Consider the following 56661-nt stretch of genomic DNA (forward strand, 5'->3'; position numbering starts at 1 on the left):
GAAAGTCCACGTTGACCACGCGCCAGGGGGTGACCAGTCCGAGCGCTTGAGTGAAGAGCATTTCCATCGCCAAAGCGTGCCTTCCGCACGCACCCGCTGCAAGAGCGACAGCATGTCAACCACACCAGACGCGAGAGAGCCCCGAATAGGCGGCAAGTCCGATCCACCTTGTGGAACTGCGGCCGCAGTCCGCAATATCTTTGAAATGCTCACGCCATGCGCCGGTTACCTCGGGTCCCGACACTGACAACCCGGGACACCCCGGGAACCGATGCCATGGCGAAGCTCACCTGCCGCAGCGCCTTCATCTCCGACGTGCATCTCGGCACGCCCGATTGCAAGGCTGCATACCTCCTCGACTTTCTTCGCAGCCTCGACTGCGAACGGCTTTACCTTGTCGGCGATATCGTCGACCTGGAAGCGATGGCCAAGCGCCACTGGTGGCATGCGGACCACACCGCCGTGCTGGCGGAACTGGCGGCGATCGCCGCGCGCGGCGTCGAGGTCGTCTACATTCCCGGCAACCACGATTTCCAGATGCGCGGCCTGGTGGGCTCCAGCATCGCGGGCATTCGCGTGGAACTGGATGCCATCCACGAAGGCGCCGACGGCCGCCGCTACCGGGTGAGCCACGGCGACGAATTCGACCCCGAGCATGTCGGTCGCCGCTGGATCGCCTGGCTGGGCGACACGCTGCACCGCTTCATCTGCTGGGCCAACCGCCGCGTGCACGCGGTGCGCACGCGCCTGGAACTGCCCTACCTGCCGCTCTCGATTATCCTGAAGTCGCACGTGGGCGCCGCGCTGGCCTATATCCGCGACTATGAGCAACGGGTGGCGCGAGACGCCAGCGAGCGCGGGCTGGATGGCCATATCTGCGGCCACATCCATTTCGGCCACGTGCGACCCATGGAAGGCGTTCTGTACCTGAACGACGGCGACTGGGTGGAACACTGCACCGCGCTGGTCGAGGATTTCACGGGTGCCATGGAACTGATCCACTGGACCGACCGGGTGACCCCGCTGGGCCGCGCCAGCCGGGAAACCGTACTGCCCTCGCCGGAAGCCGTGCTGGGCTTCGCACCACTGGCTGACTGCCGGGCCGACCTGTCCGGCCTGCGCGGGGCCGAAGTGCCCGTAGCGGGTTGAATCAGGGCCGAAAGGGCCCATGTGCGAGGGATGCCGGTAAAATGGCCTCCCTTTCCCCCCGCGGTGACCCCATGGCCCTCGATACACCCACGCGCGAGCGCATCGAATCCCTGCTCGGCCAGCACGACGTCGTGCTGTTCATGAAGGGCACGCGCCTGCAGCCCATGTGCGGCTTCTCCGCCGCGGCGATCAACACCCTGAACGACGTGGTCCCGACCTACCACACGGTGAACGTGCTGGAGGATCCGGAGATCCGCGAGGGCATCAAGGAATTCGGCCAGTGGCCCACCATCCCGCAGCTCTATGTGAAGGGCGACCTGGTTGGTGGCTCTGACATCATCCGCCAGATGTACACCAGCGGTGAGCTGTACACCTTGTTCGGCGCGCCGGCACCGGACCGCACGCCACCGGAAATCACCATCACCGAGAAGGCCGCTGAGGCCATCCGTGGCGGCATGGACAATGCGCAAGGCATGGCCCTGCACCTGGAGATCGGTCCCGACCATAGCGCCGGCTTCCAGCTGGCCCCGGCCGGCGACCACGACATCGTCACCGTCGCCAGTGGTATCGAAGTGCACTTCGATCCGGGCAGCGCGGCGCGCGCCAGGGGTGTCGTGATCGACTGGGTGTCCACCGTGCAGGGTGAAGGCCTCAGCCTCAAATTCCCGGGCGCCGTGGAGATCGGCTCCATCGGCGTGCAGGAATTGAAGGCGAAGCTCGACGCCGGCGACGTGGTGCTGGTCGATACCCGCCCCGCGCACAACCGTGCGATGGTCGCGCCGATCGACGGCGCGCGCATCCTCGAGAACGAAGGTTATGAAGGCCTGGCGCAGCTCCCGAAGGACACGCCGATCGCCTTCATCTGCAACGTGGGCGTTTCCAGCCGCGCCGCGGCCGAACGTTTCGCCGCGCACGGCTTCACGCAGCTGTTCAATGTCGAAGGCGGCATGGACGCGTGGATGCGCGAGGTAGGCGCCTAACCGCGCTTCTTGCGGTTCGCGGTCCGCTAGCGCATGGCTTCCGCCGCCTTCTCGCCGCGCAGGGCGCCGGCGCGGCCGGGAGCCTGCGTCAGCGCCATCTTGAATGCCGCCTGCGCCGGCCCCGGTTGCTTCTGCGCCAGCAGCAGTTCACCAAGCTGTTCACGCGCGGGAACGATAGGCCCGGGCGTCACGGGAAGTTTCTCGACCCTGTCTTCTCGTTCGGCGGCATCGGTCATCAGGGCCACGGCTGCCGAGGCGTTGCCGCTGGCGTGCGCGGCCCATGCTTTCACTTCGGAGGCGAGGACGCCGGCCTGCATGGACCCGTAGTCGTCGCCCGAGGTCTTGAGTTGCGCCTCGATCTGATCGAGGCGGCTCGCCTGGGCGCGAGCTTCGTCGGGATGGCCACCACGCGCGAGGCCCACCCCTTTTGCCCACACCGCGATGGCGGCGACGGACGCCGGGGCGCCGGCGAGTGGCGCGATCGTGGCCGCCTCGCTCCATCGTCCCTGCTCGACGACTTCGCGAATCGGTATGGCGGTCGCGGAATAGGCGACTCCGTGGTCGTCCATGTCCAGGCCGCGCATGGTCTTGAACTCGCCGATGATTTCTCGCGCCTCCCGGTCGCGACCGGTCTGCATGTAGGCGTAGACAAGGTAGTCCATGGCGTGCAGCTGGCTCATGGTGTCGCCGTGCTCGTGCGCAACCTTCTTTGAAGCGAGATTGGAGCGGATCGAATCGTCCCACAGCCCTAGCCGCGTGAAGATGTGCGAGGGCATGTGCAGGGCATGCGGCGCCGACGGCGCAATGTCCGCGTATTTCCTCGCCGCAGGCAGACCGCGTTGCGCCAGTTCGGCGCTGTCACAGGCATGGATCAGGTAGTGCGCGATGCCGGGGTGGTCCGGGTGTGCGCGAAACAGCGGGGCGAGGACGGCGATGGCCTGCTTCTGCTTCGCGTGTGTCTTGTCGGTCATCGAAGCGTTCGACAACAGGGCCAGCGCGTAAAACACCTGTGCCTCGACGTCCTCGGGGTTGTCGCGCGCGACGCTTGCCATCGCGTGTTCGTAGGCGAGGGTGCGCTGCTCGGCAGTGGCTTTGCCGCCTTCATAAAGCCGTCCTAGCGCCTCGATATACGCCCGCTCGCGCGGTGACGACTTCGCCGCCAGGCGCCCCGCCGCTCGGGCCTCCGCCTGTCCGCGGCCGAAGGTGTCCGCCGGCAGGGCGGGCGACCATACCGGATGGAAGAAAACCATCGCCATGCCCCAGTGACCCATGGCGCATGCCGGGTCCTTCGCCACGACGCCCTCGAAGGCCTCGCGGGCCTCGACATAGGCGAACGAGTGGAGGAGCGCGACGCCACGATCGAAGGGCTTCTGCACCGACGGCGCGCAGGAGGTGGGAAACGACACGTCGCCCAGCTTCTCGGGAACACCGTGGTCGTGCATCTCCCCGGCCCGGGCAGCGGATGCCATGAGTAGCGATATGGCGAGGACGCGCAGGAAACCGGTCATGCCAGACTCCGTTTGCAGGGCGTCGCGTGCCCGCTGGAATGTCGGAATGTACGCCCGTCCGGAACGCTTGCCCATCGGCAGAACGGCCGATGGCCTATAGGGGCGCGTTTTTTGTTCATTACCGCAAGACGACGGTTACCAGGGTCGCGGCTTCCACCAGTTCGACCAGGGCGCCGGCCGTGTCGCCGGTGAAACCACCAAGCCGACGCATCACGGCACGGCGCCATAGCCAACCGGTCGAGAAGGCGGCGACAAGCGCGACGATGCCCGCCTTGCCAAAACACAGCGACGACAATACGGCCAGTATGACCGCCACGCGGCATCCGGTCGCCGGCGCGCCGCATAAGGGGTCGCCGAGGCCGCCGACACGTACGTAAGGCGTCGTCAGGAACCACGCGACGATCGCAGTACGGCCGAGTAACGGTGGCAACAACAGCACCCATGGATCGGCGAGCGTCGCGAGCGCCGAGAATTTCACCAGCAACACCAGGACGAGCGACACGACACCCGCGGGACCACTGCGCGGGTCCTTCATGATGGCCAGCGTGCGCGCGCGATCGCCGAGGCCTCCGATCCAGGCGTCCGCACTGTCGGCGAGACCGTCGAGGTGCAGCGCACCGGTCAGGGCGACCCACGCCACGAGGACGATGGCCGCCGCGGGAAGCGCGGGAAGCGCGCCTGACAGCAGCGTCGCAGCTCCCAGCAACAGCCCGCCGAGCACGAGCCCTACCAGCGGATACCACTTGAGCGAGTCGGCCAGCGTGCCCGGCCGTGGTTCGACCCTCGGCACAGGCAGGCGCGTGAGGAAGCCGAATGCAATGGCGAGGCCCGTCATCACATGCCCGGTGCGCAGGACGTTTCGAGTGCGGTGGTAGCGGGCCGCCACGCGAGTGGATGCAGAGAGGCGTGCGGGACGTCGACCCCCGCCATCTCGCCGAAATCGCGTCCCTCGACGATGCACCGCAACAGGCGAATCGCTCCACCGTGCGTTACCACCAGCACGCGTGCCGTCGATGCTTCCAGGGCGACGTCGTCAAGTGCATCCGAGAGCCTCGCGCGAAAGGCTTCGAACGTTTCGCCGCCGGGTGGCGGGTGCGCGACCGGGTCACGCCAGAAGCGTCCCAGCGCTTCGCCGTCGCGTTGGGCGATGGTTTCAATGGGCACGCCTTGCCATGCGCCGAAATGGTATTCGACCAGGCGCGCATCGACGCGCAACGGCAGGCCGCGACGATCCGAGAGTTCCCTCGCGAACGCGGCGCAACGCGACAGCGACGAGGACACCACGCGATCCCATGTCGTGGCCTGCACGGCTTCGCGCAACTGCCGCCAGCCGGCTTCCGACAGTGGATCGTCCAGTTGCCCGCGGTAGCTGCGCTGGCCTGTGTCGCCATGCCGTAGCAGATGGATGCTCATGCTTCCGACACTCCCGCTTCGGCGAACGTCGCCATAGAGCCATGCAGCGCGCAGGCGAGCCGCAGCAGCGGAACCGCCACCGCCGCGCCGCTGGCTTCGCCAAGGCGAAGGTGCAGGTCGAGCAGGGGCTCGGCCGCGAGCGCCTCAAGCACGCGCACATGGCCACGCTCGTGCGAGCGATGCGCGAAGATCAGCCAAGGCCGCGCGTCGGCGCGCAGCGCGACCGCGGCGAGGGCCGCGACGCTGGCGATGAAGCCGTCGACGAGGACAGGCAACCCGCGCTGCGCCGCCGCGACGAACGCACCGGCAAGTGCAGCGATTTCGAACCCACCGAGCCGGCGCAGCCGCTCCCGCGGCGTGGCGGCATCCGCATGCAGCGCGAGCGCGCGGGCGATCACGCGTGCCTTGTGCGCCATACCGTCGGCGTCGAGACCCGTGCCCGCCCCGGTCAAGGCTTCCGGTGCCTCGCCCAGCAGTGCGCAGGCAAGCGCGGCGGCGGCGGTGGTATTGCCGATGGCCATCTCGCCGCCGATGTAGATGTCCGTGCCCGCGGCGACCGCACCGGCGACGCTCGCGACGCCGGCGGCCAGCGCGGCGTCGAGTTGCGCGTCGGTCATCGCGGGGCCGGTGCAGAAGTTCGCGGTGGACGCGGCGATGACATGGCGGCGCACGCCGGGTATCTCGCCCGGATCGTTTACCGTGCCGAGGCTCACTACCTCGAGCGTCGCTTGCAGTTCGCGGGCGAGCACGGCGATCGCCGCACCGCCGCTCGCGAAGTTGCGCAGCATCTCGCCTGTCACCGACTGAGGAAACGCCGAAATCCCTTCCGCCGCGACGCCGTGGTCCGCCGCGAACACGGCGATGCGCACGCGCGCAGCTCGCGGTCGCTCGCTGGCTTGCAAGCCAGCGATCTGGATCGCGAGCGCTTCGAGCTTGCCGAGCGATCCCGGCGGCTTGGTGAGGGAGCCCTGCCGAGCCGCGGCGGCATCGGCGGCGGCCTGGTCCGGTATGCGGCATGGTGCCGCGAGCCAGTCGTTCATGGAAGCGTTCCTTTGAGGGTCAGGGGCAGGCCCGCGGCAACAAAGACGACGCGGTCGCATCGCTGCGCGAGGGCTTGATGGAGGCGGCCCGCTTCGTCGACGAAACGGCGGGTGAGTTCACCCAGCGGCGTGACACCGAGGCCGACCTCGTTGCTTACGAAGCACACTTCGCCAGGAAGCGCGGCGGTAGCGCGCAGCAATGCATCGCGCTCGATGCCGGAGCGCGCTGCGCCTTCCGTGCCGAGGAGGTTCGAAAGCCATAAGGTGAGGCAATCGACGAGGACGAAGCGATCGTCGCGCGCGTGGCGGATGAGTGTGTCGGCGAGCGCAAGAGGTTCTTCGACGACGGTCCATCCTGCCGGGCGTCGGGAGCGGTGGTGCGCGATGCGCTCGGTCATCTCGTCGTCGAGTGCCTCCGCGGTGGCGATGTAGGTCACCTCGTGGCCGCTCTGGATGGCGAGACGTTCGGCCAGGGCGCTTTTTCCCGAACGCGCGCCGCCAAGGACGAGGCTCAGCATGAGGGCAAGCCGAAGAGCGACGCGAGCATGGTGGTATCCAGGTAGGCGTCGACGGTGTCCGCGAGGCGATCGAGGGTCGCCTCGCGCAGGGCGTGGAGGTCCAGCGGCGCCGCGTGGTCGAGGCCAGCTTCGCGGAGCAGGGCCGCAAGCGCTTCCGGCCGGTCGAAAAGGCCGTGCAAATACGTGCCAAGTACACGGCCGTCGTCGGACAGCGCTCCGTCGCAGCGTCCGTCGTCGAGCTGCACCGCCGGTCGCGCCATGCCTGGGCCGACGCTCACGCCGCAGTGGATCTCATAGCCGGCGACCTTCGCGCCGTCAGGAACGAGGCGGCCACGGACGTTGCGCAACTGCTTGGTCGGCGCCAGCGTGGTCTCGAGGTCGAGCAGGCCCAGGCCTTCGTCCGAACCGGCGGCGCCTTCGATACCCTCGGGGTCGTGCACGGCGCGACCGAGCATCTGCATGCCGCCACAGATGCCTATCACCTTGCCCCCATAACGAACGTGGCGAAGGATCGCCTTGTCCCAGCCTTGCGCGCGCAGCCATGCGAGATCCGCGCGCGTGGACTTGGAACCCGGCAGCACCACGAGGTCGCAGGCGGGGAAGGTTTTCCCGGGGCCGACGAACACGCATTCCACTTCCGGGTGCAGGCGCAGCGCGTCGAGGTCGGTGTGATTGCTGATGCGGGGGAGCGCCGGTACGGCCACGCGCAGGCGCGCGCCTCCTTTCGCGTCATGCGACCGCGGCAGCGCATCCTCCGCTTCGAGCACCAGTCCGTGCAGGTAGGGGAGCACGCCGAGCACTGGCTTTCCCGTTTCGTTCTTCAGCCAGTCGAGCCCCGGTTGCAGCAATCCGACATCGCCCCGGAAGCGATTGACGATGAAGCCGACGATGCGCGCCCTCTCGCCTTCCGACAGAAGCGCCAGCGTTCCCACCAGGTGAGCGAAGACGCCGCCACGGTCGATGTCGGCAACCAGGATCACGGGGCAATCGACGGCCTCGGCATAACCCATGTTGGCGATGTCGCGATCGCGCAGGTTGATTTCGGCCGGGCTTCCCGCCCCCTCGACCACGACGGCGGCATAGCGCTCCGCGAGCCGGGCGTGCGAAGCGAGCACCGCGTCCATCGCCACGCGCTTGTAGGCGTGATAGCCCACGGCGTCCATGTTTCCCACCGCATGGCCATGGACGATCACTTGCGCACCCGTGTCGCTGTTCGGTTTCAACAGCACGGGATTGAAATCGGTAAGCGGCGCCACGCCCGCCGCCTGCGCCTGCACGGCCTGCGCGCGGCCAATCTCGCCGCCGTCGACGGTCACGGCGGAATTGAGCGCCATGTTCTGCGGCTTGAACGGCGCGACCGCGATGCCACGGCGATGCAGCCAGCGGCACAGGGCGGCCACCACGGTGCTCTTGCCCGCGTCCGAGGTACAACCCTGGACCATGACCACACGTGCGCTCATGCGAGCGCCCCGGCGAGGGCACGATCGAGACGCGCGAACGCCTCGTCATCAACCGGAATGCCGAAACGCAACGCCTGTGGCGCATCGAAATGGCGCACGAGGATGGCGCGCCCGGCCAATGCGCGATGCAACGCCTCTGCTTCCGGATGCTCGCAATACTGGAAGAACTCGCATCCGCCGGTGGGAGGCAGGCCGCGTTGCGTCAAGAGTGCCGCCAACCGCGAGGACGTCTCGCGCAGCCACACGCGTGCGGATGCCTGCCATGTGCGATCGGATAGTGCCTGCGTCACGACATGGCGCGTGGGACCGCCCAGTGTCCAGGGGCCAAGCGTTTCCGCCAACGCGTCGAGCAGTTCTGGCCAGGCGGCCACGAAGCCGGCGCGTGCGCCGGCAAGGCCGAAGAACTTGCCGATGGAACGCAAGACGATGAGGCCTTCGCGCACGTAGGGCGCGAGACTCTCGCCGGGCCGTGCATCGATGAACGCTTCATCCACGACGAGCCATGGTTGGCCTTGTAGGAGCGCGCCCTGCGCGCGACAGGTTTTGGGGCCAGAAGCTACACGACCTGGGGCTCCCCGCGAAAATCTGTCGCGCGCAGGGCGCGCTCCTACAAGGCTCGACAGGATCAATTCGCGATCCAGCGACATACCTGTCGGGTTGTTCGGCCTTATCAGCACGACGACGTCGAACTCTTCAGCCCGCGTGAGAATTTCATCGGTCGGCAACGTCACGACGTCATGCCCCGCCTGCCTCCATGCATGCGCATGCTCCCGGTAGCCGGGCTCGACCACCGCCACGCGGGATGGCGGCCGCAGGCGCGGCAAGGCGGCAATGGCGGCCTGCGAGCCGGCGACCGGGAGCAGGTGCTGCGTACCGTAATAGGTACGCGCCGCCGCCAGCAGGCCATCGTCGTCTTCCGGCAACCGATGCCATGCCGAGGGCGGAACCGGGTGTACAGGCCATGCATAAGGGCTCACGCCGGTCGACAGATCCAGCCATGACTCCCGAGGTATGCCGTACTCATGTGCCGCGCGACCAAGCCGTCCGCCGTGCTCAAGCATGATGCGCCGCTCCTCCGAGGACCACGACGACCAGCCAGGCGACCACACCACGGTCCACGAGACGCAGCGCGCGGAGGATGGCATTCGCATCCGGCGGATCGCCTTCGCCGAGATCGGGACGCTCTTCCCAGCGGCCGCGATATGGCGCCGCGCCGCCCAGGCGCACGCCCAGTGCGCCGGCACCGGCGGCCATGACCGGGCCGGCATTGGGGCTGTCCCACGCTGGCGCCTGTGTGCGCCAGCAACGGATCGCCGTTGCGAAGTCGCCTGAAGCCGCATAGGTGAACGCGGTAAGCCGTGCCGGAAGATAGCCAAGGACATCGTCCGCACGCGCCGCGGCCCATCCGAAGCGTTCGTAGCGCGGCGTGCGATAGCCCCACATCGCGTCCAGCGTATTCGCCAGGCGGAACAGCAGCACGCCGGGCGCACCGAGCAAAAGGAACCAGAACAGCGCGCCGAACACGGCGTCGTGTCTATTCTCGAGCACGGATTCCGTCGCAGCCGCGGCGACCCGCGTCGCGTCCAGCGCCTGCGTGTCGCGGCTTACCATGCGGCCTACCGCGTCCCGCGCGCCGTCGATGTCGCCCTCGATGAGGGCTCGCGCTACCGGCCGCGCGTGTTCGCCAAGGCTGCGCCGGCCCAGCGCGAAGTACGCCACAAGCACATCCACGACGAAAACCACCGCCCGGGGCAGCACGGCGCGCAACAGGCAAAGCAAGCCGATGGGCACGAGCACGGCGATGCACCATGCGGCCATGCCGGCAAGTCGCCAATCGGCATACACGCGCTTTTCCAACGTACCGGCGAACCACCCGAAACCTACCAGCGGATGGAAACGCCGCGGTTCGCCCAGGGCCGCGTCGAGCAGCAACGCCGCCAGCATCGCCAGCGCCGTGGTCATGGCAGGAACAGGCGCGCGGCGGCGGCGGGACCCGACGGGAAATAGAAATGCACGAAGCTCGCCGTCATCCGGGCACGGCGATAGACGCTCTCAGCGGTGGGCCCGCCGTGCGGGTTACTGGCGACGGCCAGCGCTTCGGCTTCCACGCTCGCCTGCGCATAATGGAACGAATGACCGCGCAGCGTCCCTTCGGGCAGATGCATTTCCTGCATGCCAATGGCGGCGAGCCGGGGCTGCAGGACCGCGCGGCCAGGCAGGAGCCCCGCCATCGCGCCTTCGCGGCCGTCGCGATCGGCGAGACGGTCCAGCGCGTAGAGCAGGCCACCGCACTCCGCGAGCAGCGGACGGCCCGCGTCGACATGCGCGCGCAAGTCGCGCCGCAGTCCCGCGTGGGCGGCCAGCGCGTCGAGATGCAGTTCGGGGTAGCCGCCCGGCAGCCACACCGCGTCGCACGAAGGCAGCGGTTCCCCGGCGACCGGCGAGAAGAACGAAAGCCGCGCGCCTTCGGCGCGGAGCAGGTCGAGGTTCGCAGGATAAATGAAGGCGAACGCGGCATCGCGGGCGATGGCGATGCGCACTCCTTCGAGACGGCGCCCGGGAGGGACGGACACCGGTGCCTCGAACGCGACCGCCGGCGGAAGCGCCGCGACGCCCTGCGCGAGCCACGCATCGGCCAGGGCGTCCAGGCGTACATCGATATCCGCCAGCTCACCGGCCGCGACAAGGCCGAGGTGCCGCTCCGGCAGCGCCATCGCCGCGTCCCGTGGCAGCGCACCGAACCAGTCGATGCCCGGAGGCAGGCTGTCGCGCAACAAGCCGGCGTGGTAAGCGCTGCCAACCCGATTGGCGAGCACGCCGCGCAGAAGCAGCCCGGGACGGTAGTTCGCCAGCCCATGCGCAAGCGCACCGAAGGTCTGCGCCATGGCGCTGCCGTCTATCACCGCCAGTACCGGAAGACCCCGTGACATGGCGAGATCCGCACTCGACGGCGAACCATCGAACAGCCCCATCACGCCTTCGACGAGGATCAGGTCCGCTTCGCCGGCGGCGTCGTACAGGCGCGCGCATACGTCGTCCTCGCCACCCATCCAGGGATCGAGCTGGTAGACGGGTGCACCGCTGGCGCGTTCGAGGATCATCGGGTCGAGGAAGTCGGGCCCGGTCTTGAACACGCACACACGCCGACCCTGGCGCACGTGGGCTCGGGCCAGCGCGGCGGTGACGCTGGTCTTGCCCTGCCCTGAGGCAGGCGCGGACACCAGCAGCGCGGGACAGCGCCGGATCACAGCTCCACGCCCTTCTGCGCGCGGATGCCCGCCTGGTAGGCATGCTTGACCACGCGCATCTCAGTAACCGTGTCGGCCGCCGCGACGAGTTCGTCGGGCGCACCGCGGCCCGTCACCACCACGTGCTGGCGTTCGGGGCGGGCGCCCAACGCCTGGAGCACGCGATCGAGCGGTATGTAGCCTTTCACCAGGGCGATGTTGAGTTCGTCCAGCAGCACGAAGTCGTAGGACAGGTCGCGCAACATGCGCTCCGCTTCTTCCCATGCTGACATTGCCGCGGCGATGTCGCGAGCCTTGTCCTGGGTCTCCCAGGTGTAGCCCTCGCCCATCACGTGGTAGTCCAGCGGGCCGTCATCGAACATGCGGAAAAATGCCTCCTCGCCGGTGGAGAAACTACCCTTGATGAACTGCACCACGCCGCAGCGGAAGCCATGGCCGAGCGACCGCGCCAGCATACCGAACCCGGAGGAACTCTTGCCCTTGCCGTTACCGGTATTCACTACCAGCACGCCGCGGTCGATCGTGGCCCGCGCGATGCGGCGGTCGATCAGCTCCTTCTTCCGGCGCATGCGGTCGCGATGACGCGCTTCCTCGTCCATGTCCTGCCAAGGCCTGGCGTCGTTCATGCCTGCGCGGTCACGTCGGCGGCGGCTCGGCGCGCGAAGCGGAAGATTAGCGCCTGCACTACCTGCGCGGCGAGCACATAAGCCGCGGCGGCGCGGACGAACAGCGGCGCCCACTGGGCGAAGCGCTGCAGGTACTGGGCCATGTTCGGGTCCGTGTAACGCCCTCCGAGCCAGTAGAAGGCACCGTTCGACACCGCGTACGACAGTGTGGCGCTCACCAGCAGGCCGGCGAAGACCAGCACATGCGAGGCCGGTGAACCGTTGTACCGCGGCGCGAGCAGGCGCCCCGAATACCACAGTACGGCATACGCGAGCGGGAGGAACGAATACGCCATCGTGATGCAGAAGTCGCTCACGCCGGCATAGCTCACCGAGTACCCGTCCACCAGCACGGCGAGAATGACGAAGCAGAGGAAGGCCAGGTGCTTACGCAGGTAGATGCCGCCGAGGAAGAACAGCGCCATGGAAGCGTCCGGCAGGTGCAGCGCATCACCGAAATGGTTGAAGCGCGTGGCGATCATGATCATCGCGAACAGCGCGGCGACGGCGGTGAACATCGGGCGTGACAGGGGTTTCATTGCGGAATCTCCTAGGGCGCACGGGTCAGGAACGCGGCTGGTAGCGCAGTGTGAGCAGCCAGTTGCGGCCGGGCTGGTTGAAGTAGCGGGCGGTTTCGTAGTGACGGTCGAACACGTTGTTCACCGACAGCTCGACCTTCCATGCGTCGGCGAAGGCATAGGCCGCGCGCAGGTCGGTGAGCGCGTAACCGCCGAGACGGTTGGCGTTCGCCGTGTCGTCGTAGCGATAGCTGGAACCCGACACGCCGGCACCGATGCTCAGCGCGCCGAAGCTACGGTCGAGATCGACGTGCGCGGTGCGGCGGGCACGGCGCGGCAGGAGGTTGCCGCGGGTGGGACCGTCGCTTTCGTCTTCCGGCTGGAGCAAGGTGACGTTGCCCGAGAGGCGCCAGTCGCCGAGAGTGGTGTCGGCCGCGAATTCCGCACCGCGGATACGCGAGCGCGCGATGTTGTTCGCGCCACCGAAGGGGAACAGCGGGCCGCTAAGGCTGGCGTCGAAGACGATCAGGTCGTCGACCTTGTTCTGGAACGCGTTGAGCGACCAGGTGCCCCAACCCGGCGTGCCGCGCAGGCCCAGTTCCCAGTTCCGCGAGGTTTCAGGGCCGAGATCCGGATTGCCGTAGTCCGGGTAGTAGAGATCGTTGAACGTCGGCGCCTTGAATGCCGTGCCGTAGCTGCCCGTCACCCGCAGCGTCTTCGTCAGCGCATAGCCGTACTGGAGGCTACCGGTGGTCTTGTCGCCGAACTGGCTGTTCTCGTCGCGGCGCAGGCTGCCCTGCACGGCACTGTCGCCGAACTCGCCCTGCCACTGGGCAAACAGCGCATGGTTGCGGCGCGCATCCACGAAGTAACCGGTATTGCCGACCACGCGATCGCGTTGCCAGTCGAAGCCCAGCGTCGTGAGGCCGGCGTTGCCGGAAGCGCGGCCGATGTCCGCCTGCACGGAAGCGAGGTCGCGATGCGTGTTGAACGTATCGGCGTAGACACCGTTCTCGTCATCCGTGGAGAGGTCTTCGCTGCGACCCAGGTTGGCCGTCACCACCACGTCCTTCGCCGGCTTGTACCGCACGCGACCACCGAGTACCTGGGTCGCCGATTCGGCGAAGTTGCTGCTGGTGCCATCGTAGTGGTTGCGGCCTTCCGTTCGCGTGGCGCTGGCGTCGGCGTCCCATTGCTCGTCGAAACGCCAGCCGCCCTTCAGCGACAGCGCGTTGTTGCGATAGCCATCCTTGTCCGGCTCGTACGTGAAGCAGCCGCCACCGCCCGGGCTGGGCTTGCCGCGGCACGCGTTGATGCCGTCGGTCTGGTCGTGGCTGGCCTCGACCGAATACCAGCCTTGCGCGCCGCGGCCGGCGAACCCGGCGGAGCCACGCAAGGTGTCGTAGCTGCCGACGCCGACGGAGAAGTTCGGCGCGAAGGCGCCCTCCGGATGCCGGGTGAAAATCTGTATGACGCCGCCGAGGGCGTCGGAGCCATACAAGCTCGAATAGGGACCGCGCACGATTTCGATGCGCTCGACCTGGTCGACGGGAATGTCCTGGAAGGCGGCGGTGCCCGAGGTGACCGAGCCCACCTTCACGCCGTCCACCAGCACCAGCACGTGGTCGGCTTCGGTGCCGCGCATGAAGACGGAGGTGGCCTTGCCCGGGCCACCATTGTTGGCGATGGAGACACCGGGCGTGGCACCCAGCAGGTCGGCCAGCGAGCGCGGCTGCAGGCGCTCGATCTCGGTCCGGTCGATGACGGTGGAGGCGGCCAGGACCTGGCTTTGCGACTGCCCGGTGCGGCTGGCGGTGACAACGACCTTGTCGAGGTCGGTGGAGGCCTCGCCGGCGAACGATATGGCAGGCACGAGGAAGGCCGTCGCGATGGCGACCGCGAGGGTGGAGGAACGAAGCGACACGTGGTGACTCCCTGCTGACCGCGCCAACCCGCGCGGCATGAACGGCGAGGGACGAGAGCAGGGAATGCGGGATTGCCGGCGGCGTAGCTCGACGGCCACCCACGACATGGCCCTCCGCCTGTCCGGTGTACCTCGAGGCCGGTCTCCGGGCTTGCGAGCGCAGGAACTTCCTGCCGGACGGCGCCTTCCCATGCCTCGTGGGCACAGTGGCTATATGCCGACCTCTTGCTCGCCTACCGTTGCGGGGGCAGCTCCGGAATGGCGGCGGCATGGAGACCGCGCGCGTCACCGGATTCCCGTTTCAATCCGCGGCGCTGACGCCTTGGATCACCTTGGGCGGCGACAGTGTAGCCGAAGCCGGGGCGCGGCGGTCACGCCAGCGCAGGAAGGGACGTTCCACAGCGTAGTGCAGGAGGGCACCGCCGGTGAGGGCGGCGGCGGCGAAGATGCCGAAGCGCAGGTACCGGTGATCGGCCAGATAGCCGTCCAGACACCTTTCCGCCAGGACGAAGACGAGCTTGTGGCTCAGGTAGAGGCTGTACGAGGCGCGCGCCAGCCAGCCGGCACCGGGGATCTCGAGGCGGGCCAGCCAGGTGGAGCCGCTTGCCGCCGCCACGAACGCCGCCATGGCGAGCGAGAGCAACGGGTAGCCGATCACGCAGGGCCAGAATGACGTGCGCGCACCGTCGAACATCACGAGCGAGAGGACAAGGAGCAGCATTCCGTTGACCAGCACCGATCCGACACGCGCATGCATCCAGTCCATGGCAGCCGGCCGATAGACCCGGCACGCAGCCAGGGCGACGCCGGCCACGAGGCCATCGAGACGCGACCACGTCGGGTAGTAGAGGTAGCGCAGGTACGCCAGCCCGGCATTGCCGCCTGCCTCTCGTACGGGCGCCAGCATGTGCGTCCACAGCCATGCACGAAGGACGATGCCGCCGAGGACCACGATGGCGCATGCAGTCACGAACTTCCATGCCCCCGGCTGGCGCGTGAGCGTGAACGCCAGGAACGGAAACGCGAGGTAGAAGTGCTCTTCGACGCACAACGACCACACATGCGAGAACGCATAGTTGTCGCCTGCGTCGAACAGCAGGTTGAAGGTGAACGTCGGGAACTGCCACCACGGCTGCATGCCCGGTGTCTCGCGCCAGCCGGGCAGCAGCATGTAGATGGAGAACACCACGAGGAAAGCCGGCAGGATGCGCACGCTGCGGCGCCGGTAAAAATCAACGAAATCGATACCGCCGGTGGTCTTCAGCGACTTCAGCACCTGCGAACCGATCAGGTAGCCACTGAGCGCGAAGAACAGGTCGACGCCCATCCAGCCGGAGCGTTCGAGACCACCGAAGCCTTCGCCAAGACCGCCGACAAAGTAGCTGTGAAACAGCATCACCCAGACGATCGCGATGGCGCGAAGCGTATCCAGCCCTGGCGTTCTGTTCATCGAGGTCCCTCCCCCTGTCGGTGACGGGATAGTGGGCCAACGTCAGGACACGATGGGGCGCGGCTCATGGCCTTTTGCGGGCAACACTGGCGTAATGGGGACAGACACCGAAGGGGACGGCAGATGACAGAGGCGACGCGAGGTTCCCTTGCATGCGTGGGTGTGGGCATGACGCTCGGCTCGCACCTCACGCCGCTGGCGCGCGGTCACATCGAGTCGGCCGACGTGGTCTTCGTGGGCGTATCCGACGGCCTCGTGGAGCAATGGGTGCGGCGGTTGCACGCCGACGTCCGCAGCCTGCAACCCTTCTACGCCGAGGACAAACCGCGCCAGGCCACCTACCGCGACATGGTCGAGGCCATGCTCGCCGAGGTACGCGCGGGACGCCGTGTCTGCGGCGTGTTCTACGGCCACCCGGGCGTTTTCGCCCAGGCGCCGCACGAGGCCGTGGTGCGTGCGCGGCAGGAGGGCTACGCGGCGAGGATGGAACCGGGCGTTTCGTCCGAAGACTGCCTTTACGCCGATCTTGGCCTCGACCCGGGCAAGCTCGGCTGCCAGCACTTCGAAGCCACGCAGTTCATGCTCCACCGGCGCATGGTCGATAGCTCCGCCTGGCTGCTGCTCTGGCAGGTGGGCATCGCGGGCGACCTCAGCGGTGGCCGGTTCGAAACCGACGCCGGGCGGCTTGGCGTGCTTCTCGATGTCCTGACCCGCCACTATCCGGCCCGGCACGAGGTCATCGTGTACCAGGCCGCGGTCCTGCCGTTCCAGGAGCCGCGCATCGAGCGCATGCCATTGTCCGCCCTGCCGGCGGCCACGCTTGGCATGTCCGACACGCTTGCGGTGCCGCCTTGCCGGGCCCTCGAGCCGGATCCCTCGATCCGTAGCCGCCTGGCCTCCCTTGCCGCCGGGCCCTGAACGGTCGGCGTTTACCGGCGCACGCGTCGGCCGCGTTATGATCGCCGGGCGTGCGGGCACCTGGGGAGGTGTCCGGCGCCATCCATCAGGGGACACCATGTCGAACGTTATCGATTTTCTGGAGCGAATGGGCGCCGACGCCACGCTGCGCGCCGCGGGCACCGAGGCTCTCGCCCATGAGCTCATCGCTTCCGCCGTCGACGCCGGCCTTGCGGCGGCGATCCTCGCCGGGGACGATGCCGTCCTCCGCGACAGGCTCGCGCCGGGCAAGTTCTACGGCATCCAACTCGATCGCGAGAAGGATCCGGAGGAAGAACGCGAGGACGATGCAGAGGAAAGCTCTGTTCGTTTCACGCAGCGCCAGGCATAAGGGGTTCGCTCCGATGGGCATCGCAGGCCGTGTCGTGCACCGTTGCCGGCTGGCGATCGCGCTGCTCGCCCTCGCGGGTCATGCGGGTACCGTCCTCGCCCAGCTTGCGCCGGGCGAGGACGCGGCAGCGACCCTTGCCTGGGCCGACGCGAACAAGACTTCCGACCATCGCGATTTTCTCGAGACCCTGACGCGGCTGGGAAGCGACGCCCCGCGGCTGACGGAGAAGCAGCTTGCCCATCTGCGCTACCTCGAAGCCTGGCAGGTGGCCTACGCCGGCGACTACGAGACCGCGGCTCCGCTGCTCGAAGCCGTCGTCGGCAGTTCGCCCGACAAGGTGCTTCGTTTCCGCGCCACCGCCACGCTGATCAACATCCTGGGCATCGCGCATCGCTACCAGGAAGCCTTCTCCCGGCTCAGCGAACTCACCGACATGCTGCCCGGCGTCACCGATCCGCAGGCGCGCCTGCAGGGCCTGGGCGAAGCGGCGCAGATGCTCGCGACCGCAGGCCAGTACGACCTGGCCGCCGACTATGCCGAGCGCATGATCCAGAACACGCCCGCCGGCGACAGCGCCTGCAAGGGCACTTATATCAAGCTTCATGCTCTCTACCTGGGCAAGCGGATTGACGGAAGCGACGCGAGCTACGCGCAAGGCATCGCTAATTGCGAAGCGGCCGACGAGAACCTGATTGCCAACTCGCTGCGCGCGGACGTGGCCGAGACCGCCATCCACGACAAGCGTCCGCGCGATGCCATCGAGATACTCGAGAAGCGCTACCCGGCGGTATTGAACGACAGCTACCCCCGCCTGATCTCGCAGGTGGAGTCCCTGCTTGCGCAAGCCTACTGGGATACAGGTAATGCCGACATGGCGGGAAAATACGCCAGCGCTGCCGTGAAGAGCGCCCCTGGCGGGGACTCTTCCGAGCCGCTCGCCGCCGCGCTGCGCACCTTGTACCTGATCGCCAGGGACCATGGCGATTTCCAGGCCGCAATGCAGTGGCTGGAACGTTACATGCAGGCCGACAAGGGTTACCTGGACGATGTGAGCGCGCGCGCCCTCGCCTACCAGATGGTGAAGCAGCAGCTTGCTTCCAGCCGCATGGAAGCCGACGCGCTCGACCGGCAGAACCAGATCCTGCACCTGCAGCGCGAGGTGGACCGACGCTCGATGGAAACCAGCCGCCTGTACATCGTGCTGCTGCTGACCGTCCTGGCCACCATCGGCCTGTGGCTGGTGCGCACCAAACGTTCGCAGCTTCGCTTCATGCGCATGGCCCGTCGCGACAGCCTCACCGGCATCTGTAACCGCCAGCATTTCGTCGAACGCGCGCAGCAGGCGCTGCTGGCCTCGCAGAAGTCCGGCAAGCCATCCTGTCTGGTCCTTTTCGACCTCGACCACTTCAAGCTGGTGAACGACACCTACGGGCATTCCGAGGGAGACTGGGTGCTGCTGCGCGTGGTCGCCGAATGCCGGGACCACCTGTTCCAGGAGGATGTGTTCGGCCGCCTTGGCGGCGAGGAATTCGCCATCCTGCTACCAGGTACCGACGAGACGACCGGAACGAAGCGCGCCGAGATGATCCGTGCCGCCATCGCCACACCGCCGTCCGGCGGCCCGTCCAGCGCGCACGTCACGGCCAGCTTCGGTGTCGCATGTACGCTGCGCCATGGCGTCGACCTCGACCGTCTGCTCGTCGCGGCCGACGACGCGCTTTATGGCGGCAAGTCGGCCGGCCGCGATCGTGTCGTGGTTGCCGTCGAGAGTGCCGACACCGGCAAGGCGCCGCCACCTGCCGTCACCATGGAACCGGAGCCACCGTTTGGACTGGCTCGTCCCTAGGCGTCCACGCTGCTTCGGTGCAACGCGGCCAGCAGGCCGTTGACATAGGTACGGCTGGCGCGCAGCGTCGAGCCGTCGCGCAGGCGCAGGATCGCGTCGCGATGCGAGCGCGATTGGAATTCGATCACCTGGTCCACGCGCACGATGGCGGACCGGTGCACGCGGACGAAGCGCCCCGGATCGAGCCTGCGGGCCAGGATGTGCAACGGTTCGCGCAGCAGGTGCCGGGCTTCCTGCACATGCAGGACGGCGTAATCGCCATCGGCTTCGACCCATTCGACATCGCCCGCGTCCACGAATGTGATCTTCGAGCCGACCCGGATCGTAAAGCGTGGCGCGGCCACGACGCGACTCGTTCGACCAAGCTGGCGACGCGCACGATCGATGGATTCGACGAAGCGCTGGTCGTCGATGGGTTTCAAAAGGTAATCCACCGCGCTGAGCTCGAAGGCCCGCAACGCGAAGGATTCGTGTGCCGTGAGCAGGATGGCGAGCGGCCGATGCGCGGGCGGGATGGCCGCCAGCGCATCCAGGCCGTCGCGCCCCGGCATCTGCACGTCCACGATCGCCACGTCCACGGTGTCGCTGCGCAGGGCCGCGAGCGCATCGCCGTCGGCAAGTTCCGCCACCACCGTGATATCCGGTTCGGCGCGAAGGCGCGACAGCACGCCTGCGCGTGCAAGGGGCTCGTCGTCGGCGATCGCGACGCGGATCACGCCTCCTCCTGCATACGCGAAGCCAGCGCCCAAGGCAGTTCGATGACCACGCGCCACCCCTGCAAGAAACGACCGGCTTCGAAGCGATGCGCCCCGGGATACATCGTTTCCAGCCGGGCCCGCACGTTCGTCAGTCCGACACCGGTGGCCTGCCCTGCTTCCGCGGTCGAGGCATCGTTGTCGACGGTCACCCGCAAGCGGTCTCCGTCGCGCTCGATGCGGATATGAAGGTCACCCGCGCCAGGCCCTGCGATGCCATGGCGGATGGCGTTCTCGGCCAGCGGCTGCAGCACCAGGTGCGGCATCGACGCAGCGAGCACCCCCGGACCCGTCTGCACATCGACACGCAGGCCCTCGCCGAAGCGCGCCTTCTCGATGTCCAGGTAAGCCGAGGTGAAGGCGATCTCGTCCGCGACGCTCACTTCATGGCCCGGGGTCTCCTCCAGGGTGATGCGCAGGAAGTCGCCCAGGCGGGCGATCATCCGGCTGGCGTCGCGCTTGCGATCTTCGACCACCAGGGTGGAAATGGCATTGAGCGTGTTGAAGAGGAAATGCGGTTGCAACTGGTAACGCAGCGCGCGAAGTTCCGCGTCGCGCGCTGCGAGGTCCGCCAGCCGCACGCGCCCGGCCTCGGCGCGCAGTTCCTCACGATGCAGCACCATGGCCTGCAACCCGCAGAACGCGATGAGCGCAAGCCAGCAACCGTCGAGGCCACTGAAAATCCACGTCCACTGGAAGCGGGCGCGGATGGCGTCGTTCGCCACGAAGGTCAGCGCAAGGTATGCGTTGAAGACCGACATGGCATAGGTGACAGGAAGAAGCACCGCGGCCATCGTGCTCCAGCTTACGCCCCGCCGCCAAAGTACCCGCTGCAGCCAGCCCACCGGCACGATCCAGAACAGGTAGGCGGCCGTATAGAAAAGGCGGAAGGCCAGACTCTGGGCGTCGCCGATGGACGGCAATCCCATGACCAGCATGCAGCCAAGCACGGGAAGGCCTGAGATCCAGGCCATGCCCGGCGACACTGTGACGCTACGGACTTCGCGCAACGGACACCCCCGACACTTCCCTGTGCCGCAGTATCGTTCAGAAGGTCGAGGAATACATCATGGCCGCGATCTTCCAGCCTTCGTCGGTGTGCAGGACCTGCCAGGTCTCCGCACCCTTGTTTGCAACCTTGCCGTCGGCAAGGAACTCGAAATCGAAATATACAGAGGCCACGTTGCCGTTCGTCTCAATGCGGACGTTGTGGAAGCGTTCCTCGATGCTCATCTTGGTGGTACCGACGAAGTCGGCGAATTGCTGCCAGGTGCCGGCCTTGTAGCGGGCAACTTCCGGATGCTTCGCTTTTAATTTCTGGAAGGATGGCTCGCTCAGGATGTTCCACCAGGCTTTGCTGTCGGCAAGGAACAGGCCGGCGAGAGCGGACCGGTCGTGCGCCTTCAGCGCCGCCTGGAACCTGGCCACAACCTGTTCGATCTCGGCTTTGGGCGAATCGGCGGCAGCCGACGCGGTGGGCAGAAAAACGAGAAACGCGAGGGAAGCGAGCAAGCCGCGGAGGCGCATGGGCAATCTCGATGGGATGAGGTGCATCGAGCAGACCAGCAAAGCCGCCCTGCCGCCAAGAGGATGTGCGGCAGGGCGGTCGAACGGTGCGGTGAAACGGCGACCTATATCAATACAGGCAGTTGTTGAGGCTGTCGTAGACGGAATGTCGTCCCATCGGGAGCTTGGCGTTCAGCGGATCCTCGCCGTCCATCACTTCGTAGAACGCGTCCACCGGGGTGTCCTTGGCGAGCATGAGCTTGCACTTGAACACCTTCGCCATGGTCGAGACGGCACCCGTTTTCTTGTTCACGCTGGAACTGCTGCCGGAGAACGACCACAGGCACTGTTTCACGGTCCCCTTCGTGGTATCAACCGAACAGCGCAGTTCCATGGGATGCAGGTTGGCGTACTCGCCTTCACAGAAGGTGTCGCCGCAGACCTTGTCGAAGCCGGCGGCGAGCTTGACCTCGGCGCCGAAGAAGCGGTCCATGCCGGCTTCCTGGGTCGGCCAGTGGATGGCGTCGACGTAACGGGTGGTTGCCGCCGGCGCGGGAGCGGTGACGGCGGTCTGGGCGAAAGCGGCGGCCGGCAGGACGAGGAGGGCCACGGCGAGGGTTTTTCGAAGCATCTTGGTGTCTCCGTTGAAAGGAGGATGTATGAAACCCTCTTCGCGAATATGGGTCTGTCCATCCAAGCCCACGGAGTTGTGTAGCGATACGCCCTTCATCGCAGGCAGTCGCGCAGGCGGTTGTAAATGATGCGGTTGGTCATCGGAAGTTTCGCGTGGAGCAGTTCCGAACTGTCCAAAGCGTCGTAGAGAGATTCGACCGGCGTATCCCTGGCGAGTGGGAGCTTGCACTCGTATACCCGGGAGGATGACTTGACCACACCGGATCTCGCATCCACCGACATGTTGCTTCCGGAAAACATCCACAGGCATTGCCGCACCGTGCCTTTGGCGGCATCCACCGAGCAACTCAGCTGCATGGGGCGAAGGTTCGCGTAACTGCCTTCGCAGAAGGTGTCGCTGCAGAGACGTTCGAAACTCAGGTTGAGCGCGTATTCCATCCAGGCGAAGCGTTTCAGGCCGGCCTCCTTCGTGGGCCAGTCGATGGCGTCGACATAGCGTACCGGGGATTGTCCGGCCGCGACGCCAGGCTGCGCCCAGGAGACAAGGGAAAGAGAGAAGAGGCTGGCGGCGAGCGTGTTTCGAAGCATGGGTGTTCTCCTTGTTGGGAGCGCACATGAAACGCCGTTCGCGAAGACCGGTATGCCCTTTACTGCCCATGCGTTCGCGTGGTGACCTCACATCGCCCGAAGTAGGAGCGCGCCTGTATGCCACTCATAGCCAACGCCCGTACCGCCGGATATAGATTGTCTTCACCACCTGCGTCAGCACGCAATAGCTCACCAGCGTCAGCGCCAGCCAGGCAAAATAGATGCCCGGCAGCGGCTGCATGCCGATGCGCGCGCCAAGCCCCGAATACGGAATGAGCATACCCACGACCATGATCGCGCCCGTGAGCGCGAGCACCGGCGCCGAGGCCACGCTGCGCAGGAACGGGACGCGCCGCGTACGGATCATGTGCACCACCAGGGTCTGCGACAGCAGGCCCTCGATGAACCAGCCCGACTGGAACAGCGACTGGTGCGCCACGTCGTTCGCGCCGAAGGTGTGCCACATCAGCCAGAACATGGTGATGTCGAACACCGAGCTCACCGGGCCGATCCACAGCATGAAACGGCCGATGTCGCCGGCGTCCCACTGACGTGGCTGGCGCAGGTATTCCTCGTCCATGCGGTCGAAGGGGATCGACAGCTGCGACAGGTCGTACAGCAGGTTCTGCACGAGGATCTGCAGGGGAAGCATTGGCAGGAACGGCAGGAATGCACTCGCCACCAGCACGCTGAACACGTTGCCGAAGTTCGAGCTGGCGGTCATCTTGATGTACTTCATGATGTTGCCGAAGGTGACGCGTCCTTCGACGACACCCTCCTCCAGCACCATCAGGTTCTTTTCCAGCAGGATGATGTCCGCCGACTCCTTGGCGATATCCGTGGCGGTGTCGACCGAAATACCCACGTCGGCATCGCGCAGCGCCGGCGCGTCGTTGATGCCGTCGCCGAGGAAGCCCACGGTGTGGCCCAGCCGCTGCAGCGACTTCACCACGCGCGCCTTCTGCACCGGCGACATCTTCGCGAACACCGTGGTCCGGCCGACCATGGCGTCCAGGGCCACGTCGTCGAGCTGCTCGATGTCGCGGCCTTGTGCCGAGGCTTCCACGTCGAGGCCCACCTCGGCGCAGATCTTCCGCGTCACCGCCTCGTTGTCGCCCGTGATGACCTTCACCGCCACGCCGTGATGATGCAGCGCGCGAATGGCCGTGGCCGCCGAATCCTTCGGTGGGTCGAGAAAGGCCATGCAGCCGACGGCGGTGAGGCCGGATTCGTCGGCGACGCCATAGGCGCGGTCGCTGGACGGATCGCGGCGGATCGCGACGATCAGCACGCGCAGGCCGTCTTCGTTGAGACGATGGGTCATGGCGCGGATGGCGAGCCGCTTCTCTTCGGTCATGGTCTCGACCACGTCGCCGGTGCGTGCCTGCGTGCAGATCGCCAGCATCTCTTCCACGGCTCCCTTGCACACCAGCACCTGCTCGCCCTGCCCGTCCGTCACCACCACCGACATGCGCCGGCGCTGGAAGTCGAACGGGATCTCGTCGACGATGCGGAAGCGTCCCGCGGCCGGCTCGAGGTCGCGGTGCGCCAGCACCGCCTTGTCCATGAGGTTGCGCAGGCCAGTCTGGAAGCGGCTGTTGAGATAGCCGTACTCCAGCGCCTCGTCGGAGTCGTCGCCGGCAAGGTCGACGTGGCGCTCCAGCACGATCTTGTCCAGCGTGAGCGTGCCGGTCTTGTCCGTGCACAGCACGTCCATCGCACCGAAGTTCTGGATGGCGTTCAGGCGCTTCACCACCACCTTGCGCTTCGACATGGCGATGGCGCCCTTGCCGAGGTTCGCGGTGACGATCAGCGGCAGCATTTCCGGCGTGAGGCCGACGGCCACGGACAAGCCGAACATGAAGGCTTCCAGCCAGTCGTGCTTGTCGATGCCGTTGATCACGAAGACGATGGGCACCATCACCGCCATGAAGCGGATCAGCAGCCAGCTCACCGAGGAAATGCCGCGGTCGAAGCTGGTCTGCACGCGCTCTCCGGAGAGGGTGCGGGCCAGCGAGCCGAGGTAGGTGCGCGGCCCGGTGGCGAGCACTACCGCGGTGGCCGTGCCGGAGACCACGTTGGTGCCCATGTAGCAGACCGTTGGCAGGTCGAGCGGACCCGCCGACCCGTCGGCCGCCGTCGTGCCGTTCGGGGCCGCCTTTTCCACCGGGATCGATTCGCCGGTAAGGATGGCCTGGCTGATGAACAGGTCCTTCGCGGCGAGCAGGCGCAGGTCGGCCGGCACCATGTCGCCGGCGCCCAGGTGCACGATATCGCCGGCGACCAGTTCCTCCACCGGCACCTCGATACGCTCAGCGTGGCCATCGGCGGCGCGACGGGTCACCGTGGCCGTGTTGCGGACCATCGCCTTCAACGCCTCGGCCGCACGAGAGGAGCGGAATTCCTGAGTGAACGAAAGCACCACGCTGACGCCCACCATCGCGGCGATGATGATCGGCCCGGTGTAGTCGTCGGGCTCGGTGAACAGCTGCACCGCGGCGAGCACCAGCAGCACGATGATGAACGGGCTGCGGAAGGCGTGCAGCAGTTGCACCGACCAGTGCGGCGGCTTCTCGTGGCCGACTTCGTTGATGCCGTCGCGGTCCAGCCGCTCCGAAATAGCCGTTTCGTCGAGGCCGTCAGCGCGTGCATCGAGCGCGCGCAGCAGTTCGTCCGCCGGACGGTAGGCGTCCGGCGCGGCGATAGCGTTGGTGTTGCTCTTGGCGGATACGCCCGCCTGCGAGGTGTGGATCTTCATGGCTCGCTGCCTTCCGGACGCGCGGTCCGGCGGGCGCGAGCGAGCGTCAGCGTCAGCCGAAGGCGGTCGCGCCGGCGGGGAGCCGACGTGCGGTGTCGTTAGGGTCTATGTCGCTGTTCATGGCCGCGGAAGTTTGCCGTCCGCCGGTTTCGCCTGGCTTTCGGGGGCATCGAGCGAGCGCGGTACCGTGATCGTGCGCTTGGCCGGCACGGGTCCGGTGGCGCGGCGACGGGCGAGTGCGAAAGCGAGACGGCGGCCGAACATGCGCGGACCGGTCTTTTCGAGCTGGAGGTTCATGGCTCAATCCTCGAATAACGGAAGCTCACGGCTTCCGGACGAGGAGAGCCGGACTTTCCCTAGCGGAGGAAAGCGCCGGCCGACCGGGTGCGGTCGCCGCGGGCGATGAATTTTGCCAGCGCCGGGACCCGATGCTTGCGGGAGCCGGCGCGTCGACTAGGGTAGACGTCCATATGCCTGGATAAGCGAAAGAGGATGCCGCCACGCGAGACACCGCGTGGTAGCCGGGGAATTGTCGCGCCGCAGCGAAACGGGGTCAAGGGCATTCTTGACGAAAGCAGCCAGCCGGTCAGGGAAGGTATCGCCACGCGCCGAGGCGGGTGCCGTCGCCGAGGCCTTCCTCATATTCCTTGGCCTCGGCCAGCAGCCATTCGCGGAAGCGGGCGACGCCGCTGTGCGCTTCGGAACGCTTGGGGTAAACGAGGTAATACGCCTCGGTGACGCGCAGGCGCTCTTCACACAATACGGTGAGCGCGCCGCACTCGATCAGCGAGCGCGCCATGACCAGACGGCCGAGGGCCACGCCCATGCCTTCCAGTACCGCGCGTTGAAGGTGCTCGGTGTTGTCGAAGCGCGCGACGTATCGCGAGGGCAAGGGCATGCCGAACGCCTCCGCCCAATCGTTCCAGCGGCCCGAGGGATCGCCCAGCAGGGGCCAGCCGGCGAGCGAAGTACCCGGCAGGCCACCCATGCGGCGGACCAGCGACGGGCTGGCGATGGGCACGATGTACTCGTCGAACAGACGCTCCGCCTTCGTGCGCGGCCAGGAGCCGAGGCCATAGCGGAAAGCCACGTCGACGGTGGGCTCGCGATCGAAGTCGATCACGGAGACGGACGAATGCAGGCTGAGTTCCAGTTCCGGATGCTTGCCCACCAGACGCGGCAGGCGCGGCACGAGCCAGCTCGAAGCCACTGATGGCAGCACGCTCACCGTCACTGCGTCCTGGTGCCGCCCTTCGTATCGGCGGAGCGCATGCTCGATGCCCTCGTAATGGTGGCCGATGGCTTCGAGGAGGTTGGCGCCCTCGGCGGTCAGCGTCACGCCGCGCGGGCCGCGATCGAACAGGGAACGACCGAGGCGTTCCTCCAGGTTGCGGATCTGGTGGCTCAACGCGCTGACGGTGAGGTTCAGCTGTTCAGCGGCGCGCGAGAGCTTGCCCGTCCGGGCGACCAGGACGAACCCCTGAAGCAGACCGAGCGGCAACCGGGACATGTGAAAAATCCTCAAGACCGGGTTGCAAAGATATCGCTTTTTGGCGGTCCACGGAACGGGCACCCTTTACTTCCCCTGTAGTCGCAAGTCATTGCGGCTCGTCCCTCGGAGGTTGTCATGGCATCGATTTTCACCGGGCTAGCTTTCATGCACGGCCATATCGTCGATCGCGATCTCGTGTTGCGCCTGGGTCGTGATGAGCAAGACCGCGGCGCGGGCGCACGCCGGACCGAAGCCCCGGCAAAACGCTGCCCGGATCCGTCGCCGGGCCGGGTGCCGGTCCCCCAGGCCTGCGCCACCTGCTGACCGACACACCGCCTGTACCTGACCTGCGTCATCATTGGGCTTCTGCCCCATGGAGATGACGCATGAAGCTTCGCCAACTCGGCCGTTCGCCCCTGCAGGTGGCTCCGCTCGCCCTCGGGGGCAACGTGTTCGGATGGAGCGTCGACGAGGCACGCTCGTTCGACCTCCTCGATGCTTTCGTGGACCACGGTTTCAACCTCATCGACACTGCGGACGTCTACGAGGCCTGGGTGCCCGGTAACGAAGGTGGTGAGTCGGAAACCATCATTGGCAACTGGCTGGCGCGCAGCGGTAAGCGCGACAAGGTCGTGATCGCCACGAAGGTGGGCAAGTGGGCGCGCTACCCGGGATTGTCGCCGACCAATATCCGCGAAGCCGCGGAAGATTCGTTGCGCCGCTTGCGCACGGATCGGATCGACCTCTACCAGTCCCATGAGGACGATCCCAAGGTGCCCCTCGAGGAAACGTTACGCGCGTTCGACGACCTTGTGGCGGCTGGCAAGGTGCGCGTCGTCGGCGCGTCGAACTACGCCGCCACGCGCCTGAAGGACGCGCTCGACACCAGTGCCGCGAAAGGACTGGCGCGTTACGAGTCCATGCAGCCCGAGTACAACCTCATGGACCGCCAGGGCTTCGAAGAAGGCCTGCAACCACTCTGCGTGAACGAGCAGGTCGGCGTCATCAGCTATTACTCGCTCGCCAGCGGCTTCCTCAGCGGCAAGTACCGTGGCGAAGCCGATCTTGGCAAGAGCAAAGTGCGCGGTGGAAAGGTGAGATCGTATTTCGGCGAACGCGGATCCCGCGTTCTGGACGCACTCGATAATGTGGCGGGCGCACACGGCGCCACACCGGCGCAGGTGGCACTGGCCTGGGTGATGGCGCAGCCCGCCATCGCGGCGGCGATCGTCAGCGCGACATCGGTGGAGCAGCTGGACGACATCGCGAAGTCGGCGTCGCTGGTGTTGACGACCGACGAACTGGCGACGCTGCATACCGCCAGCGGTTCGTAGGAGCGCGCCCTGCGCGCGACGCCTTTGGAACCATGCGCAACACGAACTGCTGCTCTTCGCTAAAAGCCGTCGCGCGCAGGGCGCGCTCCTACCCGAAGGTAGGGCGGCCCTGGCCGTGATGGTCAGCGTTAGGTGCGCAGCGCGTCGATAGCGGTGTTGAGCGTGGCGCTCGGGCGCATGGCTGCGCTGACGCGGGCCATATCCGGGTGGTAGTAGCCGCCGATGTCCACCGGCTTGCCCTGCGCGTCAATGAGCTCCGCGGAGATTTTCGCCTCGTTGTCTTCCAACGTCTTCGCCACGCCGGCGAACTTCGCCTTCAGCTCGGCATCGTCGTCCTGAGAGGCTAGCGCCTCGGCCCAGTACAGGGCGAGGTAGAAGTGGCTGCCGCGGTTGTCGATCTCGCCGACCTTGCGCGCCGGCGACCTGTTGCTGTCGAGGAAGCGACCGTTCGCCTGGTCCAGGGTCTTCGCCAGTACGCGGGCGTGACGGTTGTCGTAGCGTTCGGCAAGGTGTTCCAGCGACGCGGCCAGCGCCAGGAACTCGCCAAGCGAATCCCAGCGCAGGTAGCCCTCTTCCACGAATTGCTGCACGTGCTTCGGCGCCGAACCGCCAGCCCCGGTTTCGAACAGGCCGCCGCCGGCCATCAGCGGCACGACGGAAAGCATCTTCGCGGACGTGCCCAGTTCCATGATCGGGAAGAGGTCGGTGAGGTAGTCGCGCAGCACGTTGCCGGTGACCGAGATGGTGTCTTCGCCCTTGCGGATACGCTCGAGGGAGAACGTCGTGGCCTCGACCGGCGAGAGGATGCGAATGTCGAGACCGCTGGTGTCGTGGTCCTTGAGGTAGCGTTCGACCTTGGCGATCACCTGCGCGTCGTGCGCGCGGCGCGTGTCGAGCCAGAACACGGCCGGCGTGGACGAAAGACGCGCGCGCTGCACGGCCAGCTTCACCCAGTCCTGGATCGGTGCGTCCCTGGTCTGGCACATGCGCCAGATGTCGCCCTGCTCCACCGCGTGGTCGAATACGAGCGAGCCATCGTCTGCCACGACACGAACGCTGCCGTCGGCGGCCATCTGGAAGGTCTTGTCGTGCGATCCGTATTCCTCGGCCTTCTGTGCCATCAGGCCCACGTTCGGCACGCTGCCCATGGTGGCCGGATCGAACGCACCGTGTGCGATGCAATCCTCGATCACCGCCTGGTACACGCCGGCGTACGAACGATCGGGAATCACGGCCTTGACGTCCTGCAGCGTGCCCCCGGCGTTCCACATGCCGCCGGAGTCGCGGATCATCGCGGGCATGGAGGCGTCGATGATGACGTCGCTGGGCACATGCAGGTTAGTGATGCCCTTGTCGGAGTTCACCATCGCCAGCGCCGGACGCTGCGCGTATTCGGCCGTCAGGTCGGCTTCGATCGCGGCACGCTTGCCTGCGTCGAGTTTGTCCAGGCGGGCGTACAGGTCGCCGATGCCGTTGTTGGCGTCGAAGCCCACCTGCTTCAGTGCGTCGGCATGCTTCGCCAGCACGTCCTTGTAGAACTCGCGCACCGCGATACCGAACATGATCGGGTCGGAGACCTTCATCATGGTGGCCTTCAGGTGCAGCGAGAACAGCACGCCTTTCGCCTTCGCGTCGGCGATCTGGGCGTCGATGAAGGCGGCCAGCGCCTTGCGGCTCATCACGGCAGCGTCGACAATCTCGCCGGCCTTCACCGCAATTTTTTCCTTCAGCACCTTCGTGCTGCCGTCCTTGCCGACGAACTCGATGCGCAGGCTGCCGGCCTTGTCCATCGTGGAGGATTTCTCGCTACCGTAGAAATCGCCGCCGTCCATGTGCGCGACGTGCGACTTCGAATCCGGCGACCACTTGCCCATGCGGTGCGGATGCTTGCGGGCGTAGTTCTTCACCGAAAGCGGCGCACGGCGGTCGGAGTTACCTTCGCGCAGCACCGGATTCACCGCGCTGCCCATGGCCTTGCCGTAGCGGGCGTTGGTGTCCTTCTCTTCATCGGTGGACGGCGAGTCCACGTAGTCGGGCAACTTGTAGCCCTGCGCCTGCAGCTCGCGAATGGCGGCCTTCATCTGCGGTACGGAAGCGCTGATGTTCGGCAGCTTGATGATGTTAGCATCCGGCGTGGTGGCCAGTTCGCCCAGTTCGGCCAGGTGGTCGCCAATCTTCTGCGCGTCGGTGAGGCGGTCGGGGAACTGCGCCAGGATACGGCCGGCCAGCGAGATATCGCGCGTTTCCACGGCCACGCCCGCGGTGCCGGCGAAGGCCTCGACGATCGGCAGGAAAGAGGCGGTGGCGAGGAACGGCGCTTCGTCGGTGAGCGTGTAGATGATCTTGGGCGAGCTGGACATGATTCGGCGAGCCTTATGGGAAACCTGCACATTGTGGCCCGACGGGCGCCGGGGGGGGAAGCGACCCGGTTACGACGCCCTGGCCAGGGCTTGGCGGCGCTCCTTCCGCCGCGCCTTGCGCGCCTTCCAGCGCTCGGACAGGCAGGCGAAGATCACGTACAGGGCCGGGGTGGACAGCAGGGTCAGGCTTTGTGAGATCACCAGGCCGCCGATCATCGCGATGCCCAGTGGGCGGCGCAGTTCCGCGCCTTCGCCCAGGCCGATCGCCAGCGGTGTAGCCGCGAGGATCGCCACCATGGTGGTCATCATGATCGGGCGGAAGCGCACCAGGCAGGCCTCGCGGATCGCTTCCTTGTAGGTCAGCGCATGGTCGCGCTGGGCCACCAGGGCGAAGTCGATCATCATGATCGCGTTCTTCTTCACGATGCCGATGAGCAGCACCAGCGCGATCATCGCCACCACCGAGAGTTCGGTATCGGTGATGACGAGCGCGGCCAGCGCACCCACGCCCGCGGCCGGCAGGGTCGAGATGATGGTCACCGGATGGATGAGGCTCTCGTAGAGCATCCCCATCAGCAGGTAGACGACGATGATCGCGGCGAGGATCAGCAGCGGCATGTTGCTCTGTGCCTGCTGGAAGCGGCCGAAGCTGCTGCCGGTATCCAGACGGATGTCGCCGGGCATGCGCATGCCCTCCACTGTCTTCTGGATGATCTCGATGGCCTCGCCCATGCTCACGTTCGGGGCGAGGTTGAAGCTCACGCTCATGCTCGTGTACTGGTCCTGGTGCACGATCTGGGTGGGCGCGAGGCCGGGTTCCTGCCGGGTCACCGCGGAGATGGGCACCATCGCGCCCGATTTCGCGCGCACGTAGATCTGGTTGAGCGCTTCCGGCGTGGCGGCCATCTGCGGCAAGGCGTTGACGATGACGCGGTACTGGTTGATGTCCGAATAGATGGTGGATACGGCGCGCTGTCCGAAGGCGTTATAGAGCGCCCCGTCGATATCGCCGATCGACACGCCGAGGCGCGAGGCCGTGTCGCGGTCGATGATCATGTTCTGGCGAAGCCCCGCCGCGTCGATGTCGCTGCCGACGTCCTTCAGCATCGGGTTTTTCTTCAAGGCGTCGACCAGCTTCGGTATCCACAGCTGCAGTTCGGCGACGTCGTCGCCCTTCAGCGACACCGAATACTGGCCACCCTGGGAACTGCCGCCGCCACCGCCCGTGGGCAGGTCCTGGATGGGGCGCAGGCGCAGGTTGAGGTCGGGATACTTGTTCGCCTTGGCGGAAAGCCGGTCGAGCACGACGAAGGTGGTGTCCTTACGGCCTTCCGCCATCGTTTTCAGTTCGATGTTGAAGAAGCCACTGGAGCCGGTACGGCTGGTACCCAGGCGGGAACCCACCGCCTTCACGTCCGGATCTTCCAGGAGCATCTCGGTGATCCGGGCCTGGCGCGTCTTCATTTCGCCGAACGATACGGTGGAACTCGACGTCGCGCGGGCACCGATGAGGCCCGTGTCCTGCGGCGGGAAGAAGCCGCCCTTCACCATGCCGGCGAGGACGATCGTGACGCCCACCAGGATCAACGGCGTCAGCGCCATGAGCAGCGCATGGCGCAGCGTCCAGTCCAGCGCCCTGCGATACGCGCCAAGCAGGCGCTCGTGCCCGCGCTCCAGCGCGCGACCCAACCTCGATTCAGGCTTGTCGTCCTTGTGCGCGGTGAGGAAATGCGCGCACAGCGAAGGTGTGAGCGTCAGCGAGACCAACGCCGAGACGACGATGGCCGACACCAGGGTGACGGTGAATTCCTTGAAGAACATGCCGATGACGCCGGGCGCCAGCAGCAGCGGAATGAACACGGCGATGAGCGAGCCGGTGATCGAGACGATGGTGAACCCGATCTCGCGCGCACCGAGCAGGGCCGCCTCGAAACGGGGAATACCTTCGTCCATGTGGCGGATCACGTTCTCGATCACCACGATGGCATCGTCGACCACGAATCCGATGGCGATCACCAGCGCCAGCAGCGTGAGGTTGTTGAGCGTATAGCCGAAGGCATACATCGCGATGAACGCGCCGGCCAGCGAGAGCGGCACGGCGCAACCCGCGATCAGGGTGGGCGCGAGCCGGCGCAGGAACAGCGCCATCGTCATGATGACCATGGCGAGGCTGATCAGCAGCGTGGCCTGCACCTCGTGCAGCGACGCGCGGATGGTCGGCGTGCCGTCGAAGAACGAATGCAGTTGCACGCCGCCGGGCAGCCAGGTCTGCATCTGCGGCATCAGCGCCTTCACCCGGTCCACCGTCTCGATGACGTTAGCGTCCGCCTTCTTGTAGACGTACATCAGGATGCCGGGCTTGCCGTTGAACCAGGCCGCCTGGTACGCGTCCTGCTGGCCATCGTAGACCTTGGCGATGTCGGAGAGGCGGATCGGCACGCCGTCTTTCACGCCGATGATCAGCTTCGCGAATTCATCGGCTTTGTGCAGCGAGTCCGTCGCCGTCACCGCCATCGTCGTGTGGCCGTCGCTGAGGAAGCCCTGCGGCGAGGTGACGTTTGCCGCAGTGAGCGCGTTGCGCAACTGGTCCGGCGAAAGACCCATCGAGTTCAACGCGCGCAGGTTCACGTCCACGCGGATGGCCGGCGTGGCGCTGCCTGCGATGTCGACCGTGGAGATGCCTTCCTGCTGGCGCAGGCGCTGGGCCAGCACGGAATCGGCCACGTTGTAGAGGTCGGTGGGCGCCACCGTGTCCGAGGTCAGCGCCAGCACGATGATCGGATCGTCGTTCGGATTGGCCTTCGTGTACGAAGGCTGGTTCAGCAGGCCCGTGGGAAGGTCGGGCTGTGCCGCGTTGATCGCCGCCTGCACATCGCGCGCCGCGGCATCGATATTGACCCCGTTCTGGAAGAACAGCAGCACGAAAGTGCTGCCCTCGGAACTGTTCGAGCGCATCGTTTCCACGCCCGGCACCTGGCCAAGGTGGCGTTCCAGCGGGGCGGCCACCGTCGAGGCCATCGTGCTTGCGTCGGCGCCCGACTGCGATGCCTGGACGAAGATGGCGGGGAACTGGATGTTCGGCAGCGCGGCCACGCCGAGCAGGGCGTAGCAGATGATGCCGACCGCGAAGATGCCGATCGCCAGCAGGGAGGTACCGATGGGGCGACGGATGAACGGGCCGGAGATATTCATTGCGCGGGCAAGCTTGTGTGGGGCGTGGAGGTTCGGGGCATCGGGCTTTTTGCGCCTCCCGGTAGAGGTTTCGCCGGGCGGCGAACCGTCCGGCGAAATCGGGTGGCTTCGGTGGTCCGCGGGCTGGGCGTCATCAGCCCGCGACTTGGGGTGCGGTGCCGTGCGCCAGGGCCCGTCGTCGCTTGCGCTCGGCCAGCCAGTCGGAGAACCGTTCCATGTACAGGTAAATCACCGGCGTGGTGTAGAGCGTGACCAGCTGCGAGAGCAGCAGGCCGCCCACGATCGACACACCCAGGGGCCTGCGCAGTTCCGAACCGATGCCGTTGCCCAGTGCCAGCGGCAGGGCACCGAGCAGCGCCGCCGCCGTGGTCATCATGATCGGGCGGAAACGCAGGAGGCAGGCGCGGCGAATGGCCTCGGTGGCGTTCATGCCGGTGCGCTTCGCCTCGATGGCGAAGTCGATCATCATGATCGCGTTCTTCTTCACGATACCGATCAGCAGCACGATGCCCACGATGCCGTCCACGGACAGGCTCATGCCGCAGAGGAGCAGCGCCAGCAGCGCACCCACGCCCGCCGGCGGAAGCGTGGAGATGATCGTCAGCGGATGGATGTAGCTCTCATACAGCACGCCCAGCACGATGTAGATGACGATGATCGAGGCGAGGAGAAGCAACACTTCGTCGCCCACCGACGACGAGAACTCCGCTGCCTTGCCGATGAACTGGCCGCGCACCTGCGCCGGGAAATTCAGCTGCTGCTCCACGTCGTGGATGGCATCCACCGCGCTGGACAGCGAATAGCCCGGCGCGAGATTGAACGAGATCGTCACTGACGGCAGCTGCTGCTGGTGGCTCACCACCAGCGGCGCGCTGGTGACTTGCGCGCTGGCCAGCGCCGCGAGCGGGATCGTGCCGCCACCACCGACCTGGAAGCCGACGTTGCCGGTGTTGCCGATGCCTGCCGGCGTGGCGGAGTTGCTCGAGGCGAGCTGGCCGAAGCTGGTGGCGTTGGAACCGGTGAGCGCACCATTGCCGTTGCCGCGCACGGTGAGCTTGTTCAGCAGGTCCGTGCTGTTGCGGTATTCCGGCGACACCTCGAGCACCACGCGGTACTGGTTGAGCTGGGTGAAGATCGTGGAGATCTGGCGCTGCCCGTACGCGTCGTAAAGCGTGTCGTCGATCGTCTGCACCGGCACGCCCATGCGGCTGGCGCTGTCGCGGTCGATGGTGAGCTTCAGCGCATTGCCCTTGTCCGCGAGGTTGTTGTCCACGTCGGCCAGTTCGGGCCGCTTGCGCAGCGCGGAGGTCATCTGCTGCGCGTAACCGGCCAGCTCGCTCGAATTCACGTCGGACATCGAGTACTGGTACTCGGTGGCCGACACCTGGCTGTCCAGCGTCACATCCTGCACGGGCTTCAGGTACAAGGCCACGCCGGCCACCTGCGACACGGAACGCTGCAGGCGGGGCAGCACCTCGTCGAGGCCGTCGCGGTCGCCACGATCCTTCAATACCAGCGAAATCTGGCCTTGGTTGAGCGTGGGATTGACCGAGCCGGCGCCGATGAACGCGGCCACGCCCGCCACGGCGGGATCCTTCGCCAGCGCATCGGCCACGGCCTTCGTGCGCTGCTCCATCTGCGGGAAGGCCACGTTCTGGTCGGCCTGCACCACGGCGGTGACGAGGCCCGTGTCCTGCTCGGGCAGCAGGCCCTTCGGGATCACGATGTACAGCACCACGGTGAGCGCGACGGAAAGCGCCGCGACGATCATGGTCAGCTCGCGATGGTCGAGCACCCAGTCCAGGCTACGGCCGTAACCTTCGACGATGCGCGACCAGGTGGTGTGCTTGCCGGCCGCGGCCGCATGCTCGTGGGCGTCGTCGGCATCCGGCAGCTGGTCCGCCTTGAGCAGGTACGCGCACATCATCGGCGTGAGCGTCAGCGAGACCAGCATCGAGATTGCCACGGCGATCGTCAGCACCCAGGCGAACTCGTGGAACAGGCGCCCGGTGACGCCCGGCATCAGCAGAAGCGGGAGGAACACCGCGATCAGCGAGACGGTCAGCGACAGCACCGTGAAGCCGATTTCCTTCGCACCGACCTCGGCGGCGGTTTTCGCGTCCTGGCCCTGCTCGATGTAGCGGACGATGTTCTCGATCATCACGATCGCGTCGTCGACCACGAAACCGGTCGCGACCGCCAGCGCCATCAGCGAGAGGTTATCCAGCGACATGCCTGCGAAGGCCATGACGCCGAAGGTGCCCATCAGCGACAGCGGCACGGCCACCGACGGAATCACCGTGGCCCACAGGCGGCGCAGGAAGACGAAGATCACCGCCACCACGAGGCAGATCGTGAGGATGAGGGTGAACTGCACGTCTTCCACGGACGCGCGGATGGTGATGGTGCGGTCGGAGAACACCTTCAGGTGCACGTCCGCCGGCAGCACCTTCTGCAGGTCGGGGATGGTCTGGCGGATCTGCTGCACCGTCTGCACGATGTTCGCGCCGGGCTGGCGGCGGATGTCGAGCAGCACGGCGGGCTTGCCGTTGGCCCATGCGGCGAGCTGGTCGTTCTCCACGCCGTCGACCACGTTCGCCACGTCGGACAGGCGCACGGGCGCACCGTTCTTGTAGCTGATGATGGTGCCCTTGTACTCCGCGGCGTCGACGAGCTGGTCGTTCGTGCCGATGCTGTAGGACTGGGTCTTGCCGTTCAGCGTGCCCTTGGGCGCATTGACGTTGGCCTGGGTGAGCGAGCTGCGCACGTCCTCCATGGTCAGGCCGAGGTTGGCCAGCTGTGCCGGGTTCACCTGGATGCGCACGGCCGGACGCACGTTGCCGGCGATGGACACCAGGCCCACGCCCTGCACCTGCGAGAGCTTCTGCGCCAGGATGGAATCGGCGTAGTTGTTGACGTCGCGCAATGGACGGGAGTCCGACGTGAGCATCAGCGTCATGATCGGCGCATCGGCCGGGTTCACGCGGTTGTATACCGGCGGATACGGCAGATTATTGGGCAGCGTGCCGCGCGCCTGGTTGATCGCGGCCTGCACGTCCTGCGCCGCGATGTCGATGTCGCGGTCCATGTTGAACTGCAGGATGATTGTCGACAGGCCCGCCGACGAGTCCGAGCTCATCATGTTGAGGCCGGAGATCTGGCCGAAATTGCGTTCCAGCGGCGTGGTGATCAGCGCCGCCATCGTGGTGGCGCTGGCACCGGGGTACTGCGTGGTGACGACCAGGCTCGGCGCGTCGATCTCCGGCAGCGCCGACACCGGCAGCTGGCGATAGCCGAGGATACCGAGCAGCAACACCGCCACCATGAGCAGTGACGTGGCGATCGGCCGGCGGATGAAGAGTGTCGAGAAACCCACGTTGTAATCCTGGTGTCGGGACCTTGCGGTCCATGGTCGGCGCGCCCGTCGTGGGCGCGCCGCGCGCTATCAGCGACGTCCGCCCTGGCGGCCCTGTCCCTTCTTGGCGGTCGCCTTCTGCAACTCGTCCGCGGTCGGCGCGGCGGGCACCTGGCCCGGCGCGAGCGGCTGCACCTTCGAGCCCGGCTTCAGGCGGAACTGGCCTTCGGTAACCACCTTCTCGCCCAGCTTCACGCCCTTGCTGAGCAACACGTGGCTGTCGCCCACTTCGCTGGCGGTTTCCACCGCCTGCATCTTGACCGTGTTGTCGCCCTGCACGAGGTAGACATAGTCGCCTTCGGGGCCACGCTGCACCGCCTGCGCCGGCACCACGAGACCGCCCTTCACCGTGCGGACGCGCACGCGCGCATTCACGAACTGGCCCGGCCAAAGCTCGGTCTTCTGGTTGTCGAACAGCGCGCGCAGGCGGAACGTGCCCGTGGTGGTGTCGATCGCGTTGTCGATGACGTCGAGCTTGCCCGTGGCCATGACATGGGCGTCCACGCGGTCAAGCGCGTCGACTTCCAGCGGCGTGGCCGCGTCCAGGCGCATCGCGCTGCGGACGAGGTCGAGGTTCTTTTCCGGCAGGTTGAACGACACGTAGATCGGATGGACCTCGGTGAGGGTCACGATCGAGTCGGAGGTGGCGACGATGTTGCCCACGTCCACGGCGCGGATGCCGGCGAGACCGTCGATCGGAGCGACGACCTTGGTGAAGCCCAGTTGCACCTGCGAGGCGCGGATGGACGCCTGGTCCGCGACCACGGTGGCCTTGGCCTGGTCGAGTGTGTTCTTGAGATTGTCGAGGTCCTGCTTGGACACGTACTGCTGGCCGCCCTTGCTGACCAGGTTCTGCGAACGCTCCAGGTTGTTCTGGGCGGTGGCCGCCAAAGCCTGGTCCTGGCGCAGCTTCGCCACAGCCTGGTCGTACTGCGACTGGATGGTGCGCGGGTCGATTTCGGCGATCACGTCGCCGGCTTTCACTTCCTGCCCTTCCTGGAAGTTCAACTTCATGAGCTGCCCCCCGACCTGCGGACGCACGACCACGGAATTGCGCGCCTGGGCGGTGCCGGTGGCGACGAGATACACGGGCACGTCCTGGGACGCGACGGCCACCACGGTGACAGGCACCGGCGGCTGTTCACCCTGGCCCTCGCCATCGGGCTTGCCCTGCGCATTGGCGGCGCCTGCGTGGTGGCCCATGCGGGGGACGACGAAAATGCCCGCTATCACCACAACCACGATGACCGCCAGCGCGATCTTCCAAAAACGCGACATGCAACACTCCCAAGGATGAATAGCCGGACGGCCTCACAGTTCCGTCCGATGCGCCATGCGCCACAGGGGTTTATACCCCCAAAAGGTTAATGATAGACGGCGCCAATATAGGTGTACGGGAACGAAGTTGAACAATGCCGGTTGACAGGGGTATGGCATGACTGACGACATGTGCCCCGAGGGCTTCCCCAGCGACAATCGGAAGCCGGGCCGCTGACTCGCGCGGAGGTTCCGCTATACTCCCCCGGTTCGACGCCGCAATGCGGCCGGCAGGCACGCCGGATCCCGGGGAGGGGGACGGCACACCCAAAATCAGTGGAGTCAATGCGTGAGCGGTTCTCCGAGCAAGTCCGACCAGAACTTCATGCGTCAGTTCTCATGGCTGACCGCAGGGCTCAGTGTCCTGGCCCTCATCCTGATGGTCCTCGCCTATATCATCTACAGCAACATTCCGAAGGAGCAGGATCCGGCGGTTGCCAAGCGCACCGAGGCCCGGATCGCTCCCGTCGGCGGCGTCTATGCCGGCGACACGGGCCGCGCCTCGATGCTGGCCGCACAGGAAGCCGCGGCCAAGGCCGCCGCCGCGCAGGTCGCGTATGGCGGCAGCACCGACGGCAAGACCATTTACGACAACCTCTGCCACAGCTGCCACACGGCTGGCGTGGCGGGTGCGCCGAAGCTCGGCGACAAGGGCGCCTGGGCCTCGCGCATCGCGGAAGGCTTCGCCACCCTCACCAAGCATGCCATCGAGGGCTATACCGGCCCGGACGGCAACCACATGCCGGCCAGGGGAGGTAATCCTTCCCTCACCGACGAGCAGGTCACCAACACGGTGAAGTGGATGACCGACCAGGTGAAGTAAGGGGCGCCGGTCCGTACCCGAATAAGCCGCGAGAGATCGCGGCTTATTCGTTCCAGGCGCTTCACCCTCCCTCACGTCGCGACGGCGATACGCGTTAGGGATGCCGGGCGATCCACTCTTTCGCGTACGCACGCAGGTCGGGAAAGAACGCGGCGAAAGTTCTTTCGAGGCTGGCAGCCTGCGCCTGAAGCACGGGCACCCCATCGGCCACGGGATTGGCACGGGACAATCGCTGCGACAGGCCGGCGAAGGCGCCGGACACGCGCTCGATCCTGGCATATCCCGCGGGCAGGTCGTGGCGGTCCATATAAGCGAGGAAGCGCCTCAGCCCGTCGGGCAGGATGGCATCGGCGGCATGCAGTTCCGCACGCAGGCCGGTGGAGAATGCCTGGAGTGGCGTTTCGCTCCATGCGGCAAAGTCGCGGGCCAGCAAATGATCGAACCAGACATCGAGCAGGATGCCCGCGTAGCGCCGGAACGGCGCGACCATGCGCTCGCGGGCCTCGCGCACCTCCGGGTGACTGTCCGTGAAGGTATCGATGGCGCGGTGGAGGTAGATGCCGTCGCGGACCCGCCGTGGTAGCGACGCATCGGGCGTGCCATGGACGAAATCGCCCATCGCGCCGCCAAGGCGAAGCGCCGTGTCGTTCCCTGCCAGGAGGGCGTGTGCCAATACGTTCATCGCGTGGCCTCGCCGCGAGGGAGGCGGCCAGCGGGTATCATGGCGGACATGAGCGATCTTCTACCTGCAGCGCCGGAACAGTTTCCGGCCGAGAACATGAGCTTCGCGCTCGCCGGCCCCGCGGGCAAGCTGGAATGCGAGGCCAGGCCCGCATCCGCCGATATCGCCCGCAACGGCGTCGCCGTGGTCTGCCATCCGCTGTCCACCGACGGCGGCAGCATGCATAACAAGGTGGTGACCATGGTCGACCGCTCGTTGCGCGAGTCGGGGCTGGACACCGTCATCTTCAATTTCCGCAGTGTCGGCCGCTCTGAAGGCGCCTTCGACAGCGGCCACGGCGAGAGCGACGATCTCGCGGCCGTGGTCGCATGGGTGCGAAAGGTGCGGCCGGGCGCCGCGCTGTGGCTAGCGGGGTTCTCCTTCGGCAGCTACGTTGCCTTGCGTAACGCGGTGAAGCTCGGGGCCAGTGCGCTGGTGAGCATCGCGCCTCCCGCCGCCGGTCGTGGCTGGGATTTCTCGCAGGTGGAACTGCCCTCGTGCCACTGGCTCGTCGTGATGGGCGATGCCGATGAAATCGTGGACCCCCAGGCGGTCTACGACTGGGTGGAAAGCCTTCCCGAGGGGGGCCGCCCCCACCTGGTGAAGATGGAAGAAACCAGTCACTTCTTTCACCGCCGCCTCATGGACCTGCGTGGCGTCATCAAGAACGCCGTGAAGGACTGGCTACCGGAACCGCGCCACGTATGACTTGCGCAGAAGCGACCCCCGGAGAACGTTACCGGGACGGCATCTCGGGTCACCGCTGGGAATCCGATCCTGCCCAGTTGCCGGTGATCGCGGAGTTCGACCGCCTGCACACCGCGTTGTGCGTCCCGGAGCCGGGCAAGGGCGGCCTGTTCGGCCGTCTGCGCGACATGATGGGCAATGAGCCGCGCAAGGCCGTGCCGGGACTTTACCTCTGGGGCAGCGTCGGCCGCGGCAAGACGTTTCTCATGGACCTGTTCGTCTCAAGCCTGTCGCCTGGCCTTGCCCTGCGCCGGCATTTCCATCGCTTCATGCTGGAAGTGCACGCGACGCTGCGCGAGCTCGGCGACCGGCAGAATCCACTCGACGAAGTGGCCGAGCGTCTCGCCGCGAAATGCCGCGTGCTGTGCCTGGACGAATTCCTCGTGTCCGACATCGGCGACGCCATGATCCTCGCCGGCCTGCTCGACGGCCTGTTCGCGCGCGGCGTCAGCCTCGTGACCACGTCGAACACGGCACCGGCGGGCCTGTACAAGGATGGTCTGCAGCGGGCGCGCTTCCTGCCGGCCATTGCCGCCATCGAAAGGCACTGCGTCGTCCACGAAATGGTTTCGCCGCGGGACTGGCGCCTGCGCGCCCTGAGCCAGGCGCCGGTCTACCTCGTACCGCCCGGCGCGGAAGCGGAGCGCTCGCTCGCCCGAATCTTCGCGGGACAAGCCCAGGGCACGATCGTCGAGGACGGCACGATCCACCTGCAGGGCCGCAACGTGCCCGTGCGCAAGCGCGCGGACAACATCCTGTGGTTCGACTTCGCCTCGCTGTGCGAGGGCCCGCGCGCCGTCGCCGATTACATCGAGCTGGCGAAGGCATACCCGATGGTAGTCATCTCGAACGTGCCCCAGTTCACCGTCTTTACCGAGAACGAGGCGAAGCGGTTCGTCCTCCTCGTCGACGAGTTCTACGACCGCCACGTGAAACTGGTATTGTCGGCGGCTGCGCCGATCACCGAGTTGTACGACGGCAAGAAGGTCCGTGCGGAGTTCGGCCGCACCGAATCGCGTCTCATCGAAATGCAGAGCGAGGACTACCTCGGCCGTGACCATAAACCCTGAATCCACGTGGACGGAACCGGCTGTTCCGTCGCATCCTTCAACCCTCATGCTTCATGGGCGGGTCTCCCGCGCCATCTGACGAGGTACGCCATGGAACAATGCGAGCTGGTCCCCGGTCGAGGCATTCGTCGCGACGCTACTGAAATCTTCTTCGGCATGCCGCGCACGAAGCTGCGCCAGGCACTCGACTACCAGGAGCCGCGTGGCGGCGATTCCATCTGGGACGACGAAGACGAGTACGCCGACCGCAACGGGGCCGAATGGCTGCGACTTCGCTTCCTCGACGACAAGCTCTGCGACATAGAGGTCCTCGGGGGGCACCTCGTCCATGAAGGCGTCGAGCTCTTGGCCACCGATCTCGAATCGCTTCGTCTCGCGCTGAAGCGCGGCGGCATGGCGCTGGAAAAAACCGAGTGGCTTTCCGAAGGCCACGACTGTGTCGACCTGCAGATCGTGGTGGCATCGCGCGACGACGCCGGCGATGCCGGGGACGAAATCGCCTGGGTCATCACCAGCAGCGACTTCCGCGTCGAGTGAAGCCGCTCGTCGCCATCGTGCGCCGCCTTGGCGTCATGGCCATCGTGGTGGCGCTGGCCGCACTTGCGGGCTGCGCCACCACACCGCGCGTCCCGCCGCAGCGCAGCCCGCTCGCCCACTGGGCGCCTTCGCCGAACTACAACGCGCGGAAGGCCCAGATCATCGTGTTGCACCACACCTCCATCGGCGATGCGAAGGAGTCGCTTCGCGTGCTGAGCACGCGCAACAGCGAAGGACAGGTTAGCGCCCATTATCTCGTTGAAGCCGATGGTCGCATCGACCAACTGGTGGACGACGCCGATCGCGCATGGCACGCCGGCGCTTCCAGCTGGGCAGGCATGAGTGACCTCAATTCGTCGTCCATCGGCATCGAGATCGATAACGACGGCGAATCGCCTTTCACCCAGCCGCAGATCCAGTCCCTGGTGAAGCTGCTCGCGGACCTCACCTCACGCCTGGGCATCCCGCGCGAGGCGGTGGTAGGGCATGGCGACATCGCGCCGGGGCGCAAGAACGACCCCAGCGCGCTGTTCCCGTGGGCCACGCTGGCCAGCTATGGCTTCGGCCTCTGGCCGGATACCGTGCTGATTCCGGCCCCGCCGGGCTTCGACAGCCTGGCGGCCATGCGCCTCGTCGGTTATGACGTGTCCAACCCGCGCGCGGCCATCGCCGCGTTCCATCGCCACTACCGGGCGATGGAGGGCGACACCCTCGACACGACGGATGCTGCGATCCTCTACTCACTGCAACGCAAGCTGATGGCGCCGCGCCCGTAGGAGCGCGCCCTGCGCGCGACATGTTTTCGCGTCGGTTACCGGGTTTACGCGCAATAGGCAAACGATGCGAAGGCGGCGATCGTCCGGTCGATCGCCGCATCGTCCACGTCCAGGTGGGTCACCATGCGGATCGACGGCAGGTAACCGATGCTGAGCTTCACGGCGTGCGCCGTCATGTGCGCGGCAAGATCTTTCAGGCGCGCTGCCGGCACGTCCACGAAGACCATGTTCGTGTGGCAGCCCTTTACCTCGAGTCCCTCGACCTTGCGCAGGCCTTCCGCCAGACGAGCGGCCCGCGCGTGGTCGTCGGCCAGCCGCTCCACGTGATGATCCAGCGCATGCATTGCCGCGGCGGCAAGCATGCCGGCCTGACGCCAGCCGCCACCGGCGACCTTGCGCCAGCGCCGCGCACGCTCGATCAGCGCGACATCGCCCAGCAACACGGAGCCGACCGGGGCCCCCAGCCCCTTCGACAGGCACACCGACACGCTGTCGAACAGCGCAGCCACATCGCGTGCCGGACAACCGTACGCGACCGCGGCGTTGTAGAGGCGGGCACCGTCAAGATGAAACCCGAGGCCTCGCCGGGATGCGAGTTCGCGCGCCTTCCTCTGGTACTCGAACGGCAGGGGGCGACCATGCCACGTGTTCTCCAGCGCGAGCAGGCGCGTGCGGGCGAAATGCGGATCCACCGGTTTGATCGATGCCTCTACCTTGTCCAGCGGCAGCGTGCCGTCGGCATCCTGGGTGATCGGCTGCGGCTGGATGGAACCCAGCACCGCGGCGCCACCTCCTTCGAAGCGATACGTATGCGCGTCCGCGCCCACGATGTATTCGTCGCCGCGCTCGCAATGGCTCATGAGCGCCAGCAGGTTGCTCTGCGTGCCAGTGGGCACGAACAGCGCCGCAGCGAAGCCGAGGTCGGCGGCGAGGCGCTCCTGCAGGGCGTTGACCGTGGGATCCTCGCCATACACGTCGTCGCCGACGGGCGCGCGGAGCATCGCTTCGCGCATGGCCTCGGTAGGCCGGGTGACGGTGTCGCTCCGCAGGTCGATCGTTTCCATGGGTACGTCGCGTTTCGAATAGGAGGTAAGCACCGATGGTAAACGATACCGTTCACGGTTCCGTGGCCTGCGCCACGGCAAGCTCGGTCGCATGATCACCATCGTCATGGGCGTGTCCGGCAGCGGCAAGAGCAGCATCGGCGAGGTGCTCGCCACGAGGCTCGGCCAGCCCTTCGTGGATGGCGACAACCTGCACCCGCCAGCCAACCTCGAAAAGATGGCCCGTGGGGTGGCGCTGGACGACACCGATCGCGGGCCCTGGCTGGAAGCCATCGTGGTCGAGATGGACAGGCACCGCGAGGCTGGGGAGTCGCTGGTGCTGGCCTGCTCCGCCCTCAAGCAGCGCTATCGCAATTTCCTGCGCTCCGGGCACGACGACGTGCGCTTCGTCTACCTGCGCGGCTCGCGCGAACTACTGGCCGGGCGGCTCGATCGGCGCGCGGGGCATTTCTTCGATCCGACGCTGCTCGACAGCCAGCTGGCAACGCTGGAGGAGCCCTCGGAAGACGAAGCGCTTCGGGTGGATATCGGGCTACCACCGGCGGAGATCGTGGAACGCATCATTCGGGCGAATTGTCACGAGAACCCGCAGACTGCGTAGGAACGCCCCCTACGGCAGTGGCCCCGCGGCGCGCCTCGTGTTCTCATATTGCTTCCCCAAGCCCCTCAGGACACCCCCATGCAAGCCCCCGTCGACGCGGCGCTGGACGGCCGTCGCGCGGACACGACCGTTTTCGGCGTGATCTTCGCGATCAGCTTCTCCCACCTCCTCAACGACATGATGCAGTCGCTGCTCCCGGCGATCTATCCGGGATTGAAAACGGATTTCCAGCTCGACTTCGGCCAGATCGGCCTCATCACCCTCACCTATCAGCTCACGGCGTCGATCCTGCAACCGCTCGTGGGCCTCTATGCCGACCGGCGGCCGACGCCGCTGGCGCTGCCTGCCGGCACGCTGTTCTCACTGGCAGGCCTGCTGGTGCTTTCGAAGGCGCATGCCTATCCGATCCTTCTGGTCGGCGCGGCCCTGCTGGGCATGGGCTCGTCGGTGTTCCACCCTGAATCCTCGCGCGTGGCGCGCATGGCTTCGGGCGGACGGCACGGGCTCGCGCAGTCGTTGTTCCAGGTGGGCGGCAACGCCGGCCAGGCGCTCGGCCCGCTCGCCGCCGCGCTCGTCGTCGTCCGCTGGGGCCAGTCGAGCCTCGCCTTTTTTGCGTTGCTGGCGCTGCTCTCCTGCGCGGTGCTGTGGAAGGTCAGCCAGTGGTACCGGCATCACGGCCTGCCGCGCCTGAAGACCGGCGGCGGCACCCACCACGATGCGGTGCCGGCCACCACCGAGGCACGACGTGGCATCGCCGTACTGCTCGCGCTCATCTTCTCGAAGTACGTCTATCTCGCCAGCCTGACCAGCTACTTCACCTTCTACCTGATCCATCGCTTCGGCGTGTCGGTGGAGAGCGCGCAGTACTATCTGTTCGCATTTCTAGGCGCGGTAGCGGTCGGCACGATCCTCGGCGGCCCGCTGGGCGATCGCTTCGGGCGCAAACACGTCATCTGGTTCTCGATCCTTGGCGCGTTGCCGTTCACGCTTCTGCTGCCGCACGCGAACCTGTTCTGGACGGCGCCCCTCGTGATCGTCATCGGACTGATCCTGGCATCGGCGTTCCCAGCGATCGTGGTGTTCGCGCAGGAACTGGTGCCGGGTAAGGTCGGGATGATTTCCGGGTTGTTCTTCGGCTTCTCGTTCGGCATGGGCGGCCTGGGTGCCGCGGTGCTCGGCGAACTGGCCGATCACATCGGTATCGAGGCCGTGTACTCGATCTGCGCGTTCCTGCCCGTCATCGGCTTGCTGGCGGCGTTGTTGCCGGACCCAAAGCACCGCTGACAGTGTAGGAGCGCGCAAGGCGTGCTCCTACACACACAGGGCACCGTTGCTTCTCAGGCAAATTCGGCCCAGGCATCCGTACCAGCCTTTGCCACCGTCTGCTGGCCGAACTTCAGGTCGTGAGCGGTGCGATCGGCGGTCTGGCGCGATCCCGGAACCTCGCCTTCGCCGTCCACGGTGAAGAACGCCACCTGCTCGCGCAGCAACTTCGCCTGGTCCTGCATCGACTTCGCGGCGGCGGCGGCCTCTTCCACCAACGCGGCGTTCTCCTGGGTCACCTGGTCGATCTGCGCGATCGCAAGGTTCACCTGATCGACACCGGACGACTGCTCGGCACTCGCCGCGGCGATTTCCGCAACGATGTCGGTCACCTTCTTCACGCTGTCCACGATGTCGCGCAGCGCAAGCGACGACTGCTCCACCAGCTCGGTGCCCGCTTCGACGCGTTCGCTGCTCTCGGCGATGAGTCCCTTGATTTCGCGCGAGGCCGCGGCACTGGACTGTGCGAGACGACGTACTTCCGCGGCCACCACGGCGAAGCCGCGGCCCTGCTCGCCCGCCCGCGCCGCTTCCACCGCCGCGTTGAGTGCCAACAGGTTGGTCTGGAAGGCGATGTCGTCGATGAGGCCGACGATGTCGCCGATGCGCCGGCTCGAATCGCCTATCTGCTGCATGGCGCCCATCGCCTGCGCGACTACCGATCCGCCTTTCTCCGCCTCGCCGCGCGCGTGGCGCGACAGTCTGTCCGCGGCCAGCGCGTTGTCCGCATTCTGACGAACGGTGGCGGTCATTTCTTCCATCGACGCGGCAGTTTCTTCCAGGCTGGACGCCTGTTCCTGCGTGCGATGGGAGAGGTCGTCGTTGCCGCGGGCGATTTCGCTCGACGTCGTGGAAACCACATGCGCGCCCTCCTGCACCTCGGTGACGATGGAGGCAAGGGTGCCGCGCATGCGCTCCAGCGCGCCTAGCAGGCTCTGCGGCGCATAAGCCGCCGAGTCGTCGAGGCGGAGGTCGCCACTGGCAATGCGGCCGGCGATTTCCACCGCGTCGCGCGGTTCGCCACCGACGGTCGCGCGGATGCTGCTCATGGAGAACCACACGATGAAGAGCGCGAGCAGGGCAATGGCACCCGACTTCAGCAGATTACTCTCCATCTGCACCTTGAAGTTGGTGTCGATGTCCTCGAAGTACGCACCGGTGACAAAGTGCAGGTCCCACGGCTTGTACCAGGTGGAATAGCTGATCTTGTCACGCAGTTCTTTCGTCTTGGGCATGATCTGCGTGTAGCGGGTCATGCCGTGGCCGTCCTTGCCGTCGGCGGCAAGCATGGCCTGGTAGTGATGGAAGCCCCTGCCGTCGAGGTCGTTGCTGATGTTCTTGCCGACGTCGGAATGGCGCAGCGGATGCATGCGCATCGTCAGCGACGAATCGAAGGCGAAGACGTAGCCCGAGCCGTCGGCCCAGCGCAACGCCTCGATGTCCTGGAGCGCCTCGGCCCTGGCCTTGTCCGCGCTCATCTCGCCTTTTTCGGCGCGCACCCGGAAGCTCTCGGCAATGGCCGCGGCCGCTGTCACATGTTGCGCGAGCGTGTCTTCCAGCCTGTGCATCTGCACCCGCCGGCTTTCGACGCCCGACATGACCGTCTGGGCCACCAGGCCCAGCACGACCACGGCCATCACCATCCACACGCGTGTATTGAGCCGCGTGCGTCCGAACCAGTTCATTACCGCCGACATCGCCATCACCCTCGGTGTTAACCCCATAGGGCTTTAACGGCAGGGAAAGTCAAGACTTTACGAAACCGTCAAGGTACAGCGATGGTCAGGGAGCGGAGATGCGGTGCCGGCCGGACTCCAGCACACGCTCCGGTGCTCCCGGCAGGATGACGACCGCCTCGGTCCCGACGGGCACCACCACCTCGGCTTCCACCTTTCCGCTGCCCTTTCGCCAGGCCACCGAAGCCTCGCCATAAGGGGTCATCACGGCCGCCGAGGCCCGGTCGAGGAAGGCCGTGAACAAAGGGCGCACCTCGAAACGGCGCCAGCCCGGCTCTAGCGGGCGCAGGCCGGCGACGTCTTCATAGAGCCAATCGTCGAGGGTGCCGAGGAAATAGTGGCCGCGGGATCGGGACGCGAGCTTCCAATGCTCCCACAGGCTGGTGGCACCGTTGGCGCGCCAGAAACCCCAACTGGGGAACGTCGTCTGGGTCGCGATGGCCCAGGCCTCGCCAGCATGGCCAGTGGCCGTGAGCACCGGCAGGATGACTTTCGTGGCCAGGGCACCGGTATCCAGGTGGTCGCCTCGAGCCCTTGCATCGGCGGCCACGCCGGCCGCCACCTTTCCGGCAAGATCCGCCGGCACCATGCCGAAGGACAGCGCCAGCAGGTTATGCGCCTGCCGGTAACCCTTGTCGCCCTCGCCTCGGTAGCGTGCGGCGGCGCGGTCGAGGAATCGCGCGTTGAACGCTTCCCGGACCGCGTCGGCACGCTGGTCGAACCACGTCGCGCGCGTGTCGTTGCCGACGAGGCGCAGCATGTCGGCTGTCCTTCGCTGCATGCCGTAGAGGTACGCAGTGGCTGCGACACGCTTGTCCTCCGGGGCGTTCTCGCCACCGGGATCGGTTTCGGGACTTACCCAATCGCCAAGTTCAGTGTCGGCGATGCCACCCGGCGAACGCGCATCCTCCATCGCCACATAACGGTCGATGCCCGCGATGTGTTCCTCGATCGGCCGCCTGTCGCCCGTGTACATCCACAACGACCAGGGAATGAACACATAAGCGGAATGCCAGGTGGGGGCGCGAACCTTGCCCCAGCCGGGATTTGGCGCGATCAGCAGGGGCGCGCCGTCGGCATGGCGCGTATCGGCGATGTCGCGCAGCCATTTCGCGAACAGGCGCCCCGCGTCGAAGTTGCGCAGGAACATGTCCGCGCCCAGCATGCCGTCGCCCGTCCAGCCGTTCTTCTCGTACATCGGCGTGTCGGTAGGGATGCCGTACAGATTGTTCAGCATGGTGTCGACGGTGGCGCGATGGATCCAGTCGAGCAGCGCGTTCGAACTGTCGAAGCGCCCGGTGACGGCGACGTCGGTATGGATCACCTGCGCGCGCACCGCGTCAGGCGCAGGCTTGCCATTCGGCCAGCCGTCCACCTGCACGTAGCGGTAGCCCTTATAGGAGAAACGAGGATGCCAGCGCAGCCTGCCGCCTGCCAGAATCAGGCGGTCGGTCTGGAAGCCATCCTTGAAGTAATGGTGTTCGTCGCGCGCGTCGACGGTGCCATCGGGGAGCAGCTTCTCCCCATAGTGCGCGATGATCGTGGTCCCGGCGGGACCGCTGACGTCGAAACTCGCCCAACCGGCGATCACGCGCGGAAAGGCGAACACGTATGTGCCCGGCCTCGGCTCGGTTATCGCCGTGGGGGCAAGTGTCTCGACGACGCGGATGGGCTGCTCCGTCTGCGCGACCAGCTTGCCGCGCGGCGCCGGGAGTTCGGTCGCTGGCTTCCAGTCCCGGGGCGTCGCCTGGCGCGCATCGAAAGTCTCGCCGCCATAAAGGTCGTCGCGACGCGTGGGGCCGTCCGTCACCTGCCAACTTGCATCACTGACGACATCCTGTGTGCGGCCATCCTCATACCGCATGCGCAGCAACACGCGCATGCGGGGCCGTCCATGCCAGGGCGCGCGCTCCCAATGCCAGACGTTACGGTTCGTAAGGCCGTAGAAGCCGCGACCGAGTTCGGCGCCGAGCACATGTTCGCCGGGGCCGGGCTTCACCTCGGTGGCGACCACTTCCAGGCGCTTATCGTAATCGGTGAAGCCGGGCGACAACACCGCGTCGTTTACAGGCTTGCCATCCATCGAGAGGTTCGCGTAGCCACCGGCCGCGACATAGAGCATGGCGCGCGCGACCTTGCCCTCGACCCGGAACGTCTTGCGCAACAACGGGGCGGGAAGCGTGTCGTCGCCCTTGCCGATCCAGCGCGCGCCACGCCAGCCGGCGACGTCGAGCGAGGTATCGAAGCGCGACGAGGCGGTGGCGTCGCCATCGGATGTGCGTACGTTCACGCGCCAGTCGTAGCGTTCGCCAGCGGCCAGTGCCGGTCCGCCGTAGGCGACGTCGAAGGAGCGATCGCTGTCGGTCCACCCGCTGTCCCATACGGCGTCGCCTTGCCGGGATACCACGACGCGATAACCCGTCTGCACGATGCCGTTGGTGTCGTCGTGGACGATCCACGAGAAACGTGGGTTGGCCACATCTACATAAGTGGGTTCGTCGCTGTGCTCGACGCGTGGCGAGTCGACGGTGACCGCCGCGTCGGCGAGTGGAACGACGCACAGCAGTGCGCAGGCGAGAAGGCGGCGTGCGTGCAATGAAACGGCCTTTGCTTCGGGTGGGACAAGCCCGAGGATAGCGCGAGGCCGGACCGGTCCTTACATCCGTCTAACACCCGAGGGTTTATCCCTGCCCCACCGTCGAACCCCGGAGCCATGTCATGAAGACCTTCCTCGCCGCTATCGCCCTCGCCGCCGCCGTGACCGCCACACCCGCCTCCGCCGCGCAACTCGACAGCCTCAAGGGCCTGATGGGCGGCGGCAGCAGCTCGCTCACGTCCGGGACGGCGGGGAACGCCGCGGGCATCCTGCAGTACTGCATGACCAACAACTACCTCGGCGGCGAGAGCGGGGCCGCGGGCGTGAAGGACAAGCTGCTCGGCAGCCTGGGCGGCAAGTCGCAGGAAACAGCCACCCACGACAAGGGCTACCTCGAAGGGGCCAAGGGTCTGCTTAAATCGAGCAGCGGCAAGACGCTGGATATTTCAGGTGGCGGTGGTGCAGGCGACAGCGGCGACCTCAAGTCGCAACTCACACGCAAAGCGTGCGACGCGGTGCTGAAGCAGGGTCAGAAGATGATCGGCATGGGCTCGTGACATAACGCGGCGTGGACGGGACATGGACGTCCCGCTCCGTAAACAGGAAGGCCACTCCCCACGCGAGAACCTTCCCATGGCAAACGCCGCCAGCAAAGACCCGTACGCCATGCGCGATCCGCGCACGCAGTATCCACGGCCGGACTTCGCCAAGCAGCCACAGCCCGCACCGGGCTTGGCGAAGGAAATGGTGCCGAAGCCGGACCACGGCGAAACCAGCTATCGAGGCAATGGCCGCCTCCAGGGGCGCAAGGCGCTGGTGACCGGCGGCGATTCCGGCATCGGCCGCGCCGCCGCCATCGCGTTCGCGCGCGAGGGTGCGGACGTGGTCATCAATTACCTGCCTTCGGAGCAAAAGGATGCCGACGAAGTCATCGCGTTGCTGAAGGGCGAAGGCTGCAAGATCGCCGGTATTCCCGGCGACCTGAAAGACGAGGCGTTCTGCAAGGAACTGGTCGACAGGGCGGTGAAGGAGCTGGGCGGGCTCGACATCCTGGCCAACGTCGCCGGACGCCAGCAGTTCGCGAAGTCCATCGACGAACTGGACACCGCCGCGTTCGAAGCCACCTTTCGCACGAATGTCTTCGCGCTGTTCTGGCTGACCAAGGAAGCCATGCCGCACATGCCGCCGGGCGCGGCGATCGTCAACACCGCGTCGATACAGGCGTACGAGCCGTCCGACATCCTGCTCGACTACGCCCCGACCAAGGCGGCCATCGTGGCCTTCACGAAATCGCTGGCGAAGCAGGCCGCGGAGAAAGGCATCCGCGTGAATGCCGTGGCTCCGGGACCCGTGTGGACCCCGCTGCAGCCCAGCGGCGGCCAGCCGCAGGACAAAGTGGTGGAATTCGGCAAGAACGTGCCGCTTGGACGTCCGGGCCAGCCTGTCGAGTGCGCGCCGGTGTATGTGCTGCTGGCGAGCCAGGAGGCGAGCTTCATCACCGGCGAAACGTATGGGGTGACGGGCGGGCATATGTTGCCCTAGCCGACCATTCTCGTTGTAGGAGCGCGCCTGCGCGCGACAGCTTTTGAGGCCTTGAGCCACAGGGCCTGCTGCTCTTTGCGAAAAACTGTCGCGCGCAGGGCGCGCTCCTACCGGCGCGCAATACGCCCTATGGCTTCCATCAGGTCCGCCACGCCATAAGGCTTCACGATGATTGCCGTGCGCTCATCGCGCCGCACGCCATTGGCGGTGTGGTCACCGGTGGCGTAGAGCACGGGCAGGTCCGGCTGCGTCTCGCGCATCTTCGCCGCCACTTCCACGCCATTCATGCCGGGCAGGCCCACGTCGGCGAGCAATACGTCGATCGGCTGCGAGGCATGCACGCGCAGGGCCTCGTTGCCGTCGCCGGCCTCGAACACCACGTGGCCGCGGCTTTCCAGCATCTCGCTGATCGACATGCGGATCAGCGCATCGTCCTCGACCACGAGCACGCGGAGCGGCTTCGTCGCGCGCAGTGGCGCAACCGCGGACGACCCCCCGGTGGGAACGGCTTTCCGGGATTTGTCCGCAAGCACATGGCGCACGCGGCGGGCAAGCTGGTCCCGCGTATAAGGTTTGCTGAGGAGTTCGACGCCATCGTCCAGGCGACCGCCATGGACGATGGCGTTCTCCGTATAGCCCGACGTGAACAGCACCGCCATGCCCGGCTGGCGTTCGCTGGCCTTGCGCGCGAGCTCGGGACTGCGCAGCGGACCGGGCATCACCACGTCGGTGAACAGCAGGTCGATGGCGATGCCGCTTTCGATGATGGACAGGGCGCTTTCCGCATCGCGCGCCTTCAGCACGCGGTAACCGAGGTCACCGAGCATGGCCACGACCGTCTCGCGAACGGCGTCGTCGTCTTCCACCACGAGGATGGTCTCGTCGCCGCCGCGAAGGTCTTCTTCCTCGATATCCACGATACGGTCCTCGCTCTGCGTCGAACGCGGCAGGTAGATCTTAACCGTGGTGCCGTCTCCCGGCTCACTGTATATCTTCACGTGGCCGCCGGACTGCTTCACGAAGCCGTAAACCATCGACAGGCCCAGGCCCGTGCCCTGCCCCTCCGGCTTGGTGGTGAAGAACGGCTCGAAGACCTGGTCGAGGATGTCCGGCGCGATGCCGCTACCCGTGTCGGTTACCGCGATCATCACGTATTGGCCGGGACGCAGGTCGCCGTGCGCGGTCGCATAGACGGTATCCAGAAGGGCGTTACCGGCCTCGATGGTGAGCCGGCCCCGGCCGAGCATGGCATCGCGGGCGTTGATGGCCAGGTTGAGCAGGGCGTTTTCGACATTCCCCGGGTCGACCAGCGTGTTCCAGAGCCCTCCGGCGACTACCGTCTCCACCTCGATCTCCTCCCCGAGCGTGCGACGCAGGAGGTCGTCCATGTCACGGACGAAGCGGCCGATGTTCACCACCTTGGGCGCCAGCGGCTGGCGCCGGCCGAAGGCCAGCAGCTGCGCCGCCAGCTTGGTGCCACGGCTGACGCCGGCCATCGCATTGGCGAGGCGCCGTTCGGCACGGGCGTTTCCGGCCACGTCGGTCGCGAGCAACTGGAGGTTGCCGCTGATGACCTGCAACAGGTTGTTGAAATCGTGGGCGACGCCACCCGTGAGCTTGCCGATGGCATCCATCTTTTGCGCCTGGCGCAACTGGTCCTGGGTGAACCCGGCGGCCAGTTCGTCGCCTCTGTCGCCGTTCTCGGCGGGTTGCACGGTGGAAGGTGACATCGGCCCCTGGGATGTGTGTCGGCTGGGCGCAGATTCTATCGTCGGAACCTCGGGGTCTTGGTGTAGGCGATCTTCACGCCGGGTGGTCCCCCTCGCAGCGTAAGCTTCCAGCCCGATCCACTAGATATAGTGTTGACCACTCGATCAGAGGCCTATATCGTGTGTCCGGCTGGTGTCCGGAGAGGCGCGACTGCCCGTCGGACTTAATAGGGAATCCGGTGAGAATCCGGAACTGCCCCGCAGCGGTAAGTGGAAACGACCCCGTTCATTGCACTGGTCCTCCGCGACTGGGAAGCGACGGGTAGGCAAGGCCTTCGGGCCGCGTCCACGAGTCCGAAGACCTGCCAGCAATCGGTGCCTGATCGGCGCCGATTGCAGTGACGGCTTCCGCGGGGAGGCGCGTCGCGGACGGGAGCCGTTTCCACGCGCCCCGTCCCGGCCCGTCCCGCGTCGCCGTCACTTCGAGCCCCGTCCGAGGGAACGGGAGTTTGAACCTGGCCCTGGGGCACGCCACACATGACCACGATGGATTCCGCCGCGCGCGAGCGCACCGAGACGGCCGACGCCGCCACCTCCACCCTCACTGCCCAAAAAGCGCCCGCTGCCGGCTACCGCAACGATGCCCCGCACGCCTTCGCCCTGACGCCACCGCACCACCCCGGCCAGATGCGCGTGACCAAGCGCAACAGCGGCCAGGAAGCGGTCGACGTGAACAAGATCGTGCGCGCGGTGACGCGCAGCGCCGATGGGCTTTACGCCGTCGACCCGATGCGCGTGGCGCTGAAGACGATCGGCGGCCTCTACGACGGCGCCACCACACAGGAACTCGACCAGCTCTCCATCCGCACCGCCGCGGCGCTCACCGCCGAAGAACCGGAATACGGCCAGCTGGCGGCCCGCCTGCTCGCCGCCTTCGTCGACAAGGAAGTATCAGGCCAGGATATCCATTCCTTCTCGCAGTCGATCGCTACCGGCTTCGAACTGGGCATCCTCAACGAGCGCCTGCGTGATTTCGTGCAGGTGAACGCACGCAAGCTCAACGACGCGATCGACATGCGTGCCTCGCGCCGCTTCGAATACTTCGGCCTGCGCACGGTCTACGACCGCTACCTGCTGCGCCATCCGACGAAGCGCTTCGTCATCGAGACGCCGCAGTACTTCTTCATGCGCATCGCCTGCGCGCTCGGCGGCAACGACGTGGCCGAGACGCTGGAGTTGTACCGCATGCTTTCGTCGCTGGAATACCTCGCCAGCTCGCCCACGCTGTTCAACGCCGGCACCGCGCACGAGCAGCTGTCTTCCTGCTTCCTTCTCGATTCGCCGCAGGACGCGCTGGAATCCATCTATGCCAAGTACGGCGACGTGGCCCAGTTGTCGAAGTTCGCTGGCGGCATCGGGCTTGCCTATTCGCGTATCCGCTCGCGCGGCTCCCTCATCAAGGGCACTAACGGGCATTCCAATGGCCTCGTTCCCTGGCTGAAGACGCTCGATGCGTCGGTGGCCGCGGTGAACCAGGGCGGCAAGCGCAAGGGCGCGGCCTGCGTGTACCTGGAATCGTGGCACGCCGACATCGAGGAATTCCTCGAACTGCGCGAGAACACCGGCGACGACGCACGCCGCACGCATAACCTCAATCTTGCCAACTGGGTGCCGGACCTGTTCATGCGCCGCGTGGAGGCCGACGGCGACTGGTCGCTGTTCGACCCGAAGATCGTGCCGCATTTCGTCGACACCTGGGGCGACGCTTTCGAGGTCGCCTATGAGAAGGCCGAAGCGGAAGGCCTTGCCGCGAAAACAATCAAGGCGCGCGAACTCTATGCGCGCATGCTGCGCTCGCTGGCGCAGACAGGCAATGGCTGGATGACCTTCAAGGACCGTTCCAACGCGACCAGCAACCAGACGGCGTTGCCGCAGAACGTGATCCACCTGTCGAACCTGTGCACCGAGATCCTCGAGGTAACCAGCGAGAACGAAACCGCAGTGTGCAACCTCGGCTCGATCAACCTCGCCCGCCACATGGTGGACGGACAACTCGACTACGACAAGCTGGCCACGACCGTACGCACCGCGGTGCGCCAGCTCAACCGGGTGATCGATCTCAACTTCTATCCGATCGCCACGGCGAAGACGGCGAACATGAAGTGGCGTCCGGTCGGACTCGGCGTGATGGGCCTGCAGGACGTCTTCTTCAAGCTGCGCCTGCCGTTCGATTCGGACGAGGCGCGTGCGCTGTCCACACGCATCGCCGAGGAGATCTACTTCCACGCGCTGTCGATGTCCAACGAGATCGCCGAGCGCGATGGTGCCCATCCGGGCTTCGAGGAGAGCCGCGCGGCTAACGGCGAATTGCAGTTCGATTACTGGCCGGCAGCGACGCCGACCGGCAAGGATGCGCACTGGGCCGAACTGCGCGAGAAGATCAGGGCGAAGGGCCTGCGCAACTCGCTTTTGATCGCCATCGCGCCCACGGCGACCATCGCCTCCATCGCCGGCTGCTACGAGTGCATCGAGCCGCAGGTGTCGAACCTGTTCAAGCGCGAGACGCTGTCTGGCGACTTCCTCGTGGTGAACCGATACCTCGTGGAAGAACTGAAGACACTGGGCCTGTGGACCGCCGAAGTGCGAGACCAGATCAAGCTCGCGGAGGGCTCGGTGCAGGGTATCGCCGCCATTCCCGCGGAACTGCGTGCCGTCTACCGTACCACCTGGGAATTGCCGCAGAAGGCGTTGATCGATCTTGCCGCGGCACGCGGCGCGTACATCGACCAGAGCCAGTCGCTGAACCTGTTCATGGAAAACCCGAACATAGGACAGCTGTCCTCCATGTACATGTACGCCTGGAAGGCAGGCATCAAGACGACGTATTACCTGCGCTCGCGTCCGGCCACGCGCATCGCGAAGACCACGGTGAGTTCGGCTGTCGCCGCGCCTGCGCCGGTCGCCGATGCCCAGGAACAAGCCGAAGCCGCCGTGTTCTGCTCACTGGAAAATCCCGAGTACTGCGAAGCCTGCCAATAAAGCCTACGTGTAGGAGCGCG

General features: G+C 66.4%; 46 protein-coding genes, 1 pseudogene and 2 riboswitches. Of the genes and pseudogenes, 17 read left to right on the top strand and 30 right to left on the bottom strand.

Features of this window, described 5'->3' with window-relative positions:
- Positions 1-276 precede the first annotated feature (276 nt).
- Complete coding sequence (locus VGM71_RS08930; RefSeq protein WP_331544170.1) at positions 277-1149, top strand: UDP-2,3-diacylglucosamine diphosphatase; 873 nt, start codon at positions 277-279, stop codon at positions 1147-1149.
- Between the two features lie 71 nt (positions 1150-1220).
- Positions 1221-2129, top strand: a complete 909-nt coding sequence (gene grxD, locus VGM71_RS08935; RefSeq protein ID WP_331544172.1) for a Grx4 family monothiol glutaredoxin — start codon at positions 1221-1223, stop codon at positions 2127-2129.
- A 26-nt stretch (positions 2130-2155) separates the two neighbouring features.
- Here the strand turns inward: grxD and VGM71_RS08940 are convergent, their stop codons facing one another.
- From VGM71_RS08940 to VGM71_RS09000, 13 genes and pseudogenes are all read right to left on the bottom strand, one after another.
- Positions 2156-3637, bottom strand: a complete 1482-nt coding sequence (locus tag VGM71_RS08940; RefSeq protein WP_331544174.1) for a hypothetical protein — start codon at positions 3635-3637, stop codon at positions 2156-2158.
- 118 nt (positions 3638-3755) lie between these two features.
- The gene (locus tag VGM71_RS08945; RefSeq protein ID WP_331544176.1) at positions 3756-4475 is read right to left on the bottom strand and encodes an adenosylcobinamide-GDP ribazoletransferase; all 720 of its coding nucleotides are present in this window, start codon (positions 4473-4475) and stop codon (positions 3756-3758) included.
- Positions 4472-5050 (bottom strand): histidine phosphatase family protein, encoded by a 579-nt coding sequence (locus VGM71_RS08950; RefSeq protein ID WP_331544178.1) that lies wholly within the window; start codon positions 5048-5050, stop codon positions 4472-4474. The genes VGM71_RS08945 and VGM71_RS08950 overlap by 4 nt, the downstream gene beginning before the upstream one ends.
- Positions 5047-6090 carry a nicotinate-nucleotide--dimethylbenzimidazole phosphoribosyltransferase gene (gene cobT / locus VGM71_RS08955; protein ID WP_331544180.1) on the bottom strand — a complete coding sequence of 348 codons (1044 nt, stop codon included), beginning with the start codon at positions 6088-6090 and terminating at the stop codon, positions 5047-5049. Before cobT ends, VGM71_RS08950 begins: the two co-directional genes overlap by 4 nt.
- On the bottom strand, positions 6087-6608 hold the full coding sequence (gene cobU / locus VGM71_RS08960; RefSeq protein WP_331544183.1) for a bifunctional adenosylcobinamide kinase/adenosylcobinamide-phosphate guanylyltransferase: 522 nt from the start codon (positions 6606-6608) through the stop codon (positions 6087-6089). The genes cobT and cobU overlap by 4 nt, the downstream gene beginning before the upstream one ends.
- A complete protein-coding gene (locus VGM71_RS08965) occupies positions 6602-8068 on the bottom strand; it encodes a cobyric acid synthase (protein ID WP_331544185.1) in 1467 nt (488 codons plus the stop codon). Before VGM71_RS08965 ends, cobU begins: the two co-directional genes overlap by 7 nt.
- On the bottom strand, positions 8065-9129 hold the full coding sequence (locus VGM71_RS08970; protein ID WP_331544188.1) for a threonine-phosphate decarboxylase: 1065 nt from the start codon (positions 9127-9129) through the stop codon (positions 8065-8067). The genes VGM71_RS08965 and VGM71_RS08970 overlap by 4 nt, the downstream gene beginning before the upstream one ends.
- Positions 9122-10030 (bottom strand): adenosylcobinamide-phosphate synthase CbiB, encoded by a 909-nt coding sequence (cbiB, locus tag VGM71_RS08975; protein WP_331544190.1) that lies wholly within the window; start codon positions 10028-10030, stop codon positions 9122-9124. Before cbiB ends, VGM71_RS08970 begins: the two co-directional genes overlap by 8 nt.
- Positions 10027-11316: a cobyrinate a,c-diamide synthase gene (locus VGM71_RS08980; protein ID WP_331544192.1), complete on the bottom strand. Its 1290-nt coding sequence runs from the start codon at positions 11314-11316 to the stop codon at positions 10027-10029. Before VGM71_RS08980 ends, cbiB begins: the two co-directional genes overlap by 4 nt.
- On the bottom strand, positions 11313-11915 hold the full coding sequence (gene cobO / locus VGM71_RS08985) for a cob(I)yrinic acid a,c-diamide adenosyltransferase (RefSeq protein ID WP_331544265.1): 603 nt from the start codon (positions 11913-11915) through the stop codon (positions 11313-11315). The genes VGM71_RS08980 and cobO overlap by 4 nt, the downstream gene beginning before the upstream one ends.
- A 23-nt stretch (positions 11916-11938) precedes the next feature.
- The gene (locus tag VGM71_RS08990) at positions 11939-12520 is read right to left on the bottom strand and encodes a hypothetical protein (protein WP_331544194.1); all 582 of its coding nucleotides are present in this window, start codon (positions 12518-12520) and stop codon (positions 11939-11941) included.
- 25 nt (positions 12521-12545) lie between these two features.
- The gene (btuB, locus tag VGM71_RS08995; protein ID WP_414675110.1) at positions 12546-14462 is read right to left on the bottom strand and encodes a TonB-dependent vitamin B12 receptor; all 1917 of its coding nucleotides are present in this window, start codon (positions 14460-14462) and stop codon (positions 12546-12548) included.
- 80 nt (positions 14463-14542) lie between these two features.
- Positions 14543-14773, bottom strand: a riboswitch (cobalamin riboswitch).
- A gap of 23 nt (positions 14774-14796) precedes the next feature.
- A pseudogene (locus VGM71_RS09000) lies at positions 14797-15873 on the bottom strand (acyltransferase family protein); the annotation flags it as partial.
- Positions 15874-15996: 123 nt separating this feature from the next.
- Between VGM71_RS09000 and VGM71_RS09005 the strand changes: the two are divergent.
- The 3 genes from VGM71_RS09005 to VGM71_RS09015 all read left to right on the top strand — a co-directional run bounded on the left by VGM71_RS09005 (position 15997) and on the right by VGM71_RS09015 (position 19007).
- A complete protein-coding gene (locus VGM71_RS09005; RefSeq protein ID WP_331544198.1) occupies positions 15997-16791 on the top strand; it encodes an SAM-dependent methyltransferase in 795 nt (264 codons plus the stop codon).
- 97 nt (positions 16792-16888) lie between these two features.
- Positions 16889-17161 carry a hypothetical protein gene (locus VGM71_RS09010; protein ID WP_331544201.1) on the top strand — a complete coding sequence of 91 codons (273 nt, stop codon included), beginning with the start codon at positions 16889-16891 and terminating at the stop codon, positions 17159-17161.
- Between the two features lie 13 nt (positions 17162-17174).
- Positions 17175-19007 (top strand): GGDEF domain-containing protein, encoded by a 1833-nt coding sequence (locus VGM71_RS09015; RefSeq protein ID WP_331544204.1) that lies wholly within the window; start codon positions 17175-17177, stop codon positions 19005-19007.
- On the opposite strand, the gene VGM71_RS09020 is transcribed toward VGM71_RS09015, so the two are convergent.
- From VGM71_RS09020 to VGM71_RS09055, 8 genes are all read right to left on the bottom strand, one after another.
- Positions 19004-19723, bottom strand: a complete 720-nt coding sequence (locus VGM71_RS09020) for a LytTR family DNA-binding domain-containing protein (RefSeq protein ID WP_331544206.1) — start codon at positions 19721-19723, stop codon at positions 19004-19006. The two genes, VGM71_RS09015 and VGM71_RS09020, sit on opposite strands and share 4 nt — an antisense overlap.
- A complete protein-coding gene (locus tag VGM71_RS09025) occupies positions 19720-20736 on the bottom strand; it encodes a sensor histidine kinase (protein WP_331544208.1) in 1017 nt (338 codons plus the stop codon). Before VGM71_RS09025 ends, VGM71_RS09020 begins: the two co-directional genes overlap by 4 nt.
- A 73-nt stretch (positions 20737-20809) precedes the next feature.
- Complete coding sequence (locus tag VGM71_RS09030) at positions 20810-21289, bottom strand: nuclear transport factor 2 family protein (RefSeq protein ID WP_331544211.1); 480 nt, start codon at positions 21287-21289, stop codon at positions 20810-20812.
- A gap of 109 nt (positions 21290-21398) precedes the next feature.
- Positions 21399-21899 carry a hypothetical protein gene (locus tag VGM71_RS09035; protein ID WP_331544213.1) on the bottom strand — a complete coding sequence of 167 codons (501 nt, stop codon included), beginning with the start codon at positions 21897-21899 and terminating at the stop codon, positions 21399-21401.
- 95 nt (positions 21900-21994) lie between these two features.
- Positions 21995-22489: a hypothetical protein gene (locus VGM71_RS09040; RefSeq protein WP_331544215.1), complete on the bottom strand. Its 495-nt coding sequence runs from the start codon at positions 22487-22489 to the stop codon at positions 21995-21997.
- Between the two features lie 124 nt (positions 22490-22613).
- Positions 22614-25247, bottom strand: a complete 2634-nt coding sequence (gene mgtA, locus VGM71_RS09045) for a magnesium-translocating P-type ATPase (RefSeq protein WP_331544217.1) — start codon at positions 25245-25247, stop codon at positions 22614-22616.
- A 117-nt stretch (positions 25248-25364) separates the two neighbouring features.
- Positions 25365-25544 (bottom strand): hypothetical protein, encoded by a 180-nt coding sequence (locus VGM71_RS09050; protein WP_331544219.1) that lies wholly within the window; start codon positions 25542-25544, stop codon positions 25365-25367.
- 289 nt (positions 25545-25833) lie between these two features.
- Entirely contained in the window at positions 25834-26757 is a 924-nt protein-coding gene (locus VGM71_RS09055; protein ID WP_331544221.1) for a LysR substrate-binding domain-containing protein, read from the bottom strand.
- A 117-nt stretch (positions 26758-26874) separates the two neighbouring features.
- Here VGM71_RS09055 and VGM71_RS09060 point away from each other — a divergent pair, with 117 nt between their 5' ends.
- Together VGM71_RS09060 and VGM71_RS09065 are read left to right on the top strand one after the other, a co-directional pair.
- Positions 26875-27063, top strand: coding sequence for a hypothetical protein (locus VGM71_RS09060; RefSeq protein WP_331544223.1), 189 nt, complete (start codon positions 26875-26877; stop codon positions 27061-27063).
- Between the two features lie 62 nt (positions 27064-27125).
- Positions 27126-28073, top strand: coding sequence for an aldo/keto reductase (locus VGM71_RS09065; RefSeq protein WP_331544225.1), 948 nt, complete (start codon positions 27126-27128; stop codon positions 28071-28073).
- A gap of 128 nt (positions 28074-28201) precedes the next feature.
- Here VGM71_RS09065 and VGM71_RS09070 read toward each other — a convergent pair whose 3' ends face one another.
- The 4 genes from VGM71_RS09070 to VGM71_RS09085 form a co-directional block, all read right to left on the bottom strand.
- The gene (locus VGM71_RS09070) at positions 28202-30433 is read right to left on the bottom strand and encodes an NADP-dependent isocitrate dehydrogenase (RefSeq protein ID WP_331544228.1); all 2232 of its coding nucleotides are present in this window, start codon (positions 30431-30433) and stop codon (positions 28202-28204) included.
- A gap of 69 nt (positions 30434-30502) precedes the next feature.
- Positions 30503-33625 (bottom strand): efflux RND transporter permease subunit, encoded by a 3123-nt coding sequence (locus VGM71_RS09075; RefSeq protein ID WP_331544230.1) that lies wholly within the window; start codon positions 33623-33625, stop codon positions 30503-30505.
- Between the two features lie 133 nt (positions 33626-33758).
- The gene (locus VGM71_RS09080; RefSeq protein WP_331544232.1) at positions 33759-37001 is read right to left on the bottom strand and encodes an efflux RND transporter permease subunit; all 3243 of its coding nucleotides are present in this window, start codon (positions 36999-37001) and stop codon (positions 33759-33761) included.
- Between the two features lie 69 nt (positions 37002-37070).
- Complete coding sequence (locus VGM71_RS09085) at positions 37071-38318, bottom strand: efflux RND transporter periplasmic adaptor subunit (RefSeq protein WP_331544235.1); 1248 nt, start codon at positions 38316-38318, stop codon at positions 37071-37073.
- Between the two features lie 364 nt (positions 38319-38682).
- On the opposite strand from VGM71_RS09085, the gene VGM71_RS09090 reads away from it, so the two are divergent.
- A complete protein-coding gene (locus tag VGM71_RS09090; RefSeq protein ID WP_331544267.1) occupies positions 38683-39180 on the top strand; it encodes a c-type cytochrome in 498 nt (165 codons plus the stop codon).
- A 94-nt stretch (positions 39181-39274) separates the two neighbouring features.
- Here the strand turns inward: VGM71_RS09090 and VGM71_RS09095 are convergent, their stop codons facing one another.
- The gene (locus tag VGM71_RS09095; protein WP_331544238.1) at positions 39275-39862 is read right to left on the bottom strand and encodes an ACP phosphodiesterase; all 588 of its coding nucleotides are present in this window, start codon (positions 39860-39862) and stop codon (positions 39275-39277) included.
- A 48-nt stretch (positions 39863-39910) separates the two neighbouring features.
- Here VGM71_RS09095 and VGM71_RS09100 point away from each other — a divergent pair, with 48 nt between their 5' ends.
- The 4 genes from VGM71_RS09100 to VGM71_RS09115 all read left to right on the top strand — a co-directional run bounded on the left by VGM71_RS09100 (position 39911) and on the right by VGM71_RS09115 (position 43031).
- A complete protein-coding gene (locus VGM71_RS09100) occupies positions 39911-40609 on the top strand; it encodes an alpha/beta hydrolase (RefSeq protein ID WP_331544240.1) in 699 nt (232 codons plus the stop codon).
- Positions 40606-41718: a cell division protein ZapE gene (zapE, locus tag VGM71_RS09105; RefSeq protein ID WP_331544242.1), complete on the top strand. Its 1113-nt coding sequence runs from the start codon at positions 40606-40608 to the stop codon at positions 41716-41718. Before VGM71_RS09100 ends, zapE begins: the two co-directional genes overlap by 4 nt.
- 90 nt (positions 41719-41808) lie before the next feature.
- Complete coding sequence (locus VGM71_RS09110; protein ID WP_331544244.1) at positions 41809-42255, top strand: hypothetical protein; 447 nt, start codon at positions 41809-41811, stop codon at positions 42253-42255.
- Positions 42252-43031: an N-acetylmuramoyl-L-alanine amidase gene (locus tag VGM71_RS09115; RefSeq protein ID WP_331544246.1), complete on the top strand. Its 780-nt coding sequence runs from the start codon at positions 42252-42254 to the stop codon at positions 43029-43031. Before VGM71_RS09110 ends, VGM71_RS09115 begins: the two co-directional genes overlap by 4 nt.
- A gap of 44 nt (positions 43032-43075) precedes the next feature.
- Here VGM71_RS09115 and ltaE read toward each other — a convergent pair whose 3' ends face one another.
- On the bottom strand, positions 43076-44095 hold the full coding sequence (gene ltaE, locus VGM71_RS09120; RefSeq protein ID WP_331544270.1) for a low-specificity L-threonine aldolase: 1020 nt from the start codon (positions 44093-44095) through the stop codon (positions 43076-43078).
- Between the two features lie 91 nt (positions 44096-44186).
- Here ltaE and VGM71_RS09125 point away from each other — a divergent pair, with 91 nt between their 5' ends.
- Together VGM71_RS09125 and VGM71_RS09130 are read left to right on the top strand one after the other, a co-directional pair.
- Positions 44187-44696, top strand: a complete 510-nt coding sequence (locus VGM71_RS09125; protein WP_331544248.1) for a gluconokinase — start codon at positions 44187-44189, stop codon at positions 44694-44696.
- Between the two features lie 78 nt (positions 44697-44774).
- Positions 44775-45980 carry an MFS transporter gene (locus VGM71_RS09130; RefSeq protein ID WP_331544250.1) on the top strand — a complete coding sequence of 402 codons (1206 nt, stop codon included), beginning with the start codon at positions 44775-44777 and terminating at the stop codon, positions 45978-45980.
- Positions 45981-46033: 53 nt separating this feature from the next.
- Here VGM71_RS09130 and VGM71_RS09135 read toward each other — a convergent pair whose 3' ends face one another.
- Positions 46034-47716, bottom strand: coding sequence for a methyl-accepting chemotaxis protein (locus tag VGM71_RS09135; protein WP_331544252.1), 1683 nt, complete (start codon positions 47714-47716; stop codon positions 46034-46036).
- A gap of 85 nt (positions 47717-47801) precedes the next feature.
- Positions 47802-50351, bottom strand: coding sequence for a family 78 glycoside hydrolase catalytic domain (locus tag VGM71_RS09140; protein ID WP_331544255.1), 2550 nt, complete (start codon positions 50349-50351; stop codon positions 47802-47804).
- Positions 50352-50473: 122 nt separating this feature from the next.
- On the opposite strand from VGM71_RS09140, the gene VGM71_RS09145 reads away from it, so the two are divergent.
- Both VGM71_RS09145 and VGM71_RS09150 read left to right on the top strand, forming a co-directional pair.
- Entirely contained in the window at positions 50474-50908 is a 435-nt protein-coding gene (locus VGM71_RS09145) for a DUF2501 domain-containing protein (protein ID WP_331544258.1), read from the top strand.
- 76 nt (positions 50909-50984) lie between these two features.
- Positions 50985-51893: an SDR family oxidoreductase gene (locus VGM71_RS09150; protein WP_331544272.1), complete on the top strand. Its 909-nt coding sequence runs from the start codon at positions 50985-50987 to the stop codon at positions 51891-51893.
- A 107-nt stretch (positions 51894-52000) separates the two neighbouring features.
- On the opposite strand, the gene VGM71_RS09155 is transcribed toward VGM71_RS09150, so the two are convergent.
- Complete coding sequence (locus VGM71_RS09155; protein WP_331544260.1) at positions 52001-53623, bottom strand: response regulator; 1623 nt, start codon at positions 53621-53623, stop codon at positions 52001-52003.
- A gap of 153 nt (positions 53624-53776) precedes the next feature.
- Positions 53777-53986, top strand: a riboswitch (cobalamin riboswitch).
- Between the two features lie 153 nt (positions 53987-54139).
- Between VGM71_RS09155 and VGM71_RS09160 the strand changes: the two genes are divergently transcribed.
- Positions 54140-56641 carry a ribonucleoside-diphosphate reductase subunit alpha gene (locus VGM71_RS09160; protein WP_331544262.1) on the top strand — a complete coding sequence of 834 codons (2502 nt, stop codon included), beginning with the start codon at positions 54140-54142 and terminating at the stop codon, positions 56639-56641.
- Positions 56642-56661: the final 20 nt, after the last annotated feature.

The sequence above is a fragment of the Luteibacter sp. genome, from assembly GCF_036499525.1.
Taxonomy (GTDB): Bacteria; Pseudomonadota; Gammaproteobacteria; order Xanthomonadales; family Rhodanobacteraceae; genus Luteibacter.

What these genes read in the sequence shown, in the direction of transcription:
- VGM71_RS08930 (WP_331544170.1), top strand. Translation starts at nt 277, where the DNA reads ATGGCGAAGCTCACCTGCCGCAGCGCCTTCATCTCCGACGTGCATCTC.
- grxD (WP_331544172.1), top strand. Translation starts at nt 1,221, where the DNA reads ATGGCCCTCGATACACCCACGCGCGAGCGCATCGAATCCCTGCTCGGC.
- VGM71_RS08940 (WP_331544174.1), bottom strand. Translation starts at nt 3,637, where the DNA reads ATGACCGGTTTCCTGCGCGTCCTCGCCATATCGCTACTCATGGCATCC.
- VGM71_RS08950 (WP_331544178.1), bottom strand. Translation starts at nt 5,050, where the DNA reads ATGAGCATCCATCTGCTACGGCATGGCGACACAGGCCAGCGCAGCTAC.
- cobT (WP_331544180.1), bottom strand. Translation starts at nt 6,090, where the DNA reads ATGAACGACTGGCTCGCGGCACCATGCCGCATACCGGACCAGGCCGCC.
- cobU (WP_331544183.1), bottom strand. Translation starts at nt 6,608, where the DNA reads ATGCTGAGCCTCGTCCTTGGCGGCGCGCGTTCGGGAAAAAGCGCCCTG.
- VGM71_RS08965 (WP_331544185.1), bottom strand. Translation starts at nt 8,068, where the DNA reads ATGAGCGCACGTGTGGTCATGGTCCAGGGTTGTACCTCGGACGCGGGC.
- VGM71_RS08970 (WP_331544188.1), bottom strand. Translation starts at nt 9,129, where the DNA reads ATGCTTGAGCACGGCGGACGGCTTGGTCGCGCGGCACATGAGTACGGC.
- cbiB (WP_331544190.1), bottom strand. Translation starts at nt 10,030, where the DNA reads ATGACCACGGCGCTGGCGATGCTGGCGGCGTTGCTGCTCGACGCGGCC.
- cobO (WP_331544265.1), bottom strand. Translation starts at nt 11,915, where the DNA reads ATGGACGAGGAAGCGCGTCATCGCGACCGCATGCGCCGGAAGAAGGAG.
- VGM71_RS08990 (WP_331544194.1), bottom strand. Translation starts at nt 12,520, where the DNA reads ATGAAACCCCTGTCACGCCCGATGTTCACCGCCGTCGCCGCGCTGTTC.
- btuB (WP_414675110.1), bottom strand. Translation starts at nt 14,462, where the DNA reads ATGCCGCGCGGGTTGGCGCGGTCAGCAGGGAGTCACCACGTGTCGCTT.
- VGM71_RS09005 (WP_331544198.1), top strand. Translation starts at nt 15,997, where the DNA reads ATGACAGAGGCGACGCGAGGTTCCCTTGCATGCGTGGGTGTGGGCATG.
- VGM71_RS09010 (WP_331544201.1), top strand. Translation starts at nt 16,889, where the DNA reads ATGTCGAACGTTATCGATTTTCTGGAGCGAATGGGCGCCGACGCCACG.
- VGM71_RS09015 (WP_331544204.1), top strand. Translation starts at nt 17,175, where the DNA reads ATGGGCATCGCAGGCCGTGTCGTGCACCGTTGCCGGCTGGCGATCGCG.
- VGM71_RS09025 (WP_331544208.1), bottom strand. Translation starts at nt 20,736, where the DNA reads ATGGCCTGGATCTCAGGCCTTCCCGTGCTTGGCTGCATGCTGGTCATG.
- VGM71_RS09030 (WP_331544211.1), bottom strand. Translation starts at nt 21,289, where the DNA reads ATGCGCCTCCGCGGCTTGCTCGCTTCCCTCGCGTTTCTCGTTTTTCTG.
- VGM71_RS09035 (WP_331544213.1), bottom strand. Translation starts at nt 21,899, where the DNA reads ATGCTTCGAAAAACCCTCGCCGTGGCCCTCCTCGTCCTGCCGGCCGCC.
- VGM71_RS09040 (WP_331544215.1), bottom strand. Translation starts at nt 22,489, where the DNA reads ATGCTTCGAAACACGCTCGCCGCCAGCCTCTTCTCTCTTTCCCTTGTC.
- mgtA (WP_331544217.1), bottom strand. Translation starts at nt 25,247, where the DNA reads ATGAAGATCCACACCTCGCAGGCGGGCGTATCCGCCAAGAGCAACACC.
- VGM71_RS09050 (WP_331544219.1), bottom strand. Translation starts at nt 25,544, where the DNA reads ATGAACCTCCAGCTCGAAAAGACCGGTCCGCGCATGTTCGGCCGCCGT.
- VGM71_RS09055 (WP_331544221.1), bottom strand. Translation starts at nt 26,757, where the DNA reads ATGTCCCGGTTGCCGCTCGGTCTGCTTCAGGGGTTCGTCCTGGTCGCC.
- VGM71_RS09060 (WP_331544223.1), top strand. Translation starts at nt 26,875, where the DNA reads ATGGCATCGATTTTCACCGGGCTAGCTTTCATGCACGGCCATATCGTC.
- VGM71_RS09065 (WP_331544225.1), top strand. Translation starts at nt 27,126, where the DNA reads ATGAAGCTTCGCCAACTCGGCCGTTCGCCCCTGCAGGTGGCTCCGCTC.
- VGM71_RS09070 (WP_331544228.1), bottom strand. Translation starts at nt 30,433, where the DNA reads ATGTCCAGCTCGCCCAAGATCATCTACACGCTCACCGACGAAGCGCCG.
- VGM71_RS09075 (WP_331544230.1), bottom strand. Translation starts at nt 33,625, where the DNA reads ATGAATATCTCCGGCCCGTTCATCCGTCGCCCCATCGGTACCTCCCTG.
- VGM71_RS09085 (WP_331544235.1), bottom strand. Translation starts at nt 38,318, where the DNA reads ATGTCGCGTTTTTGGAAGATCGCGCTGGCGGTCATCGTGGTTGTGGTG.
- VGM71_RS09090 (WP_331544267.1), top strand. Translation starts at nt 38,683, where the DNA reads ATGCGTCAGTTCTCATGGCTGACCGCAGGGCTCAGTGTCCTGGCCCTC.
- VGM71_RS09095 (WP_331544238.1), bottom strand. Translation starts at nt 39,862, where the DNA reads ATGAACGTATTGGCACACGCCCTCCTGGCAGGGAACGACACGGCGCTT.
- VGM71_RS09100 (WP_331544240.1), top strand. Translation starts at nt 39,911, where the DNA reads ATGAGCGATCTTCTACCTGCAGCGCCGGAACAGTTTCCGGCCGAGAAC.
- zapE (WP_331544242.1), top strand. Translation starts at nt 40,606, where the DNA reads ATGACTTGCGCAGAAGCGACCCCCGGAGAACGTTACCGGGACGGCATC.
- VGM71_RS09110 (WP_331544244.1), top strand. Translation starts at nt 41,809, where the DNA reads ATGGAACAATGCGAGCTGGTCCCCGGTCGAGGCATTCGTCGCGACGCT.
- ltaE (WP_331544270.1), bottom strand. Translation starts at nt 44,095, where the DNA reads ATGGAAACGATCGACCTGCGGAGCGACACCGTCACCCGGCCTACCGAG.
- VGM71_RS09125 (WP_331544248.1), top strand. Translation starts at nt 44,187, where the DNA reads ATGATCACCATCGTCATGGGCGTGTCCGGCAGCGGCAAGAGCAGCATC.
- VGM71_RS09130 (WP_331544250.1), top strand. Translation starts at nt 44,775, where the DNA reads ATGCAAGCCCCCGTCGACGCGGCGCTGGACGGCCGTCGCGCGGACACG.
- VGM71_RS09135 (WP_331544252.1), bottom strand. Translation starts at nt 47,716, where the DNA reads ATGTCGGCGGTAATGAACTGGTTCGGACGCACGCGGCTCAATACACGC.
- VGM71_RS09145 (WP_331544258.1), top strand. Translation starts at nt 50,474, where the DNA reads ATGAAGACCTTCCTCGCCGCTATCGCCCTCGCCGCCGCCGTGACCGCC.
- VGM71_RS09150 (WP_331544272.1), top strand. Translation starts at nt 50,985, where the DNA reads ATGGCAAACGCCGCCAGCAAAGACCCGTACGCCATGCGCGATCCGCGC.
- VGM71_RS09155 (WP_331544260.1), bottom strand. Translation starts at nt 53,623, where the DNA reads ATGTCACCTTCCACCGTGCAACCCGCCGAGAACGGCGACAGAGGCGAC.
- VGM71_RS09160 (WP_331544262.1), top strand. Translation starts at nt 54,140, where the DNA reads ATGACCACGATGGATTCCGCCGCGCGCGAGCGCACCGAGACGGCCGAC.